The organism is Ruegeria sp. AG7 (genome assembly GCF_056541545.1).
Genome location: NZ_JBQFYP010000007.1, coordinates 168553 through 224297, shown reverse-complemented (window position 1 = coordinate 224297; position 55745 = coordinate 168553). Strand labels below are relative to the sequence as shown.

General features: G+C 56.1%; 57 protein-coding genes, 1 tRNA gene and 1 pseudogene (2 of these 59 only partly in view). 30 read left to right on the top strand and 29 right to left on the bottom strand.

Annotated elements, in window-relative coordinates:
- The 5 genes from ACR0BF_RS12030 to ACR0BF_RS12010 form a co-directional block, all read left to right on the top strand.
- Positions 1-319 carry the final stretch of a cysteine synthase A gene (locus ACR0BF_RS12030; RefSeq protein WP_480624983.1) on the top strand. Its footprint begins 716 nt before the window's first position, so 319 of the gene's 1035 nt are visible here — the last part of the coding sequence; its start codon lies beyond the left edge, outside the window; its stop codon occupies positions 317-319.
- Positions 319-2745 (top strand): DUF3772 domain-containing protein, encoded by a 2427-nt coding sequence (locus ACR0BF_RS12025; protein WP_480624982.1) that lies wholly within the window; start codon positions 319-321, stop codon positions 2743-2745. Before ACR0BF_RS12030 ends, ACR0BF_RS12025 begins: the two co-directional genes overlap by 1 nt.
- A gap of 142 nt (positions 2746-2887) precedes the next feature.
- A tRNA-Ser gene (locus tag ACR0BF_RS12020) sits at positions 2888-2977 on the top strand.
- Positions 2978-3209: 232 nt separating this feature from the next.
- Positions 3210-3578, top strand: coding sequence for a group I truncated hemoglobin (locus ACR0BF_RS12015; RefSeq protein ID WP_480493317.1), 369 nt, complete (start codon positions 3210-3212; stop codon positions 3576-3578).
- Entirely contained in the window at positions 3575-4633 is a 1059-nt protein-coding gene (locus tag ACR0BF_RS12010; protein ID WP_480472441.1) for an adenylate/guanylate cyclase domain-containing protein, read from the top strand. The genes ACR0BF_RS12015 and ACR0BF_RS12010 overlap by 4 nt, the downstream gene beginning before the upstream one ends.
- Positions 4634-4639: 6 nt before the next feature.
- Here the strand turns inward: ACR0BF_RS12010 and ACR0BF_RS12005 are convergent, their stop codons facing one another.
- From ACR0BF_RS12005 to guaA, 9 genes are all read right to left on the bottom strand, one after another.
- A complete protein-coding gene (locus ACR0BF_RS12005) occupies positions 4640-5254 on the bottom strand; it encodes a TetR/AcrR family transcriptional regulator (RefSeq protein ID WP_480476721.1) in 615 nt (204 codons plus the stop codon).
- Between the two features lie 113 nt (positions 5255-5367).
- Positions 5368-6237: a polyphosphate kinase 2 gene (ppk2, locus tag ACR0BF_RS12000; protein ID WP_480603839.1), complete on the bottom strand. Its 870-nt coding sequence runs from the start codon at positions 6235-6237 to the stop codon at positions 5368-5370.
- Positions 6238-6286: 49 nt separating this feature from the next.
- The gene (locus tag ACR0BF_RS11995; protein ID WP_480624981.1) at positions 6287-7240 is read right to left on the bottom strand and encodes an alpha/beta fold hydrolase; all 954 of its coding nucleotides are present in this window, start codon (positions 7238-7240) and stop codon (positions 6287-6289) included.
- Positions 7230-8147, bottom strand: coding sequence for a homoserine O-acetyltransferase MetA (metA, locus tag ACR0BF_RS11990; protein ID WP_480624980.1), 918 nt, complete (start codon positions 8145-8147; stop codon positions 7230-7232). Before metA ends, ACR0BF_RS11995 begins: the two co-directional genes overlap by 11 nt.
- A 36-nt stretch (positions 8148-8183) precedes the next feature.
- On the bottom strand, positions 8184-9056 hold the full coding sequence (locus ACR0BF_RS11985) for an ATPase (RefSeq protein ID WP_480624979.1): 873 nt from the start codon (positions 9054-9056) through the stop codon (positions 8184-8186).
- Between the two features lie 47 nt (positions 9057-9103).
- Positions 9104-10000, bottom strand: coding sequence for a DMT family transporter (locus ACR0BF_RS11980; RefSeq protein ID WP_480624978.1), 897 nt, complete (start codon positions 9998-10000; stop codon positions 9104-9106).
- 100 nt (positions 10001-10100) lie between these two features.
- Complete coding sequence (locus ACR0BF_RS11975; RefSeq protein WP_480516822.1) at positions 10101-11240, bottom strand: OmpP1/FadL family transporter; 1140 nt, start codon at positions 11238-11240, stop codon at positions 10101-10103.
- Positions 11241-11364: 124 nt separating this feature from the next.
- Positions 11365-12270, bottom strand: a complete 906-nt coding sequence (locus ACR0BF_RS11970) for a DMT family transporter (protein ID WP_480603826.1) — start codon at positions 12268-12270, stop codon at positions 11365-11367.
- Positions 12271-12481: 211 nt separating this feature from the next.
- Positions 12482-14041 carry a glutamine-hydrolyzing GMP synthase gene (guaA, locus tag ACR0BF_RS11965; RefSeq protein WP_480553353.1) on the bottom strand — a complete coding sequence of 520 codons (1560 nt, stop codon included), beginning with the start codon at positions 14039-14041 and terminating at the stop codon, positions 12482-12484.
- A 301-nt stretch (positions 14042-14342) separates the two neighbouring features.
- Between guaA and ACR0BF_RS11960 the strand changes: the two genes are divergently transcribed.
- Positions 14343-15887, top strand: a complete 1545-nt coding sequence (locus ACR0BF_RS11960) for a trimethylamine methyltransferase family protein (RefSeq protein ID WP_480472461.1) — start codon at positions 14343-14345, stop codon at positions 15885-15887.
- Here the strand turns inward: ACR0BF_RS11960 and ACR0BF_RS11955 are convergent, their stop codons facing one another.
- On the bottom strand, positions 15888-16187 hold the full coding sequence (locus tag ACR0BF_RS11955; protein WP_480472463.1) for a DUF6477 family protein: 300 nt from the start codon (positions 16185-16187) through the stop codon (positions 15888-15890).
- 241 nt (positions 16188-16428) lie between these two features.
- Between ACR0BF_RS11955 and ACR0BF_RS11950 the strand changes: the two genes are divergently transcribed.
- Positions 16429-17511, top strand: coding sequence for a DUF6456 domain-containing protein (locus ACR0BF_RS11950; RefSeq protein WP_480624977.1), 1083 nt, complete (start codon positions 16429-16431; stop codon positions 17509-17511).
- A gap of 51 nt (positions 17512-17562) precedes the next feature.
- On the opposite strand, the gene ACR0BF_RS11945 is transcribed toward ACR0BF_RS11950, so the two are convergent.
- Positions 17563-18111 carry a redoxin family protein gene (locus ACR0BF_RS11945; RefSeq protein ID WP_480516830.1) on the bottom strand — a complete coding sequence of 183 codons (549 nt, stop codon included), beginning with the start codon at positions 18109-18111 and terminating at the stop codon, positions 17563-17565.
- Between the two features lie 261 nt (positions 18112-18372).
- Here ACR0BF_RS11945 and lipA point away from each other — a divergent pair, with 261 nt between their 5' ends.
- Complete coding sequence (lipA, locus tag ACR0BF_RS11940) at positions 18373-19323, top strand: lipoyl synthase (RefSeq protein ID WP_480472469.1); 951 nt, start codon at positions 18373-18375, stop codon at positions 19321-19323.
- Complete coding sequence (locus tag ACR0BF_RS11935; RefSeq protein ID WP_480603816.1) at positions 19320-20471, top strand: amidohydrolase; 1152 nt, start codon at positions 19320-19322, stop codon at positions 20469-20471. The genes lipA and ACR0BF_RS11935 overlap by 4 nt, the downstream gene beginning before the upstream one ends.
- Before the next feature lie 11 nt (positions 20472-20482).
- Here ACR0BF_RS11935 and ACR0BF_RS11930 read toward each other — a convergent pair whose 3' ends face one another.
- The gene (locus ACR0BF_RS11930; RefSeq protein ID WP_480553359.1) at positions 20483-20839 is read right to left on the bottom strand and encodes a hypothetical protein; all 357 of its coding nucleotides are present in this window, start codon (positions 20837-20839) and stop codon (positions 20483-20485) included.
- Positions 20840-20959: 120 nt separating this feature from the next.
- A complete protein-coding gene (gene hpt / locus ACR0BF_RS11925; protein WP_480516838.1) occupies positions 20960-21502 on the bottom strand; it encodes a hypoxanthine phosphoribosyltransferase in 543 nt (180 codons plus the stop codon).
- Positions 21503-21574: 72 nt separating this feature from the next.
- Between hpt and ACR0BF_RS11920 the strand changes: the two genes are divergently transcribed.
- Together ACR0BF_RS11920 and ACR0BF_RS11915 are read left to right on the top strand one after the other, a co-directional pair.
- A complete protein-coding gene (locus ACR0BF_RS11920) occupies positions 21575-22021 on the top strand; it encodes a type II toxin-antitoxin system RatA family toxin (RefSeq protein WP_480553360.1) in 447 nt (148 codons plus the stop codon).
- Between the two features lie 37 nt (positions 22022-22058).
- The gene (locus ACR0BF_RS11915; protein WP_480624976.1) at positions 22059-23351 is read left to right on the top strand and encodes an MmgE/PrpD family protein; all 1293 of its coding nucleotides are present in this window, start codon (positions 22059-22061) and stop codon (positions 23349-23351) included.
- On the opposite strand, the gene pyrC is transcribed toward ACR0BF_RS11915, so the two are convergent.
- Positions 23348-24385 (bottom strand): dihydroorotase, encoded by a 1038-nt coding sequence (pyrC, locus tag ACR0BF_RS11910; protein ID WP_480472481.1) that lies wholly within the window; start codon positions 24383-24385, stop codon positions 23348-23350. The two genes, ACR0BF_RS11915 and pyrC, sit on opposite strands and share 4 nt — an antisense overlap.
- Before the next feature lie 163 nt (positions 24386-24548).
- Between pyrC and ACR0BF_RS11905 the strand changes: the two genes are divergently transcribed.
- Both ACR0BF_RS11905 and ACR0BF_RS11900 read left to right on the top strand, forming a co-directional pair.
- Positions 24549-25457, top strand: a complete 909-nt coding sequence (locus ACR0BF_RS11905) for an AAA family ATPase (RefSeq protein WP_480553362.1) — start codon at positions 24549-24551, stop codon at positions 25455-25457.
- Positions 25458-25515: 58 nt separating this feature from the next.
- Positions 25516-26775: a vWA domain-containing protein gene (locus ACR0BF_RS11900; RefSeq protein WP_480624975.1), complete on the top strand. Its 1260-nt coding sequence runs from the start codon at positions 25516-25518 to the stop codon at positions 26773-26775.
- 4 nt (positions 26776-26779) lie between these two features.
- On the opposite strand, the gene ACR0BF_RS11895 is transcribed toward ACR0BF_RS11900, so the two are convergent.
- Entirely contained in the window at positions 26780-27286 is a 507-nt protein-coding gene (locus ACR0BF_RS11895) for a hypothetical protein (RefSeq protein ID WP_480472487.1), read from the bottom strand.
- Between the two features lie 224 nt (positions 27287-27510).
- Here ACR0BF_RS11895 and ACR0BF_RS11890 point away from each other — a divergent pair, with 224 nt between their 5' ends.
- Positions 27511-28479 (top strand): XdhC family protein, encoded by a 969-nt coding sequence (locus ACR0BF_RS11890; RefSeq protein WP_480624974.1) that lies wholly within the window; start codon positions 27511-27513, stop codon positions 28477-28479.
- Positions 28476-29477, top strand: a complete 1002-nt coding sequence (locus ACR0BF_RS11885) for a molybdopterin-binding protein (RefSeq protein WP_480624973.1) — start codon at positions 28476-28478, stop codon at positions 29475-29477. Before ACR0BF_RS11890 ends, ACR0BF_RS11885 begins: the two co-directional genes overlap by 4 nt.
- 64 nt (positions 29478-29541) lie before the next feature.
- Here the strand turns inward: ACR0BF_RS11885 and ACR0BF_RS11880 are convergent, their stop codons facing one another.
- Positions 29542-30456, bottom strand: coding sequence for a MurR/RpiR family transcriptional regulator (locus ACR0BF_RS11880; protein ID WP_480624972.1), 915 nt, complete (start codon positions 30454-30456; stop codon positions 29542-29544).
- Positions 30457-30527: 71 nt separating this feature from the next.
- On the opposite strand from ACR0BF_RS11880, the gene ACR0BF_RS11875 reads away from it, so the two are divergent.
- The 3 genes from ACR0BF_RS11875 to ACR0BF_RS11865 are packed head-to-tail and all read left to right on the top strand — an operon-like array spanning position 30528 to position 33116.
- The gene (locus ACR0BF_RS11875) at positions 30528-31301 is read left to right on the top strand and encodes a beta-keto acid cleavage family enzyme (protein WP_480624971.1); all 774 of its coding nucleotides are present in this window, start codon (positions 30528-30530) and stop codon (positions 31299-31301) included.
- Positions 31298-32614: an aspartate aminotransferase family protein gene (locus tag ACR0BF_RS11870; RefSeq protein ID WP_480624970.1), complete on the top strand. Its 1317-nt coding sequence runs from the start codon at positions 31298-31300 to the stop codon at positions 32612-32614. Before ACR0BF_RS11875 ends, ACR0BF_RS11870 begins: the two co-directional genes overlap by 4 nt.
- A gap of 7 nt (positions 32615-32621) precedes the next feature.
- Positions 32622-33116, top strand: coding sequence for a hypothetical protein (locus ACR0BF_RS11865; RefSeq protein WP_480624969.1), 495 nt, complete (start codon positions 32622-32624; stop codon positions 33114-33116).
- A gap of 22 nt (positions 33117-33138) precedes the next feature.
- Here ACR0BF_RS11865 and infC read toward each other — a convergent pair whose 3' ends face one another.
- From infC to cobA, 7 genes and pseudogenes are all read right to left on the bottom strand, one after another.
- Positions 33139-33600 carry a translation initiation factor IF-3 gene (gene infC / locus ACR0BF_RS11860; protein ID WP_480481680.1) on the bottom strand — a complete coding sequence of 154 codons (462 nt, stop codon included), beginning with the start codon at positions 33598-33600 and terminating at the stop codon, positions 33139-33141.
- A 245-nt stretch (positions 33601-33845) separates the two neighbouring features.
- Positions 33846-34679 (bottom strand): ferredoxin--NADP reductase, encoded by an 834-nt coding sequence (locus ACR0BF_RS11855; protein WP_209504075.1) that lies wholly within the window; start codon positions 34677-34679, stop codon positions 33846-33848.
- Between the two features lie 107 nt (positions 34680-34786).
- Complete coding sequence (locus ACR0BF_RS11850) at positions 34787-35194, bottom strand: DUF934 domain-containing protein (protein ID WP_267365587.1); 408 nt, start codon at positions 35192-35194, stop codon at positions 34787-34789.
- Positions 35191-35952, bottom strand: a complete 762-nt coding sequence (locus ACR0BF_RS11845) for a phosphoadenylyl-sulfate reductase (protein ID WP_480553372.1) — start codon at positions 35950-35952, stop codon at positions 35191-35193. The genes ACR0BF_RS11850 and ACR0BF_RS11845 overlap by 4 nt, the downstream gene beginning before the upstream one ends.
- Positions 35942-37606, bottom strand: a complete 1665-nt coding sequence (locus ACR0BF_RS11840) for a nitrite/sulfite reductase (protein WP_480624968.1) — start codon at positions 37604-37606, stop codon at positions 35942-35944. Before ACR0BF_RS11840 ends, ACR0BF_RS11845 begins: the two co-directional genes overlap by 11 nt.
- A gap of 65 nt (positions 37607-37671) precedes the next feature.
- Positions 37672-37986 (bottom strand): DUF2849 domain-containing protein, encoded by a 315-nt coding sequence (locus ACR0BF_RS11835; RefSeq protein WP_480472509.1) that lies wholly within the window; start codon positions 37984-37986, stop codon positions 37672-37674.
- Positions 37986-38732, bottom strand: a pseudogene (gene cobA, locus ACR0BF_RS11830) (uroporphyrinogen-III C-methyltransferase); the annotation flags it as partial. The gene ACR0BF_RS11835 and the pseudogene cobA, both read right to left, overlap by 1 nt.
- Positions 38733-38906: 174 nt before the next feature.
- On the opposite strand from cobA, the gene ACR0BF_RS11825 reads away from it, so the two are divergent.
- Positions 38907-39389 (top strand): Lrp/AsnC family transcriptional regulator, encoded by a 483-nt coding sequence (locus ACR0BF_RS11825; RefSeq protein WP_480472511.1) that lies wholly within the window; start codon positions 38907-38909, stop codon positions 39387-39389.
- A gap of 45 nt (positions 39390-39434) precedes the next feature.
- Here ACR0BF_RS11825 and ACR0BF_RS11820 read toward each other — a convergent pair whose 3' ends face one another.
- A complete protein-coding gene (locus tag ACR0BF_RS11820) occupies positions 39435-40616 on the bottom strand; it encodes a cytochrome P450 (RefSeq protein ID WP_480472513.1) in 1182 nt (393 codons plus the stop codon).
- Between the two features lie 46 nt (positions 40617-40662).
- Between ACR0BF_RS11820 and ACR0BF_RS11815 the strand changes: the two genes are divergently transcribed.
- The 7 genes from ACR0BF_RS11815 (at position 40663) to ACR0BF_RS11785 (ending at position 48057) form a co-directional block, all read left to right on the top strand.
- On the top strand, positions 40663-42396 hold the full coding sequence (locus ACR0BF_RS11815) for a sensor histidine kinase (protein ID WP_480603787.1): 1734 nt from the start codon (positions 40663-40665) through the stop codon (positions 42394-42396).
- Positions 42393-43622, top strand: coding sequence for a sigma-54-dependent transcriptional regulator (locus ACR0BF_RS11810; RefSeq protein WP_480624967.1), 1230 nt, complete (start codon positions 42393-42395; stop codon positions 43620-43622). The genes ACR0BF_RS11815 and ACR0BF_RS11810 overlap by 4 nt, the downstream gene beginning before the upstream one ends.
- Before the next feature lie 287 nt (positions 43623-43909).
- Positions 43910-44911 (top strand): DctP family TRAP transporter solute-binding subunit, encoded by a 1002-nt coding sequence (locus ACR0BF_RS11805; protein ID WP_209504066.1) that lies wholly within the window; start codon positions 43910-43912, stop codon positions 44909-44911.
- A gap of 116 nt (positions 44912-45027) precedes the next feature.
- Positions 45028-45705 carry a TRAP transporter small permease gene (locus ACR0BF_RS11800; protein WP_209504065.1) on the top strand — a complete coding sequence of 226 codons (678 nt, stop codon included), beginning with the start codon at positions 45028-45030 and terminating at the stop codon, positions 45703-45705.
- Positions 45705-47081 (top strand): TRAP transporter large permease, encoded by a 1377-nt coding sequence (locus tag ACR0BF_RS11795; protein ID WP_480624966.1) that lies wholly within the window; start codon positions 45705-45707, stop codon positions 47079-47081. Before ACR0BF_RS11800 ends, ACR0BF_RS11795 begins: the two co-directional genes overlap by 1 nt.
- Before the next feature lie 152 nt (positions 47082-47233).
- On the top strand, positions 47234-47545 hold the full coding sequence (locus ACR0BF_RS11790; protein WP_480472525.1) for a DMT family transporter: 312 nt from the start codon (positions 47234-47236) through the stop codon (positions 47543-47545).
- A gap of 65 nt (positions 47546-47610) precedes the next feature.
- Positions 47611-48057, top strand: a complete 447-nt coding sequence (locus ACR0BF_RS11785) for a nucleoside deaminase (RefSeq protein WP_480624965.1) — start codon at positions 47611-47613, stop codon at positions 48055-48057.
- A 9-nt stretch (positions 48058-48066) separates the two neighbouring features.
- On the opposite strand, the gene tpiA is transcribed toward ACR0BF_RS11785, so the two are convergent.
- Together tpiA and ACR0BF_RS11775 are read right to left on the bottom strand one after the other, a co-directional pair.
- Complete coding sequence (gene tpiA, locus ACR0BF_RS11780; RefSeq protein WP_480624964.1) at positions 48067-48816, bottom strand: triose-phosphate isomerase; 750 nt, start codon at positions 48814-48816, stop codon at positions 48067-48069.
- A gap of 148 nt (positions 48817-48964) precedes the next feature.
- Positions 48965-49330 (bottom strand): HesB/IscA family protein, encoded by a 366-nt coding sequence (locus tag ACR0BF_RS11775; protein ID WP_480476725.1) that lies wholly within the window; start codon positions 49328-49330, stop codon positions 48965-48967.
- A gap of 142 nt (positions 49331-49472) precedes the next feature.
- On the opposite strand from ACR0BF_RS11775, the gene ACR0BF_RS11770 reads away from it, so the two are divergent.
- Complete coding sequence (locus tag ACR0BF_RS11770) at positions 49473-49889, top strand: hypothetical protein (protein WP_480624963.1); 417 nt, start codon at positions 49473-49475, stop codon at positions 49887-49889.
- 230 nt (positions 49890-50119) lie between these two features.
- On the opposite strand, the gene ACR0BF_RS11765 is transcribed toward ACR0BF_RS11770, so the two are convergent.
- From ACR0BF_RS11765 to ACR0BF_RS11755, 3 genes are all read right to left on the bottom strand, one after another.
- Positions 50120-50482 carry an SUF system Fe-S cluster assembly protein gene (locus ACR0BF_RS11765; protein ID WP_209504059.1) on the bottom strand — a complete coding sequence of 121 codons (363 nt, stop codon included), beginning with the start codon at positions 50480-50482 and terminating at the stop codon, positions 50120-50122.
- Positions 50483-50576: 94 nt separating this feature from the next.
- Positions 50577-50855, bottom strand: coding sequence for an NfeD family protein (locus ACR0BF_RS11760; protein WP_480516877.1), 279 nt, complete (start codon positions 50853-50855; stop codon positions 50577-50579).
- On the bottom strand, positions 50855-51745 hold the full coding sequence (locus ACR0BF_RS11755) for an SPFH domain-containing protein (protein ID WP_480472533.1): 891 nt from the start codon (positions 51743-51745) through the stop codon (positions 50855-50857). Before ACR0BF_RS11755 ends, ACR0BF_RS11760 begins: the two co-directional genes overlap by 1 nt.
- 175 nt (positions 51746-51920) lie before the next feature.
- On the opposite strand from ACR0BF_RS11755, the gene ACR0BF_RS11750 reads away from it, so the two are divergent.
- The 3 genes from ACR0BF_RS11750 to lon all read left to right on the top strand — a co-directional run.
- Positions 51921-52832 carry a nucleoside hydrolase gene (locus ACR0BF_RS11750; protein WP_480624962.1) on the top strand — a complete coding sequence of 304 codons (912 nt, stop codon included), beginning with the start codon at positions 51921-51923 and terminating at the stop codon, positions 52830-52832.
- A 62-nt stretch (positions 52833-52894) separates the two neighbouring features.
- Positions 52895-54025 (top strand): tRNA guanosine(34) transglycosylase Tgt, encoded by a 1131-nt coding sequence (gene tgt / locus ACR0BF_RS11745; protein ID WP_480516881.1) that lies wholly within the window; start codon positions 52895-52897, stop codon positions 54023-54025.
- Between the two features lie 279 nt (positions 54026-54304).
- Positions 54305-55745, top strand: partial view of an endopeptidase La gene (gene lon, locus ACR0BF_RS11740; RefSeq protein WP_480537778.1) — the 5' portion only. 968 nt of this gene lie beyond the right edge of the window; the window shows 1441 of its 2409 coding nt (coding positions 1-1441); its start codon is at positions 54305-54307; its stop codon lies off the right edge, out of view.

Sequence of the window (55745 nt, the reverse complement as noted above, 5' to 3'; positions counted from 1 at the left end):
AACAAAGAACCTGGAAGGGTTCACGCCGGATCATTCCTATCAGATCACTGACACCGAGGCGTTGCCCTATATCTTTGACCTGCTCCGTGAAGAGGGGCTGGTTATGGGCGGGTCAACCGCGATCAACATGGCGGGCGCCGTGCGTCTGGCCAAGGAAATGGGGCCGGGCCACACGATTGTGACTGTCCTTTGCGACTATGGCACGCGGTATCAGTCCAAGCTGTTCAACCCGGATTTCCTGCGCGAGAAAGAATTGCCGGTGCCGGATTGGATGACTGAAGCACCGCGCAGCATTCCCGGCGTTTTCGAGGACGTGTGATGCCTGGGCAGGTTCGCCTGTTTCTGACACTGGTATTCCTGTGTCTTGTCGGGCTCGCAGGCGGTGCTGTCGCGCAGCTGACCGACAGGCAAAGTGAGTATTACCGGGGCTGGATAAAAACGGCTGACCGTGCCGAGTCCGTGATTGAAGCGAACCGTGCGTCAAACGCTGCGTTTGAGAATTTACGTTCTGAAATAAACGGTTACCGAGAGGACTTTAACAAGGCACGCAGCGCCAACACAGACCGTATCGCAACGCTGGAAAGCCAGATCAAGGCGCTTGGTCCGAAACCTGAAGGGGACGCGACCGAACCTGAAGACATCGCTAAATTGCGAACTCATCTTAATGATCAGCTCAACAGTTTGCGCGTGCCGCGCATCATTTCCGAAGAAGCTTATACCCGCGCAAATGGATTGATCAGTGAAATCGATCGGATCATCCGGACGCGGCAGACAAAACAATTCTTTGAGCGCGGGCCGTCACCGATCAACCCCGTATATTGGGGACCTGCATGGCAAGACGTAAAAGAGGCGCTTCAGAGCCTGACAAATGAAACAATTACCAACCTGCGTTCGGACGTAGTGAAAGAACGTATCCGTGATCGTGGCTTGGGAATCCTGTTTCTGGTGATCCTGGCCGCGGTTTTACTGATCTTCGGCAAACGTTGGTCCGAACGGGGCGGCGACTATCTGAGGTTGCTGGGCGGAGCGGGCACTGGTGTTTGGTCCTTCATCATTTCTCTGTTGCGGATTCTGTTGCCATGGATCGGTGTCGTTGCCGCCATCGCCGCGATCAGTCTTTCGGGTATTCCGGGTCTGCGAGGCAGTTTGTTGCTGGAAAAAATCCCCTACTGGGCGGCAATTGCCTTCTTCTACGACTGGATTGGCCGACAGATTTACGTGATTGGCGCTTCACAAGGATTCAAGCGCCTGTCTGCTGCTCGGATTACCGAATTGCGGATATACATTGATCTGTTGGCTTTGATGTTGATCCTGCACGAACTGGCGCTTCTGTTTCAGCAGATCGAAAACGTCTCGGATGCGACCCGTGCGGTTATTAGCTTTCCCGTGATCGTCGGAACGGCATTGCTTTTGCTCCGCGTGCGGCAGACCCGAACGAACGACCGCCTGCTGGACCAGGCGGCGTCTACCCGGGCCGCCGGATTCAGCCAGTTGTTGGAATTCCTGCGCAAGGCCATGTTCCTGCTGGGGATTGCAACACCCGTTCTGGCAATCGCCGGGTATACCAATGCGGCCGAAGCGATCGTGTTTCCGGCGGTAAAAACGCTGGTTCTGATTGCCGCACTGGCGATTTTTCAACGGTTCGTCAGTCAGATATACGGATGGATCACAGGGCAGGGCGACGCTGCGCGCGACTCTCTTTTTTCAGTCTTGGTGGGCTTTGCACTGGCCATCGTCGCGCTGCCTGTTCTGGCGATATACTGGGGTGCGCGTGAAACGGACCTGCTTGAGGTGTGGTCACGTCTGCTGCTTGGCTTTGACATCGGCGGTGTCATGATCTCGCCCAGCAATTTCCTGACATTTATCGCTGTATTCGCAATCGGATATACGCTGACACGGTTGTTGCAAAGCGGGTTGCGCAACTCGCTGTTGCCCAAAACCAGCATCGATCCGGGCGGGCAGAATGCGATTGTCGCTGGCTCGGGGTATATCGGGATCTTTCTGGCTGCGTTGGCAGCGATCATGGTCGCGGGGTTCGACCTGTCATCGCTGGCAATTGTTGCTGGTGCACTGTCTGTCGGTATTGGCTTTGGCCTGCAAACGATTGTGTCCAACTTTGTGTCCGGCATCATCCTTCTGGTGGAACGGCCAATCTCCAAGGGTGACTGGATTGATGTGAACGGGATGATGGGCTACGTACGTGACATTTCCGTCCGCTCGACCCGTATCGAGACGTTCGACAGATCGGATGTGATCATTCCCAACTCGGACCTGATCAGCGGTGTTGTCACCAACTATACGCGTGGCAATACAATCGGCAGGGTGATTGTTCCGGTCGGCGTCGCATATGGCACTGATACGCGTCTGGTCGAGACCATCCTGAGTGAGGTTGCGAACAACCACCCGATGGTTTTGGCCAACCCGGCACCCAGTGTGGTGTTTCAGGGGTTTGGAGCGGATGCATTGGATTTTGAAATCAGGGCGATCCTGCGGGATGTGAACTGGGTTCTGTCCGTCAAATCCGACATGAACCACGAAATCAACCGACGCTTCCTTGAAGCAGGCATCGAGGTGCCGTTTGCACAGCGTGATATCTGGTTGCGTAATCCCGAAGCTTTGCAGACCTCAAACAAGGTGAAAGCGGCTGGTTCTGCGTCCAAACAGAAGGCAGATGAGTCGACGACAAGAGAGCCAGTTGAACTGACCGAATCTGATCTGGACCCCGACGCTGGCGATGAATTCTGACGACCTGTCCGAAAGCTGAAGGGTAGTCTTTCCGGTGGTTTGGCGCACCGGAAAGGCGACCGGATTTAATTGATCTTTCCCGTGATTTCACCGAATTGGGGCCTTGCAAATTCCATGACATTGGTCCAAACATCGCCGGCACGGAGAGGTGGCCGAGTGGTCGAAGGCGCACGCCTGGAAAGTGTGTAGGCGGGGAACCGTCTCCAGGGTTCGAATCCCTGTCTCTCCGCCATTACTCCTTCTAACAGAGAACTATGTCTGCCCCGGCGTCTTGGCTGTGCAACGCAGTTTCGTGAACCACGCCAGATTTCCGAAAGCCCAGGATCGTATACCCTGGTCGCTATTGCGTTCCCTTAAAAGAACACCCGTTAAGCCGGAAAATAAAAAACACTATAAACATTAACAAAAATATCAATTTGATATAGAGTTATAGTGTTTTTGTTCTGTATCGCTTGGGTTTTCGTGTGACACAAACGCTTTATGACAAATACGGTGGCTTCAAAACGATCAGCCGTGTCGTGATGACCTTCTATGAAATGGCGTTGGATTCGGATGATATCGGCCATTATTTTGAAGATATCGACATGCCTCGGCTGATTGATCATCAGACGAAATTCGTATCGTCCCTGATTGGCGGACCGGCGTCATTCAGTGATGACAGGATCGAAGCCGTTCACAGGCATCTGGGTATTTCACACGACGAATTTGATGTGATGGCTGAGCTGTTTGGCGAAGCGCTGAGCGTGCATGGTATGTCCGATCAGGATATCAAAACCGCGCTGGCTGCAATTGAAGGGAAGCGTTCAATTATCGTCGCCCGAAACGCGGCATGAGCATTCATGCGATAAACGAACAGCTGTTACGCGCCATCGGTGTCGGCATTGCCGTGGTGCGCGCCTCGGATCTTCAGTTCGTGTTTCATAACGGACCTTTCGCAGAGTGGTTTGGAACCCCCGAGAACGGCAGTACTCTTACGGACATTCTGCCTGCCCTTGATCCCAAAGAACTGGAAGACGTCAAGCAATCGGGCCTGAGATATTCGGTTGAGTTGCAGATCAAACCAAAGCGGCGGACCTTGATCTTTGCGGTCGCAGTTTCGTTGGCAAGCGGATTGTCAGAGCAGGTTCTGATTGTCGAATGCCAGAACATCACGCGCATTCGCGAGCTGGAAAGTATGATCGACAGCTATTCCACCATGGTCGAACGCAACACGCGAGAACTGGAACGCGAAAAAGAACGGGTTGAACGCCTGCTTTTGAACTTGATGCCACGGGCGGTTTATGAAGAATTCAAGACATTCGGTGTTGTCACTCCGCAGCTCTACAAGCAGGTGTCTGTGGTCATGCTGGACTTTGTGGGTTTCACCGATTTCGCGGCCAAGACCGACCCGACAGTGACCCTGAGTGAGTTGAACGACATTTTCACGGCGTTTGACAGGATCGTTGAACAATTCGGGTGTGAAAGGATCAAAACAATAGGTGACGCATATCTTGCGGTCTCAGGCATGCCTGACCCGACACCCGATCACGCGACTGCAGTGGCTCATTGCGCGGTACGTTTCCTGCGTTATCTCGAACGCCGTAACGAAAGCCATCCGCACAAATGGCAGGCCCGGATCGGTTTGGGCATGGGGGCCGCAGTCGGGTCTGTCGTGGGCATTCAGAAATACGTCTACGACGTTTTCGGTCCGGCGGTAAATATCGCGTCCCGACTGCAAATATTCGCCAATCCTATGAAAATCGTTGCGCCGGAAGAGATGAAATACGCCCTGATTGACGAGTTTCAGGTCTCGGACCTGGGACGTGTCGACATAAAGGGAATGGGCGAGATGAATCTTATCAACGTAACGTCCGGGCTGAGCTTACCGCAAAGCAGTCGAACTTTTTGAAAGGTGTCAGTCGTCCTGAGGGATCAGACCCAGCCCTCGCAGATAGATACCAATGCCGCTTTCCAGCAGGTCTTCCGGGGGGAAGGGAGACGTCGCCCCGGTATTGCGCGCGTATAATTCGACCACGCCATGGCTCATTGCCCAGATGTGTGCGCTGAACATCGACGCGGGCGGGCGCTTTTCTGGTGGAATATGTTGCGACAAGTCAGCGGCTGCTTTCTCCAGAACCGATTTGGCCCGATTGGCGGCCATGGATAATTCTGGGGTGCGATTCAACGAAATTCCGCTTTCAAACATGGCGATGTAGTGGCCGGGGTTTTTCCGGGCAAAAGCCAGATAGGCCCGCCCGGTTGCTTCGAAGGCGGATAGGGCAGAGGGTTGGCCTGTGTCATAAGCGTATTGCATCAGGTCCGCGAACATCTCGAATCCCTGCCGTGCGGCTTCGGCGATAAGGTCTTCGCGCCCTTCAAAATGGCGATAGACTGCGGCTGGTGTTACGCCAGCGGTTTTGGCGGCTTCAGATAACGTAAAACCTGTCGGCCCCTTTTCTTCGATCAGGGACAAGGCTGCCTCGATCAGAGCTTGCTTTAGGTTTCCGTGATGATAACCGCGTTTCGACATCCCGGCCTCAGGTTCTTCGATTAGGTATTGGAAGACAAGGGGATAGATCAAATACACCCGGTCGTCCAACACTTGCCCTTGAAAGCCTTGGCCGGGCAGGGCGAAAACGCAACCTACGCTTCCCAGACATCCGGACCACCGCAGATCAGGGGATCAATGTTACCAATGCTTTTTGCGTCCTTCTCATCATAGTCCAGCGTGTGCAGGACCGATTGAATTGCTGCAAGACGGGCGCGTTTCTTGTCGTCGGACCGGACTATTGTCCAAGGAGATATGTCTGAGTGTGACCGGGTAAGAGTTTCCGAAATCGACTGTGTGTATTCGTCCCACTTGTCCAACCCTGCCACGTCAATCGGGCTGAGTTTCCATTGCTTTAACGGGTCGGTTTCACGGGCCAGAAAACGGTTTAGTTGCTCAGCGCGCCCGACATTGAGCCAGAACTTGAAGAGTTTGATGCCATCATTGACCAGACCCGTTTCAAGCGGCAGAACCTGACGAAAGAACCGCTCGCGCTCTTCCCGGGTGCAGAAACCAAAGACGTTTTCGACCACGCCGCGATTGTACCAGCTGCGGTCAAAGAACACGATCTCGCCGGCTGCAGGCAGGTGCGGGATGTAGCGCTGAAAGTACCATTGACTGCGTTCAGTTTCCGAGGGTTTGCTGAGCGCCACATTGCGCGCGCCGCGCGGGTTCAGGTTTTCGCGAAACCGTTTGATCGTTCCGCCCTTACCGGCAGCATCGCGGCCTTCGAAGATGATGGCGATCCGTTGCGCCGTGTCCTTGACCCAAGACTGCATTTTGACCAGCTCGATCTGGAGCAGTTCCATCTGCTCTTCATAGTCCTTGGGTTTCATCTTCTCGCTATATGGGTAGGTCGGGTTCAGGATATCGCCTTTCTTCGAATTCTCGATCTCATCCCGCATAGCTTTGGGCGCGCTATCCTGAAAATACTTCTCGATAGAACCTTTTTCGGTCCGAGCCATATGTCACCTCGCGATAAAACCCATATCCGACTATGGATTAGAGCTTGGATTAACGCAAACCTGCACGCTGCGCTGCACGATCAATTGCGGCAGCAACTTCGGGCGCTGCGACAACCTGCGGCATGTGACCGATCCCCGGTAACGCGACCAGTTCGGCCTGCGGGATTTGCTGGATCAGACGTTGCGAATGCCATTCAAGGCCGACAGTGTCATCGGCGGTGCCGTGAACGATTTCGGTTGGCACTGAAATCTCACCGTATCGCGGCTGCAATTGGGTTATCTCATCCAATAGGTTGGCCCGTTGCTTGGCATTTGCATGCATGGAACTGCGCCGAATGGTCAGGCCGGGCCCAAAGTGTTCAGCATATCCAGCGGGGGCCGATTGGGGCGCAAATACACTGTCCAATGCCCGCGTTACGTACCAATCGGGCACAAAGGAAGAAATCAGAGGCAGGGCGAGCGTATTGCCGAGCGTGGTAGACGCTAGTTGGTTAAACCCATCCAGCGGCGTTTCCCACGGAATGGCGGCGGGTGCGATCAGAACGAGTGCTGAGAGGTCGTCGGGCCTGGTGACTGCCCATGCTAGTGCCACTGAACCACCATAGCTTTGGCCCGCCACGACAGGCTTGTCCGCCCCAAGCTGGGCAGCAGCTTTTTGCAGGATATCCGCTTGCTCCGTGATCATTTCACCGTCTGGGTTGAAACTTTCTGAAAACCCCAGGCCAGGCCGGTCAAAAACGATGACGCGGTAGTTTTCCGCCAGAATAGGTGCCAGCGCAAAGGTCATGTCGCGGGTGTTGCCGCTTGAGCCGTGAAGAAGGACAACATCCGGCCCATTCCCTATGACAACCGCATGAACCGCGATTCCGTCGACATCAAGAATCTGGCCTTCGGGTGGGAAAGCCGCTTCTGCATGTGCTTCATTCCGGGCGCTGCGCCACGCAGTCACAGCGACAAGGCCCAGAATGATGAGGCTAAAGGATATCAAGGTTTTAGTGGCCAATTTTGCTCATATCAAAAGGCGTCGTCTGATAGATTTCGTTTATCCAGTTTCCGTAAAGAAGATGCGCGTGACTGCGCCAACGGTTTTGAGGTGTCTTGGATGGGTCATCATACGGATAATAGTTGATCGGCACGTTGATGGGCGTGTCATTGGCGACGTCGCGGTCATACTCCTGTTTCAGCGTGTCGCTGTCATACTCAAAATGATTGAAGATATACAGTGCGCGGTGGCTGGGATCTTCGACCAGACAGGGACCCACATCATCGCTGCCCAGAAGGGTCGTCAAACCCTGCGCGGCGTCGATCTCATCTTGTTTCATTTCCGTCCAGCGGCTGACCGGTATAACGCAATCGTCAGAGAACCCACGCAAAAAAGGTGATGCAGGGTTCAGGTTGCGGTGGCGGAAACAGCCAAAGGCCTTGGCATCCAGCATGTGCTTTCGAACACCGTGAAAATGGTTGATCATCGCCATCCCGCCCCAGCAAACACCAAAGGTTGAATGAACGTTGGTTTGGGTCCAGTCGAAGATCTCGCTGATTTCATCCCAATAGGTGACATCACCAAATTCCAGATGCTCGATCGGCGCGCCAGTAATGATCAGGCCGTCAAATTTCTGGTCCTTGACCTCCTGAAAAGGCTGATAGAACTCGGACATATGCTCGGCGGCAGTGGTTTTTGTCTGATGTTCCGTCATACGGATCAATGACAGTTCGATCTGCAACGGGGTTGCACCGATCAGGCGCGCAAACTGGTTTTCCGTCTGGATCTTCTTCGGCATCAGATTTAGCAGCCCGATGCGCAGGGGGCGAATATCCTGACGCATTGCCTGATCCTCGGACATGACCATAACGCCCTCTTTGTTCAGGACGTCAAAGGCGGGCAGATCAGAGGGAATTTTGATGGGCATGTGTCTGACTTCGAAGAGATTAGGGAAAACTGGTAGTTAGGCGTTATTGCGTCTGGCCTCAAGGGTGCGTTCGATCAACTCATCGAAATCGGTCGCATCGCGGATCTTGCCGATGTCGTTGGCATCAATCGTCACGCCCCAGTTCTTTGCCATCGCCTCGTACCGGGGCTGACGATGGGCCAGGGCTTGCGCATAGGTCCAGCGGACAAAATCATCGGGGTTGACCTCGGCCTCTGCACAGCCGTGTTGATCCAGATACTCGGTCCAGGAACGTGTCAGGAAATCAGCCTGATAGGACATTGGTTTTGGGGCCTTGTCGAAACGGCGCACAAGGTCGGCCGTGTGACCCTCGTCACCCTTCAGCCAGATCATGAGGGTGTGCCGCGCGAGTTCGGACAAAACCTGATCCCTTGGGTCTTCGGGATCCACCCACTCGCAGATGGATCCGCCCGTATCGCAGATAAAGTGAGGATATTTGTACAGACGCTCGGCGCGGTCGATGAAGTATTCGGTGTCCAGCAGCGCATGAATTTCGGCCAAGCGAAACTGTTCCTGCCTGCGGCGGTACTCCGGCATGTCCAAGCCGCCCAGATCGGGGTTTCCCGGCTTGCCCAGATAAGCGGCAACAGGTGTCAGGTTGGCGAATGAAATATTCGAACCGATATAGATCGAATCCGACAACAGCAGTTCACGCAAGAACGGAACTTTCATGGCCTCGGCCTTGGCATTGTCGGTGATGTACTCGCCCATATAGCGCGTGCCGATCCGGTAATCGATCGAGTAGTGGAACCAGTTCCCGGAATCTCTGAGGATGTTGGATACGTAGGTCTTGCCCAACCCCGACATGCCAAAGAACAGCACTTTCTTTCGGCTTGCCGTGCGCCAGTCATTGGCTGAGGTGTAGATCATTTTGCGCTGTCCTTTTTTGCCCTAGCTAAATCGGGCAGCGCACGGCGTCAATTGGGCCGGGGCGAACGATTCAGAACCAAAAGGCCAATCGCCAGAACGGCAAAGCCCAGAAAGGCATTTGGGGGCAGGGACTCTTCGCGCAGTAATGCACCCAGAACAATAGCGACCGGAGGTATGACAAGTGTGACCAGCATCAGATTGCCACTGCCGGCCATTGCCAAAACCCGATAGTAAAGCAGATATGCGCCGGCCGTTGCGACAATCGCATAGTACCCGATGGCCACCCAGGTTATTGCGGGTAGCGCCAAGCTGGGTACTCCATCAACTGCTAATGTTATTGGCAATACCAGCACTGTCGAAGCAGTCAGCATACCGGCGGCGGCAATCACCGGGGGAAGGTGCGATAATGTCTGCCTCGCCCAAGCCGCGGCACATGCGTAGGAAACTGTTCCGGCCAACACTGCAATCTGAGCGGTGCTTTGCAGGCTGAAACTCAAGAAGTTCAGCACTCCAATCGCGATTGAGACACCAAGAAAGCCCAGGCAGACACCCAGTAGCCGGGTTTTTGTCAATCGCTCGTCGCGAAAAAACAGTGCTGCTATCAAAACGCCGAAGATCGCAGTCGCCGCGTTCAGGATCGCCGTCAGACCCGTGTCAATGTAAAGCTGCCCCCAAGCCATCAGGCTGAAGGGGATGACGTTGTTCAACAGCCCCATGACCAGAAAAGTGCCCCAGATACGGGGCGCGCGCGGCACTTTGATCCCCCTGATCCAAGTTACCAGCCACAAAACCAGCATGGCCCAGAATGTGCGATGCAAAACCGAGGTCATCACGGGAAGCGTGTCCAGAGCGACCCGGATGGAAACAAAGGAGGCGCCCCAGATCAGTCCAAGGAGCAAAAGCTCGGCCCAGGCGCGGAGAGAGAGGTGTTTTTGTTCGTTCATGCGGGCACTGTTTCATTGATGTTAACCAACGGCGACCCGGTTCATGCGAAAAAGCCCCGCAGAAACTGCGGGGCTTTACAGTTACATAAGATTACTCAGATCAGTTCAGAGCGTATGTGATCTGGAAACCAACGCTCCAGGCGCTGTTGCCTGTGAACGTACCACGTGCCGCGGGACCAGCACCATTCGCGGTGGCATCCCCGATGTCGGTATAACGAACACCGCCCGAGATTTTTGCCTTCTCAAGCGAATACGTGCCACCCAGACCGATGCTCCAGAACCCATCTGTCGGACCGAGGTTCGAAACCGGCGTACCTTGGGAAGTTTCGTAGCCCAGTGTCACAGCACCAGAAAACTCTTCCGAGAACTGATAACCCAAACCCAGCGAGTAGGTGAACGTGGCGTCGTCATAGTCAACCAGGTTGCTGGTCGGCGGATAGTTTGGCGGATTATACACAAGTTGTGGCCAGTCGACCCAACGGATCGAGCCAAACAACAATGTCTTGGGCGCCACGCCCGTTTGAAAATCCAGATTCACAGACTGCGGTGTTTCAATCTCACTCGAAGTGTTTACAGGCAACCCTCCGGTCAAAGCACTGGATTCTGTCTGTGAAAGATCGTGGCTGATCTTGGAGTTATAGGTCAGAGATACGCGCGCGGCGATCTCAGGTTTTTCCCAGGCGACGCCCACGACATACCCGAATGCGGTATCTGCGTCAGTATTCACCTGATAGCCTGCGGTAATGGGAACAGTAATCGAAGCCTCGACGCGCTGCGCGCGAATACCGCCGATCGCACTGAATCCACCGTCGAATTTGTACCGTAGCAAAGCGGTAATCGCATCAGTGTCAGCAGTTGCCTGCAACACGCGGGGGTCTGTGGGATTAACCGGGTTGATCGAAAGCGGGTAGGCGGCCGCATATTGAATATCGGCACCGTAGGGTTGATCATAGATCAGTGCGAAATCAAGCTTTTCGGTAAGCGCCGTTTTGAACCCAAGGTGCGGTGTAAAAAAGTCGTTCGCAACTTCACCTGAACTAATGGGTTGGCCGCCGTTTGTACCAAAAATGTCTGGCATCGTGCCGGTCACGCTTGGGTCGGTATACCCCAACCGAAACTGAACTGCAGAGCCTTCTTCAAAGATCAGGTTGATACCCTGACCGCTGCGGTCCAGACCGCCTGCAAAACCAGCCGTTGCTCCAACGCACAATGCGCACGTTGCGAGTAGTGTTGTTTTCATTCTGTCCTCCCGAACTTTTTTCGAGTATTTGCCTGGCGAAGAATTGAGTGAGTCCAGCGCTTACCCGTGTGTAATGCGCGATACTTTCTTTTCAGTTAGTTTAAGGTCAACTGGTGACGGTGCGTTACTTGTTGCCACTACAGTTCTGAACTGTTGCCAAACTGTTACGATTTTCGGACCAGATGTTCAGGAAAATGCCAGTAAAGATGACGGCAGCGCCGATCAGTACCCAATGGTCGATGGGTTCATGATAGAGGAGCATCCCGATTACTGCGATTGTCGGAAGACGTGCAAAATCAAAGGGAATGACCACGGTTGCCGGGGCTATGGATAGGGCATTGGTAATACAGAAATGCGCCAGCAAACCCGCCAGCCCAACCAAAATCAGATAGGGAGCGGTCTGCATTGTCGGAAGCGCAATCTGACCATCGATGCCAGCGGCTGTGGCCCCAAGGACTGCTTGCATTGTAGTCAGCCAGAAAACAATACACCCAATGCTGGAAAATCGCGTGAGCTTCTTGGTGGTAATCGTTGTAAACGCAAAGAATACTGCGGATGCGGCGGCTGTCATAAGGCCGGGGCTCAAAGGGGCAGCGCCGGGGCGCGTGACGATCAGAACGCCCGAAAACCCGATAAGCGCCGCTATCAACCTGAGCGGCGTCAACCGTTCGTTCAGAAACAGCGGCGAGAGCAGGATTACCCAAAGCGGCTGTGTGAACTCCAGCGCGAATACCTGCGCCAAGGGAGCCACTGCCACGGCGTAGAACCAGAGATTTTGCCCCGTGAAATGTAAGGTGTTTCGTAAGGCGTGCAATCCCAGCCGTTCCGTCGAAACTTGCTGCCAGTTGCGAGTCACAGTCAGGACAGTTGCAACAACAACGAACCCAACGATGCTGCGATACATCATGATTTCAAAGGTATCATGCGCAGAACTCAGTTCACGCCCTGCAACCGCCATGGAAGAGAATGAGGCGATCGCGCCGGTCATCCATAGACCGGCCTTGATTACGTCTTTCTGCGCATGGCTCATTTCGAGCGTCCCTCAGGTTCGTCGCGGGGCCGCGCTGCCAAAGGACCGCAAAGCCAAGCGCTTATGATAAGCAGACTAGGTTCGTCCGGCTAATCAAACGCCGAAGGTGCGCCAGATTCAAGGTCGCATAGGTGACTGCCCGGTACAAAGGCTTGAATGAGTAGGGCGTTTTGCCGCTCAATCAGTTAAGTTTTACGCAGACACCCGCCGGTCATTCCCACTCGATGGTGCCGGGGGGTTTCGATGTGATGTCATAGGTACACCGGTTGATGCCTTTGACTTCGTTGATGATCCGCGTTGCCGTTTCGCCCAGGAATTCATGGCTGAACGGGTAGTAGTCCGCGGTCATGCCATCGACAGATGTTACGGCCCGCAGCGCGCAGGCGTAGTCATAGGTGCGCCCGTCGCCCATGACACCTACGGTCCGCACTGGCAAGATGGCAACAAAAGCCTGCCAGATGTCGTCATAGAGGCCGTGTTTACGGATCTGGTCGATAAAGATCGCATCAGCTTCACGCAAGATGCCCAGTTTTTCGCGGGTGATTTCACCGGGGCAGCGGATTGCCAGACCAGGGCCGGGGAAAGGGTGACGTCCGATGAAGCTCTGTGGAAGGCCAAGTTCGCGGCCAAGCGCGCGAACCTCATCCTTGAAAAGCTCTCGCAGGGGCTCGACCAGCTTCAGGCCCATCTTTTCCGGCAAGCCACCGACATTGTGGTGCGATTTGATGGTTACAGAAGGCCCGCCCGAAAATGACACCGATTCGATTACATCCGGATAAAGCGTCCCTTGCGCCAGGAACTCGGCCCCCTCAATGGTGTCAGCGTGTTTTTGGAAGACGTCGATGAACAGCTTACCGATGATCTTGCGCTTGGTTTCCGGGTCGCTTTGCCCTTCAAGCTCGCCAAGGAACAGTTCGGATTCGTCCGCGTGGATCAACTGGATGTTGTAGTTGTCGCGGAACATGCCGACGACTTCTGTCGCCTCGTTCTTGCGCAACAGCCCGTGGTCGACGAAGACGCAGGTCAACTGGTTCCCAATCGCCTCGTGGATCAGGATCGCCGCGACCGAGCTGTCAACACCGCCCGACAAACCGCAGATGACCTTCTTGTCGCCAACCTGCTCGCGGATCTTGCGGATCATTTCTTCGCGATAGGCCCCCATGGTCCAGTCGCCCTTGAAACCGGCCAGCTTGACGAAGTTCGCGTACAGCTTCGCGCCCTTCGGCGTGTGGTGCACCTCGGGGTGGAATTGCACGGCATAGAAGTGACGCGACGGATCGGCTGTGATCGCAAAGGGCGCGTTAGGCGATGTGCCGAAGACCTGAAACCCCGGTGCGATTTCACTGACGTGGTCGCCGTGGCTCATCCAGACCTGTTCATCCCCGTCGTCAAACCAGCCGTTCAGAATTGCCAGTTTGTCTTTTGGCGTGACAAAAGCCCGACCAAACTCGGCCGTGCCATGGCCGCTTTCGACCTTGCCGCCAAGCTGGTGCATCATCACTTGCTGGCCATAACAGATGCCCAGAATCGGCACGCCATAGTCAAAAATCTCTTGCGGAGCACGGGGCGAGCCCTCGCGCGTCACACTGTCCGGCCCGCCCGAGAAAATCACCGCGCGCGGGGCCATTTCCCGCACGAAATCCATCGTGACATTCTGGTAAGGGTGAATTTCGCAATAGACATTCAGCTCACGCAGGCGGCGGGCAATAAGCTGCGTAACCTGGCTGCCGAAGTCGATGATCAGAAGGCGGTCGTGGGATGTCTGGGTCATGTCAGCGCCTTAGGGCAAGCCCGCACATTTCGCAAGAGCGAGGTCCGATTCCAGCGCGGGAATCAAAAAAGATCACTGCAAAAATTTTTGACTCGAGGGTTTACACCGGTGGCTCCGTCGGCGCACTTGGACAGGGCAGAAGGGTACGCTTTCCAATTCTAGATTTCACCCTTGGCGGCCGGTTCGCCGGATTGCCGCGCGGCAATGTCGCTTTTCCCCCCAACTTGCCGCAATCCCTATGCTTGCGTCCGGGCAAACCTGTATCAAACGCTCAATCTAACCAACAACACGGGATCTTCTCATGACTGAGGCAAACACCCGGCGCAGGGCGAGAGGTGGCGGTGGCGCTGCCCGCCGTGCCGAGCGGACTGCAGTTCGTATCGAGACCGCGAAATACATCGAACGCAACATTCCGAACTTCGAAATCCTCAACGAAGAGGCACTGGAGATCATTGAAAACAACGCGGAAACCGTGTTGGAAGAGATCGGTGTTAACTTTGTTGATAACCCTGCCGCTCTGGAACGCTGGCGCGACGCGGGTGCGGATATCGACGGTGAACGCGTGCGCATTCCGCGCGGCCTTGCTCGTGAGCTGATTAAAACAGCGCCCAGCGAGTTCACCCAACATGCCCGCAACCCCGAGAAGTCGGTCGTGATTGGTGGCCGGAACATGGTTCTGGCCCCGGTTTACGGCCCTCCTTTCGTGCGCGATGCACAAGGCGGCCGTCGTTACGCGACGATGGACGACTTCAACAAGTTCGTGAAACTTGCCTATATGTCCAAGTGGCTGCACCATTCGGGCGGTACGGTGTGTGAACCGACCGACATTCCGGTGAACAAGCGCCATCTGGATATGCTGAAGGCGCACATGACCCTGTCGGACAAGCCTTTCATGGGCTCGGTGACCGATCCCAGCCGGGCGCAGGATTCGGTTGAAATGTGCGAAATCCTGTTCGGTAAGGAATTCGTCCAGCAAAACACGGTGATGACGTCGCTGACCAACATCAACTCGCCGATGACATTCGACGATGTGATGATGGGCTCGCTGGAAGTCTATGCCCGCAACAATCAGGCCTGCATCATCTCGCCCTTTATTGTGGGCGGTGCGATGGCGCCGGTCTCGGTGGCCGGTACTTTGACCCAGGTTCTGGCCGAGGTTCTTGCCGGTGTGGCGTACAGCCAGATCGTCCGTCCTGGTGCTCCCGCGATCTTTGGGGCATTCGTGACCTCGATCGACATGAATTCTGGCGCGCCGACCTTCGGTACGCCGGAAGCTTCGCATATCACCTATGGCGCGGGTCAGCTGGCGCGGCGTCTGAACTTGCCGTATCGGTCCGCAGGGTCGTTCTGCGGCTCGAAACTTCCGGATGCGCAGGCGGCTTATGAGACAGCGAACTCGCTGAACATGGGTCTGTTGGCTGGCGTGAACTTCATGCTGCATGCCTGCGGCTGGCTGGAAGGTGGCCTGGTGGCCGACTTCGAGAAATTTGTTATGGATGCCGACCAGTTGGGCGTTTTGCATTCGCTGGCCAAGGGCGTGGCCTATGATGACAACGCGCAGGCCATGGATGCGATCCGGGAAGTTGGCCCCGGCGGGCACTATCTAGGATGCGCCCACACGCAGGCGAACTTCAAGGAATCGTTCTGGAAGTCCGATCTGCTGGACTACAAGCCATATGAAACCTGGCAGGAAGAAGGTGCGCGTGATACGCGGGCTCTAGCCTCTGTGCGGGTTGAACACCTGCTGGCGAATTATCAGCAACCGCATATGGAGCCGGATACAGCCGCAGCGCTGGAAGCCTATATCGCCGAGAAAAAGGCCTCCATGCCGGATGCGTTTTCCTAATTATTGAAGGACCGGGGCGCGGTTGGCCTGATACAGCCGCGCCTCACCCAACAGCGCGATAAGAATGTCGAGATGCCGGACCAGAGAGTATGCGGCATCATCTTCTTTGCGCAGTTCATTCACCTCTTTTTCCATCTCCATCAGTCGCAGTAGGGCCTGACCTGAACCCGGCAATGACCCGTATCCCAGAATACGTTGCAAATGCCTGTCCCGGTTGTACTCTCTCGCTCCGAAATTGGCGGCTCTTGCCAACATGCGTGGGCGGTGAAGCGTTGAGATCATTGTCATCAGGTCCTGCATCTTACGTGTCCTGTGTCTGAAGGTTTACCGGACTATTTAATGCACAACCTAAGCGGGTGTTGCCTGCGTAACAGCCTCTCCGAACGATGGTTTCACGACTGTTTATCTTTTTGAATCAAATCTGGTTCGTGCCTTGTGCGGTTAACGAACGAGTAACGAATGGACCTCTAGTTAGATTTGGTTAACCCGCTATCCGAGGGCGAAAAGTGACATTTTGTTTTGTCGACGAGGGCAAATAATCATGGAAAACAACATGGCTTTCACCATTCCGGCATGGGTTCCAGAGGGGGCGCAAAGATACCTTGCTCATACCGAAACCGGACGCTCGATCCGCGATATCGCGAGATCGGCAGGTTGCCATGCGTCAACCATCCTCCGGCAAATCCGGCGTATCGAGATGCGCCGTGACGATCCTTTGGTGGATGCGGCGTTGCAGTCGCTGGCAGAAACACATTTTTCCATGCCCGACGACGCAGGCGACTCGGTCGTGATCGCGGATGAAGCTGCCCAGGAAGAGGCGTTCGAAAGAGAGGCATTGCGCGTTCTGCGCCGCCTGAGCGAGACAGGTTCGGTTCTTGCCGTGGCTGAAGAAATGGACAAAGCGGTAGTCGTTCGTGACACCGGCAACGCCGGAGCGACCAGAACCGCGGTCGTCGATTGCGAGATCGCTCAGGCTCTGGCCTTAAAGGACTGGATTTCCTGCGATAACCCCGGTCGCATTTCACGGTACAGAATTTCTGCGGCTGGCCGAACGGCACTGAGCCACCTGATCGCAAAAGCGGAAAACAAGGCGCGGGTGGGGACCGAAGTCGGATTTGCCGAAGCTCAGTCGTTGTTTCAGGCAAAAACATCGGGTGGGGCGACTGACCGGATCAGGCGCATTCGCTATAGCGCCACGGAAAGCCCGTTGGTTGCCCTTGCACGCAGACGCGACCGCGATGGCAAGCCTTTTCTGGATGAATCGCTTGTCAGCGCAGGAGAGCGGTTGCGCGAAGATTTCGAGTTGGCGCAGATTGGTCCTCAGGTTTCACAGAACTGGGAGCGGTTTCTAACGGCTGGTGGCCGCAGCAGTTATGACAGTGAAAGCCACGGAGGAAAGGGATCATCGGATGCGCGGGACCGCGTGGCGCGGGCCCTGTCTGACCTTGGCCCCGGACTAAGTGATGTTGCCCTGCGGTGTTGTTGCTATCTCGAAGGGTTGGAACTGGCGGAAAAACGCATGGGTTGGTCGGCACGATCCGGAAAGATTGTTCTGCGGATCGCGTTACAACGGCTGAAACGTCACTATCGGGATCAGGCTGAACGCGACCGCATGATTGGCTGAAGGTACAAAAAAAGGCCCGTTAAAACGGGCCTTTTTTCGTCTTGTTATTACTCAAGCCAGTTCGGGTTCTGCCATCGCCTGAAGATGTTTCATCAGGTTTTCGGGCGAAGACACGCCATAGGGATCTTCGGGGCAGTTATCCATCAGGCCAGGTTCTTCGAACCAGGCTTCGACAACACCGTCGTTTACGATGGCAGCATAGCGCCATGACCGCATGCCAAAGCCCAGATTGTCCTTGTCAACCAACATACCCATTTTACGGGTGAACTCGCCCGATCCATCCGGAATGACCTTGACGTTGGTCAGGCCCTGATCTTGCGCCCATTTGTTCATCACAAAGCTGTCGTTGACAGACATGCAGTAGATTTCATCGACACCCTGGGCAATGAAATCGCCATATCCGTTTTCAAAGCCGGGCAGTTGATATGTCGAACAGGTGGGCGTGAACGCGCCGGGCAATGAGAACAGGATCACGCGTTTTCCGGCAAAATAGTCAGCGGTGGTCTTGTCTTCCCAACGGAATGGGTTTGGTCCTTCGATTGAGTCATCGCGGACACGGGTGTGAAAGGTCACGTTGGGCAGTATTGCGCCGGATTTCATGTTCAAGCTCCTGTGATTCACCTGTGATTTTGCCGTGACTTAAAACAGTTCTAAACTGCCTTCAATCGACGATATGCCGCATTTTGAATTAATAACCTCTTCTCATTACTCATTGAAAACATGCGGTGAAACGGATTTTTACAATCTCGTTTTCGCTCATGCGCGGCGGCGTTGCATAGCGGCTATGCGCCGCTGGTGTAACACTGCACATCTGTTTATGTTATGAGCGACAAGATTGACCTAAAGTCAGGAATATTGCCCGTGCGAGATCTGAAGATCCCCGAACAGCGCCATCCGGAAAAAGCGCACCGCCCGGATAATGCGCAGCCCAAGAAACCGAACTGGATCAGGGTCAAGGCACCCGGCGGCAAAGGTTATGCAGATACGCGCCGGATCATGCGCGACAATAATCTGGTCACAGTCTGCGAAGAGGCGGGATGCCCCAATGTCGGCGAATGCTGGAGCCAGGGCCACGCCACCATGATGATCATGGGCGAGATCTGTACCCGTGGCTGCACATTCTGCAATATCGCTACTGGCCGCCCAGACGACCTTGACGCCTTTGAACCCGGCCGGGTGGCACATGCGGTCGAAAAACTTGGCCTGAACCATGTGGTTATCACCTCCGTTGATCGGGATGATCTGAGTGATGGCGGTGCCGAGCATTTTGCTCAGACCATCCGCGCGGTGCGGCACCGCTCTCCCAAAACCACGATCGAGATTCTGACGCCCGATTTTCTGAAATGCGATGCTGACGTTCTGGAAATTGTGGTTCAGGCAAAGCCGGACGTTTTCAATCATAATCTGGAAACCGTACCGGGTTTGTACCCCGAGGTTCGCCCCGGCGCGCGGTACTTCCATTCACTGCGTCTTTTGCAGCGGGTGAAAGAACTTGATCCGTCGATCTTTACCAAGTCTGGCATCATGGTTGGGCTTGGCGAAAACGAACAGCAGGTGCGTCAGGTCATGGATGACATGCGCGCGGCGGATATCGATTTTCTGACGATTGGCCAGTATCTGCAACCAACACCGAAACACCACGGTGTTGATCGTTTCGTGACACCCGACGAGTTCGCGTCATACGAAAAGGCAGCTTACGGCAAAGGCTTTCTGATGGTATCTGCGTCGCCGTTGACCCGGTCTTCCTATCACGCTGGTGATGATTTTGCCCGGCTGCGCGCGGCGCGTCTAGAAAAGCTGCAACACGCGTGACACCTGATCAGATCGCGCGACTGACCTATCTGCGCCACGAGCTGCATCAACAACCTGAACTTTCGGGACAGGAAGAGAGTACCGCAGCACGGTTGGCTGAACTTCTGCGCGACGCAGGCGCTGACCATGTCCTGACCGGAATAGGTGGGCACGGGATTGCCGCCGTTTTCGAAAGTGGCCAACCTGGTCCCACCCTGGGCATTCGCTGCGAACTGGATGGGTTGCCGATCCAGGAGTTGGCGGACCATTCCTATGTATCACAGGTCGCGGGCAAAGGTCATTTATGCGGCCACGACGGGCATATGACTATGGTTCTGGGCGTAGCAGACGGGTTGAAACATCACCGCCCCAAGAAGGGCCGCGTCGTATTGATCTTCCAGCCAGCAGAAGAGACCGGCCATGGTGCAATCGCTTTCCGGGCTGATCCCCAGTTCGCCGGGGTTGCGCCCGACCTCGTACTGTCTTTGCACAACTTACCAGGACTGGAGTTGGGCGCGGTCGAAATTTGTGACGGTCCTTCTAACTGTGCCTCACGCGGGATGCAGATTGTTTTGACTGGAAAGACGTCGCATGCCGCTGCTCCGCAAGATGGGGTGTCACCTGCCAGTGCGCTGGCAAGTCTGATGCCGGCTTTGACCGCGTTAGGTGGCGGAGGGGATCTGAATGACGACTACGCATTGACCACCGTCACACATGCCACGTTGGGTGAGCGCGCGGTCGGAGTAGCACCGGGGCAGGCCGAGCTGTGGGTGACGCTTCGCACAGTCACGGACGCGCGAATGGCGCAGCTGATCAGCGACGCTGAATCGTTGGTCCACGAAACGGCCAAAGCCGAAGGGCTGGCGGTCGAAATCAGTTATGACGAAGTGTTTGAGGCTTGTGCCAATCACCCGGAAGCAGTTTCGATCCTGTCCAAGGCCTGCACGGAGCAGGGCGTTTTTTGCAGATTGGTCGATCAGCCACAGCGGTTTTCAGAAGATTTCGGCCAGTTTGGAAAAAGCGCGAAAACCGCCATGTTCTGGTTGGGGTCGGGAAGTGACCAACCCCAGTTGCACAACCCGGACTATGATTTCCCGGATGCGCTTATTCCGATTGGGACCGGGATATTTCTGAGGGCCATCGAAGCTGTGTTAGGCCGCGACTGCTAGGACCGAGGCTTTCAATTCATCAGATCGCCAACGATTCCAACAGCTTCTATTACAGTCTTCGTATCATCTGATATCGAGATTATTTCGTCGTCGACCCGAATATACCGTTGCCCCGGCTTCAGCGGTTTGAGCTTCCAGTTGTCGAGGTCGTCAACATAGTCAAAACGCAGGTCGTCCGGTAATTTCTGACCTCGGGTGTATCGTTTGATTTGACCGGGCGGAACAGCCTTGCCGTTTGACTTAATGGATTTCTCTACTTTGGTTTTGTTGGCACCTTGTCCTTTGCCCTTGTTGTCTTTTGCATATGACGCGCTTGCAAGGGAGACGATCACCAAAAAGACGCCCGCTATCGAGATAAGACGCTTCATCAAAAATCCTCCTGTGACTACCTGAAAGGTAAAGCGACGAGGCGATGGTTGTCCATTGATATTCTAAATAATGAATTTTTAATCGGGTCTGAGTACGAGGCCGGAAAAGGCCCGCTCGGGCTATTCGTCCGTAAAGCGGACTTTGCCAATATAGGGCAGGTTGCGATTGCGTTGAGCATAGTCAATTCCATAACCCACGACAAATTCGTCGGGTATCTCAAAACCGATCCAGTCTGATCGAAAATCCACTTCGCGGCGGCTCGGCTTGTCCAGCAAGGCAATGGATTTCAGGCGCGCGGGGTTACGGCTTTGCAGCAACTTGGTGACATGGTTCAACGTATGGCCTGTGTCAACGATATCCTCGACAACCAGCACGTCGCGCCCTTCAATTGCGCCGCGTAAGTCTTTGAGAATGCGAACTTCCCTGCTGCTTTCCATCGCGTCTCCGTAAGATGATGCTTCAAGGAAATCCACCTCGATCGGAAGGTCAAGTTCGCGCACAAGGTCGGCGATGAAAACAAAGCTGCCGCGCAGCAGACCCACGACCACCAGCTTGTCTGTTTCTTTGAACTCTGCCGAAATGTCGCGACACAGCTCCTCGATTCGAGCGGCGATGGCCTTTGCCGAGATCATCTCATCTATCACATATGCGCGGTCAGTCATCGCAGCCCCCTTGATCTTTGGCGCGCAACATACGACATGACGCGCCATTGTCACCTGCAAATACCGGACCTCATGCCTATCCATTCGGAAACCCGCCACCTGCCGTATACAGCCCAGCAGATGTACGACCTGGTTGCCGATGTGGCCAAGTACCCCCAATTTCTGCCGTGGTGCGCTGCTGCCCGCATTCGCAAGACCTATGCGATGGAAGAGGCTGAGGTGATGGAGGCCGATCTGATCATCTCGTTCAAGGTTTTCCGGGAACGATTTGGCAGCAAGGTAACCCTGTTTGCGGATCAAAAGAAAATCGACACCGAATACCTGGACGGCCCCTTCAAATACATGAAATCCGACTGGCAGTTCGAGGACGCGCCTGATGGGGGCTGCAACGTCTCGTTCCATGTGGATTTCGAATTCAAGAACGCCATCCTGCAAGGGATTATCGGTGTGGTTTTCAACGAAGCCATGCATCGGATCGTGCGCGCGTTCGAGGCGCGCGCGCAAGAACTCTACAGCTAGGTCTTTACCCTTGTCAGGCGCACGCTAGACTACGCGCATGACGGAATTTACAGTATCATTGGCCGCTTTTGCGGCAGGGCCGATTTCTACGTCGTCTCAGGCGCGAATCGTCACATCGCTATCTGTTCTTGACTGGGTCGCTGTGGGCCGGGCAGGCGCGCGCGAACCCGTCTCAACCACGGTTCGCGACATGATACTTTCCGAGGGCGGGAACCCTCAGTCGCATCTCTTTGGCGGCGGCCCGGCGCCGCTACGTGGTGCGGCGTTGGTGAATGGCACGGTGTCTCACGCGCTGGATTACGATGACACGCATTTCGCCCATATCGGGCATCCTTCCGTCGCCATTTTGCCTGCAGCCCTTGCGGTGGCCGAATGGGATGACCGTATTCTTGTCGACTTTCTCGAAGCCGCTTTGGTGGGTATGGAAACCTCAATCCGAATTGGCTTGTGGCTGGGGCGCGGTCACTATCAGGCAGGGTTTCACCAGACGGCGACATCCGGTGCCTTTGGGGCGGCAGTCGCTGTTGGCCGTTTGCTGGGTTTTGACGCAAACCAGATGCGAATGGTTCTGGGTCTGACGGCGACGCGTGCGGCGGGGCTGAAGGCGCAGTTCGGAACCATGGGCAAGCCGTATAACGCCGGACTTGCCGCTTCAGCAGGGGTCGAGACGGCCTTGCTGGTACAGCGCGGTTTTCAGGCCAACGCCGACGCGCTGGAGGGTCCTTATGGATTTGGGGCAACGCATCAAGGTGCAGCGGATCAAACTGCTCTGGATGGGTTGGGCGATGAATGGCTGTTTGAAACGGTCAGCCACAAGTTTCACGCCTGTTGCCACGGTCTTCACGCCGCGCTGGAAGCCGCGCGGGAGTTGGACATAGCGGAGCCAGAGGTCGCCGAGATCCGGATTAAGACTCATCCGCGCTGGATGAGTGTGTGCAATCAACTGTCACCGACAACCGGACTGGGGGCCAAGTTTTCCTATCGGACAGTGATCGCGATGCAGGCGCTGGGATATGATACGGCTTTGCCAGGTAGTTTCACCGACAAGGTCTGCGTCGACCCGCGTATAACGTCTTTGCGCGACCGCATCACGGTCGAGGCAGATGACAGCCTGTCAGAAACGCAGGCGCATCTGTCCCTGCTGCGTCGCGATGGCATTCGCCGCGAAGCGACGCATGATCTGCTGAACACAGTGTCGTTGTCGGACCGTGAGGATCGCGTGCGCGACAAAGCGACCAAGCTGATCGGTGCGGATGAGGCGGACACGATCTGGTCGATGCTGCGCACTGGGGGACGTGCCCGCGATCTGGCCGAACGTATGGCGGGTTAAGCCACGCACCAGTGCAACGGAAAGCCCGGGTCAAATACAGTCACTGGTCCATCGCCTGTTTCAATCTTTGAGGGATACGAAACGGGCTCACCCTTGGTCAGGGTAATCATATCCTGGTTCACCGGTAAGCGATAGAAACCCGGCCCGTTGAGCGACACGAAGCCTTCCAGCTTTTCCAATGCACCTTCCCGGTCAAACATTTCAGCCACCAGAGACATGGTGTTGGTCGCCGTAAAACAGCCCGCACAGCCACAAGCCATTTCCTTGTTTGCATCCGTGTGCGGGGCACTGTCCGTGCCCAGAAAAAACCGCGCATCGCCCGATGTTGCGGCGGATAGCAGGGCCAGACGGTGTTCCTCGCGCTTGGCAACAGGAAGGCAATAGTAATGCGGTTTGATGCCACCAACTAGGATATGGTTGCGGTTGATAATCAAGTGATGCGCCGTGATCGTTGCACCCAGATCAACCGCGTTGGCTTTGACATAATCCACACCATTGGACGTGGTGATATGTTCCATCACAACACGCAGGCCCGGAGTCGATCTGCGGATCGGATCCAGAACACGGTCGATGAATACGGCTTCGCGGTCAAATATGTCGATCTCCGGATCCGTCACCTCGCCATGCACACACATGGGCAGGCCGATTTCGGCCATCTTCTCAAGCACCGGGCGCACTTTGTCGAAGTCGCGCACACCCGAGGCGGAGTTGGTGGTAGCCCCGGCAGGATACAGCTTGACGGCTTTGATCAGACCGTTGGCATGGGCCGCTGCGACATCTGCGGCATCTGTATCTTCGGTCAGATACAGGGTCATCAACGGCTCGAACGTCATACCATCGGGCAGAGCCGCCATAATGCGGTCTCGATAGGCGGCGGCCTGATCGCCGCGCACAACCGGCGGTACAAGGTTCGGCATAATGATCGCACGGGCGAAATGGCGCGCGGTTTCGGGCAGGACGGCCTGTAGCATCGCGCCATCGCGCAGATGCAGATGCCAGTCGTCGGGGCGGCGGAGCGTAAGGGTGTCGGTCATGGCCTTCCGCTAGCATAGCTGTTGCGAAAGACCAACTGCGTCCGCGCAAGGCACAAAAAAAATCTTGTCAACCGACCTGAACGTAGTAGCTCTGTCCAAGGTTGAGGCCTTGACGCCCAGACACTTGCATGACCTGTTTATCCCTAAAGCAGAGAGGGGTTCCATGACACAGCCAGATTCCATCGATGCCGTGCAGCAGATGCTGGGTCGTCAGGGCTATGTCTGCGGTCGTGCCCTTGCGACGGTTGTGTTCCTGTCGCTGAAGCTTGGACGCCCGTTGTTCCTGGAAGGCGAAGCAGGGGTTGGAAAGACCGAGATCGCCAAGGCTCTGGCATCCGGGTTGAACCGGCGCCTGATCCGGTTGCAGTGCTACGAAGGGCTGGATGCGTCGTCAGCTGTTTACGAATGGAATTTTCCGGCGCAGATGGTCGCGATCCGAACGGCTGAGGCCGCGGGTGGGGCCGACCGGGGCGCGTTGCAGACTGAACTGTTCTCGGACGAATACCTGATCGAACGCCCCTTGTTGCAGGCGATGCGCCCGGACGAAAACGGAGCGCCAGTTCTGCTGATCGACGAATTGGACCGGACCGACGAACCGTTTGAAGCGTTTCTGCTCGAAGCGCTCAGTGACTTTCAGGTCACCATCCCCGAACTTGGCACTATAAAAGCACCTGAACCGCCCATCGTGATCGTCACCTCGAACCGGACGCGGGAAGTGCACGATGCTCTCAAGCGCCGTTGCCTCTATCATTGGGTCGATTACCCCAACTTCGAGCGTGAGCTCGAAATCCTGCACGCCCGTGCGCCTGAAGCTGCGGAAGCACTCAGTCGCGAGGTTGTAGCCTTTGTTCAGCGTTTGCGCACCGAGGATTTGTTCAAGAAACCCGGTGTGGCCGAGACCATCGACTGGGCGAAATGCCTGTTGGCGCTGGATGTGATGAACCTCAGCCCCGAGGTGATCGGGGATACGCTGGGTGCGATCCTCAAATATCAGGACGACATTCAAAAACTTCAGGGGTCCGAGGCAAAACGCATCCTCGACGAGGCCAAGGCCACGCTCGAACCGGTCTGATGTTTCATCTTTTTCCAAATACTCCGGGGGTATGGGGGCAGAGCCCCCGTAACGTCTGATGGCCGAACAACTTCCGCTGGATATACCCGACAACCCAAAGCTGGCGCACAACATCACCCATTTTGCCCGCGCGCTCAGAAAGGCTGGGCTGCCAATCGGACCCGGTCGTGTGATCGACGCTATTCGTGCCGTGCAGGCGGCAGGTTTTTCCGAGAAACAGGATTTCTACTGGACCTTACACGCCTGTTTCGTGAACCGCCCGGAACACCGCGTGATTTTTGCGCAAGTCTTCCGAATGTACTGGCGAGACCCGCGTTACATGGAACACATGATGGCGATGATGCTTCCTGCAATTCGGGGCGTTCAGGAAGAACGCAAGGCCAATGCCGGTGAAAAGCGCGCGGCTGAGGCGCTGCTGGACGGGGTTGAGCGTGATTTGTCAGACGCTACCGGGCAAGAGGAAGGCGAAACCGAGATCGAAATCGACGCAACCCAGACCGCCTCATCCGAGGAACGGCTGCGCAATCTGGACTTCGAGCAGATGAGCACGGCCGAAATCGCGCAGGCCAAGCGCGTATTGGCGCGGATGACACTGCCAGTAAAGCCAATTGAATCACGCCGCGGGCAGACCAGCCATCTGGGGCACCGCATCGACCGTGCCCGCACATTGCGCGCGGCCATGCGGCAAGGGGGTGAGTTGCGCGAAATTGCCAGGCTACAGCCCAAACTACGCTGGCCAAATCTTGTCGCACTTTGCGATATTTCCGGCTCGATGAGCCAGTACAGTCGGATCATCCTGCATTTCCTGCATTCAGTGTCCAACGCCAAGGGAGCGGGTTGGGCCAAGGTCCATGCCTTCACATTCGGCACACGCCTCACCAACATAACGCGCCACCTGCACCAACGGGATGTAGACGCGGCACTTGCCGCAGCAGGGGCCGAGGCGCAGGATTGGGAGGGCGGCACGCGTATCGGAGAGTGCCTGCATCAATTCAATAGGGACTGGTCACGCCGGGTGATGGGGCAGGGGGCGGTTGTTCTGTTGATCACAGACGGGCTCGAGCGGGGTGATCCCGAGCTCCTCAGGAAAGAGATCGAGCGTCTGCACCTGTCCTCAAAACGCCTGATCTGGTTGAATCCCTTGTTGCGTTGGGACGGGTTCGCGCCCAGGGCGCAAGGGGTTGCCGCGATGCTACCGCATGTTGACAGTTTTCGCGCAGGGCATTCGATTGCCTCACTCGAAGACTTGGCCGCAGCGATTTCACAACCCGACGATGAGGGGCAGAAAGCACGGCTGATGGCCGCGCTTTCCGACTAGCAGCTTACGACAGCTGTTCTTCATTGCACTTGCGGGCCATCTCCATGGCTTTGTAAGTGCCTGTCAGATCGACGGTGAAGGCGTAGGATGTCTCGGGAAACACGATCATGACCTTCTTCTTGGCCAGATCATCCGCGAACTGTGGGCTGTCCGACAGAACATAACCACCGGAATAGCCTTTGGTGATGTTACCTTTCATGCCGGTCGCTTCACCCAGATATATGTTGTCGCCCAGCAGGATGGCGACTTCTTGCGTCTCGCCACGTTTGATATCGGTTTCAGCCTTGGTGAAGATGCCGACATATCCCACGCCACGATCTTCGGTCAGGCCCATCTGAACGACGTTTTCCGCATCATCCACCGCCTCGATCAGGCAGGATTTCTTTTCAGTGTCGATGAAGACTTTCCAGCCTTCAACCTCTCCATAGCGTTGGAATGTGTCAGCCCACGCTGCGGTTGAAGTCAAAAGACCAACTGCCGCGCCCAATGCAAGAATACGTTTCAACTGCATGTCTCCGATCTATGATTTGTATGGTATGCAAGCCAGACCTGAAGTCGGTTGCCTGCACAGGCTAGAACTCGGGTCACAAACAATCAATGCTATGATTTGTTGAATATGGCTCGGGCAATGGCGTTGCCTTATGGGGTTCAATATAGACCTTTTGGTAAGCCTGATGCGCTTTTCATCACGCAATTCCCGCTTATGTTGGTGTCATAGGTCATCCGGAGGTTCCGATGGAACGATTCGACAACAGTCCTGAAACGGCGCTTGACTGGCACCGCAGCGGGCGCGGCGCGGCGCTCGCTACAGTTGTCGAAACCTGGGGCAGTGCACCGCGGCGGGTGGGATCCCAATTGGTGATTGGTGGCGATGGTCGGATAGAAGGTTCCGTTTCTGGTGGATGTGTCGAAGGTGCTGTTATCGTCGAGGCGCTTGAAGCCATTGATGAAGGCGAAGCGCGTTTGCTTGAATTCGGGATCAGTGACGACGATGCTTTCGCGGTTGGTTTGGCCTGTGGGGGGACTATACGCATTCTTGTCGAACCCATAGGAGAAGTCCTGCCCGAATCTATGTTGGCGGAACTGGTTGCCGCTCGGGCCGCTCGTGAGCCCGTTGCCTACGAAGTCAATGTCGAGACCGGGCGCAGGGCGTTGCGCCGCAATGCTTATGCCGACAGGCTGCGTATGGATCGGTCAGGGTTCGAAGAGGATGGCCAGACCTTTGTCGCAGTGCACAACCCGCCGCTGAGGTTGCTGGTTGTTGGGGCGGTTCACATCGCGCAGGCTTTGGTGCCGATGGCGCGGATTGCGGGCTATGATCCAACCATTATCGACCCGCGTGACGCCTTCGCGTCCAGTGCACGTTTTCCCGGTGAAACGATCCTGACGGATTGGCCGGATGAAGCCGTTGCGAAGCTGGGACTGGACGCGCGGACCGCTATTGTCCTGCTGACACATGACCCAAAACTTGACGATCCGGCGCTACAAGCCGCATTGGACGCCGATGTGTTCTATATTGGTGCATTAGGGTCAACACGCACCCATGCCAAGCGCATTGAGCGTATGAAAGCGGCCGGTTTCACCGATGCGCAAATCTCTGGCATTCATGGGCCCATTGGCTTGGATATCGGGGCCGCCGGTCCCTCGGAAATCGCGGTTGCGATACTGGCGCAAATCACTGCAGTTCTTCGAGGGAAAGTATGAAATTTGGGCCTGTGCCGTTGTCCCGGGCAGAGGGGGCCATTCTGGCGCATTCGGTTACAGCGGATGGGCGAAAGCTTCGCAAGGGGCTTGAATTGCGCTCGGAACATGTGGCGCAACTGATAAAGGCCGGTCTAAGCGAGGTCATTGTTGCCCGACTGGATTCCGGTGATTGCCATGAAGATCAGGCGGCACGTAAGCTGGCGTCTGCGCTGGCACCTGATCCAGCATCAGCCAACTTGCGGGTTACCGAGGCATTTACCGGGCGGGTAAACCTTTTGGCCGATGGGCCCGGGGTTGCCGTGCTTGATGTTCACGCACTTGAAATGTTCAATCTGGTCAATCCGATGATTACCGTTGCGACCGTTCCACAGTACCAGCAAATGGGGGCGAACGGCATGATGGCGACCATTAAGGTCATCTCATATGCCGTGCCAGAGGCTGATGTTCAGCGTGCCGCCGGTCTGGCACAAGGAGCTGTGCGTCTGGCGCGGCCTGTTCATCGGACAGCCGGTCTTGTTGTAACGGAAATTCCCGGTGGTCCACCGAACGAAAAGGGGATTGCGGCCATTCGGGGACGGGTCGAGGCATTGGGAATGGAGCTTGCGGAGGTGCAGATTGTTCCGCATCGAACGGATTCCTTGACCAGCGCGATTTCTAAGGGGAAGGGCGATCTTCTGATGATATTGACGGGTTCGGCCACCTCGGATCCCAACGATGTCGCACCGTCGGCCGTTCGGCTGGCTGGCGGGACGATTGATCGCTTTGGTATGCCGGTTGATCCGGGAAACCTGCTGTTTCTTGGGGACTTGCAGGGCCGACCTGTGATCGGCTTGCCGGGATGCGCGCGCTCTCCGGCGTTGAACGGGGCCGATTGGGTGCTGTCGCGTGTCGCATGCGGGATTGAAACAACAGGTGCAGATATTGCCGGAATGGGGGTTGGCGGATTGTTGAAGGAAATCCCGACCAGACCTCAGCCGCGGGCGAAAAGAAACGACTGACCGCCGCCAAGGTCCGCGATACGGCGTATCACACCGTACTTGCGGCCAATGTACTATTGATATTCTAGGGTTTTCTCATCCTTGGCAATACGCCGGGTCGCCAATACGCGCCGGTGTCCTCCCGGGCTTTTTGAAACTGTTCGACCCTATCCCGTGCGGCGTCTCCTCCTGCATCAAAGAGATGTCCGAGCAGGCATTCCAGAACCGCCATCGCGCCAGAAAAGCTAGAAAACGGATGTAAAGTGCGGGTGCTGACGGGCAGAACGACATCCGGGTTGACGCCGGGTGCAATCACCTCGCTATCCGACAGCAACACAATCTTCATGGCCCGGTCGCGGGCAAAACGCATCGAATGGATCGTATCTGCGGAATAGGGATGGACGGTGATGGCAAACAAACAATCCTCGGACGTGGCCTCGACCAGGTCATCGACAGCCGAGCCCATGTGTCTTGGTATCAGCTGTAATCCGGGATGGGCCATGCGGCCGGCGTAGTGAAAATAATAGGCCAGCGCATGACTGGACCTTGTGGCGGTCACATAACAACGACGTGCAGACACCATGTATTCAACGGCACGCTTGGCCAATTGCGGCTCCATCAGGCGCAGGGATCGGGACACAACATTCATCTCATTGCGCGCAAATCTGGCCTGTGCGTCATTGAAAGGGTCTTGTCTGGGTGACGTGGTTAACCATTCCTGACCAATCCTGTCTTCACTGTCGGTTGTGAGAGCAAGGCGAAATGGGTGGCGAAAGGCGTCAAAACTGTCGAAACCCATACGCTGCGCCAGTCGAACAAGAACACTGGTGCTGATGCCGATCCGGTCGGCTGTCGCTCGGACCGGGTTCAGGCCGAAATCACCTGGATGGTCGATGATATATTTCGCTGCGACTTGCATCTGCGCAGGCATTCCGTCGATCTCGCGTCGGATTTGGCTGGTCAAGGCTGTAAGGGTGGGTGTCATGTCGAAAAGAAACATATGTTTTCTTTTGTGTAAATTGAAAACATCATCCAGCGAATCTAACTGAGGGCAAAGACTTGGGTGGTGCTATGACATCAATAACAACTGACAGCTCGGACAGGCCCTACATTCTAGTTGCGCCAAACGGTGCCCGGCGGAACGCGTTGGATCATCCCGCCTTGCCACTCAGGATTGATCAGATCGTCATATCTGCGCGGGATTGCCATGCCGCAGGTGCGGATGGGTTGCATCTGCATATTAGGGATGCAGACGGACGGCATTCACTGGACGCCGGATTGTACCGGGAAACGCTTGCGGAATTGCAGCGCGAGGTTCCAAAAATGGAGCTACAGATCACGACCGAAGCTGCCGGGCAGTTCGACGTGGCATCGCAACTGGACTGTTTGCAAAAGGTGCGACCTGAATGGGCATCAATCTCGGTGCGTGAAATCGCCCGCGATCTGAACCTTGCGCCCAGGGTCTATGCACTATGTGCGGATCAGGGCACACGGGTTCAGCATATCTTGTATGATACTGAGGACGCACGTTTACTGGAACAGTGGCTCGCTTTGGGCATCGTACAGGCGGATCAGACAGATCGTTTGCTTGTTCTGGGGCGATACAGCGATGGCCAGCAATCTGTGCCTGCCGATCTCGACGCCTTTCCAGAATGCCCGGCCCGTTGGATGGTGTGCGCCTTTGGAACGCAAGAACATGCCTGTCTGGCTGAGGCTGCGCGACGCGGTGGTGACGTGCGGGTTGGGTTTGAAAACAGTCTGACGGGGCCGGATGGCAGGCCGTGGGCAGATAGCGCGGCTTCGGTCGCTGCATTAGTCGAATTGCTTGGAAGGGCACAGAAATGAGTCATGTTTTCCCACGTCACACGAAATCGGACCTTCCTGTCGCGGTTGGCGGCGATGGCTGTTATCTGATCGATGCAAAGGGCAAGCGTTACCTGGATTGCGGTGATGCGGCGGTATCTTGTCTGGGCCATTCGAATCAGGCCGTGATCCAAGCGGTACAGCAGCAGGTGGAACAGATTGCCTTTGCACATACAGGGTTCATGACATCAAAACCGGCTGAGGCTTTGGCCGAATTGTTGATCCGGCACGCGCCGGGGGATCTGGACCGGGTGTATTTTGTTTCGGGCGGGTCCGAGGCGACCGAGGCGGCAATCAAACTGGCGCGCCAGTATTTCCTTGAAATTGGTCAGCCTGAACGGCGTCACGTTATCGCGCGAAAGCAAAGCTATCACGGCAACACTTTGGGGGCTTTGTCCGCAGGGGGTAACGCATGGAGACGGGCACAATTCGCCCCGATGCTGATCGAGATGACGCATATCTCTGCCTGCTACGAATATGCTGAAAAACCGGAAGACGAGAGCAGCTTTGACTATGGTCAGCGTGTGGCCAATGAACTGGAATCCGAAATCCTGCGGCTGGGCCCTGATACTGTCATGGCATTTATGGCCGAACCAGTGGTTGGAGCTACCCTTGGCGCAGTCCCTGCGGTTGAAGGGTACTTCAAGCGTATTCGCGAGATCTGCGACCACTATGGTGTGTTGCTGATTTTGGATGAGGTGATGTGCGGTATGGGCCGAACCGGTCACCTGTTTGCCTGCGATCATGACGACATCGCCCCGGATATTTTGTGTATCGCCAAGGGGTTGGGGGCCGGATATCAACCGATTGGAGCCATGCTGTGTACCGGCAAAATCTATAACGCGATCCGCGACGGATCAGGGTTTTTCCAACATGGACACACCTATGTCGGTCATCCGGTCGCCACAGCCGCCGCATTGGCGGTAGTCCGTGAGTTGACCGAACGGGATTTACCTGCGCGTGCCGGGGTCATGGGCAACAAGCTGCTATCCGCCCTCGAGGCTGCATTCGGACAGCACCCGAACGTGGGAGATATCCGTGGGCGCGGGTTGTTCCGTGGTGTTGAACTGGTCGCTGACCGCGACAGCAAGGCCCCTTTTGATCCATCACGTGGCATCGCAGGTAAGGTGAAAAAGGCAGCACTGGCCGAAGGGTTGATTTGCTATCCCATGGCTGGCACGCGGGATGGCCGGAACGGCGATCATGTCCTGCTGGCGCCGCCCTTTATTATTGAAGAGGAACAGATAGGCGAACTCGTCAGCAAACTGGAACGCGCCCTTTCTGCTGTGCTTTGACATTACCGTGAGCGCACTGTTCGCCCGCAGCTTATTTGTTAATGTCGCGGGAGAAGTATCTGAAAAGGCGAAATCAATAGTGCTGGATATTTGGCGCAGTTTCCGTGCGCTTCCCCTTTGGGTGCAGATCTGGGTGGCCGTAATATTGGTGCCGGTTAATCTGGTTCCGCTTGCTTTCCTGGATCAGCCACAAGGGATGCTCATCGCTGTTCTGGCGATTACCGGTATGGCGCTGAACATACACATCATGGCGGTTGCGCGCGGGATGAGTGGCGCGATGGCCTTGCCGCACATTCTGTGCTGGATTCCACTAGTTGTCATTGTCGCGCTATTATTGTTCTCCGATGCGACCCTGAGCACTGCTTTTGTCAAGTTTCTTTGGGTGCTTCTGATCGTTGACGTAATTTCCCTGCTTTTCGATTTCAGGGATGCGGTCAACTGGTTACGAAGCAGACGCGCGACCTGTACAGAAAAAGCCCCTTCGGCAGCGAAGGGGCTTTGATCGTTTTGGTCTTTAAAGCATATTACTTATGCGGAAGCGGACCGATCATCATGACCATCTGACGGCCTTCCATCTTCGGCATGTTCTCGATCTTGCCGACCTCTTTGATGTCTTCGGCCACACGCTCCAGCAATTCGCGACCCAGGTTCTGGTGTGCCATTTCACGGCCACGAAAGCGCAGGGTGACTTTGACTTTGTCGCCCTTTTCCAGAAACTTAAAGACGTTCTTCATTTTGACGTCATAGTCATGCGTATCGGTGTTCGGTCGGAATTTGACCTCTTTCACTTCGATGACTTTTTGTTTTTTGCGCGCTTCGTTTTCGCGTTTTTGCGTTTCGTACTTGTACTTGCCGAAATCCATGATCTTGCAGACCGGTGGGTTCGCATTAGGCGAGATTTCGACTAGATCAAGACCTGCATCTGCGGCCATCTGCATGGCTTTGGCGGGATGAACCACCCCGACGTTTTCACCTTCGGCACCAATCAGCCGAATTTCGGGGGCACGGATTCTTTCATTTACGCGCGGGCCGGTTTCACGTTGAGGCGGCGCGTTGTGAGGTCTGCGAGCTATGGGTTCATTCCTTTGATGATTGCAGAATTTCGAGCCCGGAATTTAAACCGGGCGAGACCGCACTTCAAGCGGCATAAATACAGGGTAATGCGAAAAAACTTGTTTTCTGCCGGTGTTTTTCGCGTTCAGGGCGGCAAAGCCCTGAACGCAGGGTTGCTTTAGCCGACAAAGGCTTTTTCGATCACGAACTCCTTGGGTTCCGAGTTGGCGCCTTCACGCAAACCAAACCCCTCGAGAATTTCCTTAATATCCAGGTTGAAAGCCAGCGAACCGCAGACCATTGCACGGTCGGTTTCAGGCTTGATGCCGCCATCAATACCCAGATCGGAAAATACGGTGCCATCCTGAAGAAGGGTGGTGATGCGGCCCATCTTGGGGCTCTCCTCCCGTGTGGTGGTCGGGTAATAGCGGATCTTGTCGGCAAATCCTTCACCGATCAGTTCGGCCAACAGTTCGTCCTGACGGATGCTGTCGATCAGCTGACGGCCATATTCCAGCTCTGCCACTTCGCGGCAGGTGTGGGTGATGATGACCTCGTCATAATCCTCATAGGTCTGTGGTTCACGCAGCAGCGAGGCAAAAGGTGCAAAGCCGGTGCCGGTTGCAAAAAACCACAGGCGTTTGCCGGGCAGCAGGGCGTCATGCACCAATGTGCCAACCGGTTTGGGACGCAAGATGATCTGATCACCCGGTTTGATATGTTGCAATTTCGACGTCAGCGGGCCGTTCTGAACTTTGATCGAATAAAACTCCAGCTCTTCATCCCACGAGGGCGAGGCGATGGAATAGGCGCGCAGCAACGGCTTGCCGTTGTCACCCAGCAGACCAATCATCACAAATTCGCCCGAGCGGAACCGCAACGAGGCCGGGCGCGACACCTTGAAAGAAAACAGGCTGTCGGTCCAGTGTTTGACGTCGGTTACGGTTTGCGCGTCCGGAAGGACGGGGACTTTTACTGCGGTTGCTTCGCTCACGGGCTTCATCTCTGTCATCGTTTACCTGCCGGTCTGCTAAACCGACATCTCCGTTTAATCTTTGATCCAAGTCAGGAAAAGGGGACAGATTGCCCCCTTTGCGTCACAGGCTGGCAATCGCGGGATCAGCCGCGCAGGCGGGCCTGATAGTTATTCTCTTTCCAGTTCGCGCGGGCCAGCCACTGATCTTCGGGTTGGCGGTCTGCCAGTTCTCCGTCGATCTCGACCTCGTCAAAGCCGCTGCGGCGCGCCATGGCGTATTGATCGGCAAGCACATGCCCTTTGGCGCGCAGCCGGCCTTTGTAGCCCTTCAGGCGCAATGTGCGGGCGATGGTAAATCCGCGACCATCTGCGAAAGACGGGAAGTCTACCCGAACCAGCCTGGTGCCGCCCAGCCGGTCAAACAGTTCGTCCGGGTCTGTCTCGGAACTGACGTCCAGCGCGACCACGTCATTGGCGGCGTCATCCAGAGTGACAAAGCCGTCGGTCCAATCATCAGGCGAAAAGCCTTCATCCGTTACGATTACGTTCATGTTTTCTCTCCGACGCGCATCATCTTGCCATCGACAAAATGGATGCCGCATTCTTCCTTGTTTTGGTCGCGCCAGCGTCCGGCGCGGGGGTCTTCGCCCTCTTTGACCGGCGAGGTGCAGGGCGCACAGCCGATCGAAGGGTATCCTTTGGCCACCAGCGGGTGCCGGGGCAGGTTGTTTTCTTCCATATAGGCCCGCACATCCTCGGGCGCCCAATGGGCGAGCGGGTTGACCTTGATCCGGCCTGTACCATCCTCGACCTCGAAGAATTCCAGCGCGGCGCGCGTGCCGGCCTGAAATCGCTTGCGTCCGGTTATCCAGCCATCGAACCCCACCAGTGCTTTTTGCAGCGGGAACGTCTTGCGCAGGTTGCAGCACGCGTCCGTGTCGCGCAGGCGCAACGCACCGTATGGGTCTTCGCGCTCAACTTCTGCATCCTCGGCCCGGATGATGCGAATGTTGGTAAGCCCTAGACGCTCGCTCACCTCCTGCTGGTACTCCAGCGTTTCGGTGAACAGCATTTGCGTGTCCACGAAAAGAACGGGCGTTGCCTTGTTCACCACCGCCGCCATGTGCAAAAGAACGACAGATTCCGCACCAAAGCTCGAGACCAGAGCAAGCTCATCGATCTCTTCAATTGCACCATGCATGACATCATGAGCGCTGTGGTGCCGGAACCGGGCATTCAGGTCTTCGACACGTTCAGTCAGTTCGCGTCTGTCCCGGCCCAGTTCCGTCTGGATCAGGTCAAGCGGCATTTGCTCGGGCCTCGGGGTAGAGGGCGTCTTTGAACGGCGCCATGCCCACCCGGCGATATGTTTCCAGGAATGTCTCCTCTGCGCTTGCACGCTGGTTCAGATAGGTGTCGACAATGCGCTCAACGGCAGGAACGATTTCGTCATAGGCAAAGCCCGGACCGGTGCGATCACCAATCGCCGCAGTCTCGGTCGCATCGCCACCCAAAGTGATCTGGTAGTTTTCCACGCCTGCGCGGTCCAGACCCAGAATGCCGATATGGCCGACATGGTGGTGACCGCAGGCGTTGATGCAGCCTGAGATCTTGATCTTCAGGTGGCCGATGTCATGCTCGAGCTTCAGGTCCTCGAACCGCGTCGCAATTTCCTGAGCAACCGGGATCGAACGCGCCGTCGCCAGCGCGCAATAATCCATGCCGGGGCAGGCGATGATATCGCTGATCAGACCGATATTGGCGGTTGCCAGTTCGTATTCCTTCAGCTTGGCGTGGATCGCGGGCAGGTCCGATTTGTGGACATGCGGCAGGATCACGTTCTGCTCGTGGCTGATGCGCAGCTCGTCATAGGCGAACCCTTCGGCCAGATCGGCCATCACGCGCATTTGCTCGGCAGTTGCATCGCCCGGCGTTGCCCCATGCTTTTTGATCGAGATCGTGACAATCGCATGGTCCGCGTCCTTGTGCGGCGCGATGTTGGTATCGACCCACGAGCGGAAAACCGGATCGTTGGTATAGGAGCTTTCAAACGATGCGACCGAAGCTTGGCGGAATGCAGGCGGTGCAAAGTGGTCCTTGATCTCTTCCAGCAGGTTCATGTCCGCGCCTTTGAACTGCGGGCGGACCTTCAGGAAACGTTCGTTGACCTTGGCGCGGATAGAGTCGATGCCATGTTCGTGCACGGTGATCTTAATACGTGCTTTGTACTTGTTGTCGCGGCGACCAATCTGGTTCCATACGGAAACGGTGGCTTCCAGATAGGCCAGCAGGTCGTCAAAGGCGACGAACTCGGACAGTTCCTTGCCGATCATGGGCGTACGGCCAAGGCCACCACCAACAATGACGCGCGCGCCAAGAACGCCGTCACGCTCAACCAGTTGCAGGCCGATGTCATGCGCCTTGATCACGGCGCGGTCGTTTTCACTACCAGTGATGGCGATCTTGAATTTGCGCGGCATAAACTGGAATTCCGGGTGGTCGGTCGACCACTGGCGCAGCAATTCGGCGTAAGGGCGGGGATCAGCGACCTCATCCGCGGCGGCACCAGCAAAGTGGTCGGCGGTCACGTTGCGAATGGTGTTGCCCGAGGTCTGTATGGCGTGCATGCCAACCTCGGCCAGCGCGTCCAGCATATCCGGCACGTCGCTCAGCTTTGGCCAGTTGTACTGGATGTTCTGACGCGTGGTGAAATGGCCATAGCCTTTGTCCCACTTCTCGGCCAGCAGCGCCAGTTGACGCATCTGCGCACTGTTCAGCGTGCCATAGGGAATGGCGACACGCAGCATGTAGGCGTGCAGTTGCAGGTACAGCCCATTCATCAGGCGCAGCGGCTTGAATTCGTCTTCGGTCAACGAGCCGTCAATGCGACGCTCGACCTGGGCGCGGAACTGCGCGTTACGTTCTGCCAAAAATGCTGTGTCGAACTCGGAGTAGCGATACATGTCTAGCTGTCCTTGTTTGCAGCCCCGAACCTAGGGGCCTTGAAGGGGAGAGATATGGCCAGAGGTCAGGCCCGGGGCTGCGGGGAAGTTTCCTGTTTGCCGTGGGCATAGTTGGACGGACCAGTCCGGCGGAAATCTTCCCGAAAATGGGTGGGCTCGGGGCCGTTCTTGCCAGCAACGGCATCGGCCAGATAGGCGCCAACGACTTTATTTGCCTGACGCGCCGCATCCAGCAGACGCACCTGTGCATGTGCTTCGTCAGTGATCAGTTCCGCTTGGGACAGATCACGTGTCCAACTGTCATCTTCGGTCTGGTAAATGACGTCACCTACCAGCAAATCATTTGCGGTGACGACTTTGGGGGTAAAAGCGCGGGCCATCAGGCAAGCTCCTTATTGAATTCGGTTACGGCCTGCGCCGCTTCGCGCGGGGCAAGGCCATAGAATGTCAGGGCCGGTCCGTCCAATTCGGCGGCGGCCAGGTCGGCGGGCAGTTGATCCAGTGTGGTGGACAGTATCCGTTGGTTCGGGCGCGAGGCGTTTTCGACCAGCGTGACAGGGGTGGCGCGATCGGCGCCATGCATGATCAGGCGACCCTGGATAAAGCGGGCAGATTTCTTGCCCATATAGATCGCAGCAACCGAACCAGCCCGTGCCAGGGCATTCCAGTCATGATCGGCAAAACCTTTCATGTCGTGCCCGGTCAGGAACCGCACCGAGGAATTTCGACCGCGTTGAGTCAGGCTTTGGCCGATGACAGCCACTGCGGCAGAGGCCGCTGTGATACCAGGAACGATCTGCCACGAAATGCCAGCCGCCTCGACGGCCTCGATCTCTTCATCCAGACGGCCAAAGACAGTGGGATCACCGGACTTCAGGCGGACCACGCGGTTACCATTCAGGGCATATTCGACCAAAAGCGCGTCAATATCACTTTGCTTCCAGGATGGGCCGAACCCGGCTTTGCCGACATCAACCAAGGCGGCGCTTTGACCGGCTATGTCCAGAACGGGTTCACTGATAAGGCGGTCATGCAGCACAACATCAGCCCGCTCAAACGCGGTCAGCGCCTTGAGCGTCAGCAACTCGGGGTCGCCCGGACCTGCGCCGACAAAGTCGACATGTCCTTTGGGGCCTGTTGTGCGAACGTCCTGCATTGGATCATCTCGGGTGTGGTTTGACTTGACCCTCAATATAGGAAATATTCCCACCAAAGCGCCATATGGACGCTCAAATAAGGACAAATGTTCCATCAATGATAAATTTTGGAACGAAAACTTCGATGTGGAAGGAAAATTGGAATGTCGGTGCGGATAGATGATACGGATCGGAAAATTCTGGCCGAGCTGCAACGCGATGCAGGGCAGTCACTGGACGAAATAGCGGCTCGGGTCGGCAGTTCAAAGACGCCTGTCTGGAATCGTATACGCAAGCTCAAGAGTGCAGGAATAATAGGTCAGCAAACGGTTTTGCTGGATGCCGAAGCGCTCGGGTTTGAAGCGACTTTCTTTGTTTTGATCCGCACATCGGAACACGAGGCTGAGTGGCAGCGCAAGTTCCTTAAGGCGTTGCGTGATCACCCCGAGGTGCAAGAGGCGCATCGGCTGGCAGGTGACATTGATTATATACTCAAGGTTCGGGTCAAGAACGCGCGCGCCTATGATCAATTCTACCAGTCGCTGATATCGGAGGTGCGAGTGCACAACGTGACCGCGCTTTTGTCGATGGAAGAAATCAAGTCCACAACGATGCTTCCCCTCAACGCATTGGTTGAAGGGGCGTAAAAGGCAGGTGCTTCCAACGCCGGATCGAGCCGCGCCTTATACAGGTCAGACCTGAACCATTAACCGTTCCAAACCATGGAAGTGATAGCTGTCTGAATAGGTTGGCTCTGTAGCGAGCCGCAGGTTCGGGCAGCTATTGAACAGAATGGGCAGGGCTATGCGCATTTCCAACCTTGCCAAAGGGGCGCCGACGCAGAAGTGGATGCCTCCGCCAAAACTTGTGTTGACCTCAATCGAGCGCGTCGGAACAAACCTTTCGGGTTCATCCCAGACAGCAGGGTCGCGGTTTGCAGCGCCAAGCAATAGTGCGACCTGATCACCGCGCCTGAACGAATGCCCAAATATGTCAACGTCTTCATACGCATAACGTGTGAACATGTGCAAAGGCGGGTCATAGCGCAGAATTTCTTCAATCGTTGCGTCGATCTGGTCCGGTGCCAGAACGCCGGGGCTGGTATAAGTTTGCAACAGAGTTTTCACACCGTTCGCCAGCGAATGCACAGTTGCTTCGTGACCTGCATTCAGCAGCAAGATGCATGTTGCGACCAACTCGTCGATGGTCAGCTTTTCACCTTCTTCCTCGGCGCTGATAAGCCGGGTGATCAAATCGTCACGGGGATCATTGCGTCGCTGGTTAATGTATCCCAACAGGAAATCCGTGAACTCCTGAGACGACTTGGCCGCCTTATCCTCGGTCGCCTGCGTCCGGTTGGCCTGATACATGGCGACCATGTCATGCGACCACTGCAACAGGTTGGGTGCCATGTCTTCGGGAACGCCCAGCAGTCGGCAGATGGTTCTCACCGGGACCTGCGTGCAATAGGCACTCAACAGGTCGAAAGGTGTATTCGGAAACGTCTCGATAAGACTGTGGCATAGCGATTCAATGGAAGGCTGCAATGCAGAAATTTCCCGCGACGTGAAAGCGCGCATGACAAGCGCTCTCAGGCGGGTATGTCGCGGGGGTTCAGCTTCAAGCAGCGAGTGGGCTTCGATAGCCAGCCAGGGGGCCAGATGGGCAGGGCCCTGTGTCGCGCATTCAGGCGGAACTTCCCGCCCAAACCGGCGGTCGCGAAGAAGTGTCCGCACCGCCTGACAGGACGTTGCAGCAACCATATTGTAGTCGCGCCAATAGAACAGATCACCAGCAGTGCGGGCATGATCATAGAAAGGGTAGGGGTTCTGAACGAAACCCGGATCTGTCGGGGATTGCGAGAATGACTTCATGCGACGCACACTTGCCACGAGCCGCGTTGAATGCAAGACCCTGTCTATGCAGAGAGTTTGGATCATTGTCGGTTTTTTGTCCGCTGTCGGGCTGTTATCGAGTTTTGTTTGGTCTTATGGTTATCGTCAGGCGCTGTCTCAGCTAAGTGACAAGGCCGAAGCTGACCTTGAACTGGCGGCGGATCGGCTCAGTACCCAGATGCAGGTCTATCAGGAACTGGCGGTTCTGATGGCGACACATCCCGCCTTGCACGCGTTGGATACACCGACACAAATACATGACGCGCAAGCGATGTTGCTGGACGTCGCCGACAAGACAGCGGCCGTCAACATGATGTATCTGGATCGCAGCGGTCGGGTTCTGGTCACCGCACAGCCAGTGGCACAGCGAGATATGTCCGCACATCCAGCGTTCAGGCGCGCCATGCAGGGTGCGGTGGGTACCGCGCATGAGGTGGTTCCAGAGAGTGGCGACCGGATATACTCCTATGCCGCTCCGGCCTTTGCCCCGTCCGGGCAAGTCGAAGGTGCGGTGATGGTGGTTGCCGACGTCCAGGACATTGAACAAACCTGGCGGGGCAGTACCGAAGCCGTGTTCTTTGTTGATTCTGACGGTGTCGTCTTCATCTCGAACCGATCAGACTTGCTGTTCTGGAGCCGCGAGGCTGGCCAGTCCGGGCTGACACCGCCAGAAGGTGCGTCGGTGGATTTTGCAGCGACGCGGGTCGGCCAGCATGAATTGTGGCGGCTGAACTGGGGGCGGTATTTGCCACGCGATGCGTTGCACCTAACGCTTGAACTGCCTGTGATCGATATGACCGCCGAGGTTTTGGTGGACGTGGCTCCGGCCCGGCGACTTGCGGGGTTGCAGGCGGCGGCGGTCGCAGCGATCTGTTTGGCGTTTGGTGCCATGCTGTATCTTGCCATGGAGCGGCGACGGACGCTGGCTAATGCCAACATGGTTCTGGAAAGCCGGGTGGCGCAGCGTACCCGTGCATTGACCCAAGCGAACACTGCGTTACGCCGCGAAGTTGCAGAACGTCAGGAGGCCGAAGCAGCCCTGAAAAAAGCGCAGGCCGAACTGGTGCAGGCAGGTAAACTCAGCGCATTGGGGCAAATGTCGGCGGGGATCAGCCACGAACTCAACCAACCCTTGATGGCAATCCAGCAATTCGCGGACAATGGCACGGCCTTTCTTGAACGCGGCAAAGGCGACAGGGCCAGCGAAAACCTTGGGCGTATTTCGGAAATGGCCGCCCGCATGGCCCGGATCATCAAGAATCTGCGCGCGTTTGCCCGCAACGAAAGCGAACCAATGGGCCGGGTCGATCTGGTGCAGGTTCTGAAAACCGCCGTCGAGTTGACCGAAACCCGTTTGCGTGACGATGATGTGACGCTGGAATGGGAACCGGGACAGTCTGCGGTTTATGTTTGGGGGGGTGAAGTCCGCTTGGTGCAGGTCTTTGTTAATCTGATCAATAACGCGGCGGATGCGATGCTGGGGCGACCCAAACGGCACATTTCGATTGTGATGCACGAAGAAGACCGGTTGCGCGTTTCTGTGCGGGATACCGGCCCGGGGATTGAAGACCCCGACCGTGTGTTCGAGCCGTTTTATTCGACAAAAAGCGTAGGATCCTCTGAAGGTCTGGGGCTCGGCCTTTCAATATCATATGGTCTGGTTCAAAGCTTTGGGGGTGAAATTCGCGGGGCAAACACAGCTGATGGCGCAGTGTTTACCGTCGAACTGGAACCCTATGGAAAAGAAGAGGCTGCATGATGCGCAGGGTTCTGTTAGTCGATGATGACGCAGCTGTTCGCGAGGCACTGGCGCAAACCATTGAACTGGCGGACTATGCACCGACAACAGCCGGATCTTTTGTGGCGGCCAAGGATCATATTCGGCGGGATTTCCCCGGTGTGATTATTTCGGACATCCGAATGCCCGGGCGGGATGGTTTCCATCTGCTGACCTATGCTCGGGATATCGACCCCGAGCTTCCGGTGATCCTTTTGACCGGAGAAGGCGATATCCCAATGGCCGTGGAAGCCATGGGAAAAGGCGCGTTCGATTTTCTGGAGAAACCATGCGCTGCGTCTGACCTGATGGACGTTCTTGAACGCGCATTCGCGGCCCGCACTCAGGTTTTGGAACAGCGCGCCCTGAAATCTGAACTTGAAAGGGGGGATCCGGCCGCACGTTTGCTGTTTGGTCTGTCTCCGCAAGCCGAGGCACTGCGGGATCGTGTGCGAACTGTTGCACCGACTGGGGCCGAAGTTCTTGTTACCGGCCCGCCGGGCAGCGGCATATCCAAAGTTGCCGAAGTGGTTCACCTGATGTCGCCCGCTGGTCAGGGGCCTTTTGTCAAACGTCCGGCTTCAAGCCTAAGCCCCGATGATCTTGCCCAAAGCTGCGGCGATGCCGTGGGTGGTTCCCTGTTTCTGGACGAAGTGTCCGCCATGCCCCAAGCCACGCAGTTTGCGGCGTTGGAGATCATCGAGCGCGGTCCGGGGGGGCGTATTATTGGAGGAACAACCGCCGACCTATCCGCGTTAAGTTCGGAAGGGCGGTTTAACGCAGATCTGTTCTATCGTTTGGATGTGATGCGGGTGCGTGTTCCATCATTGGCGGAACGCCCCGACGACATTCCGGTGATTTTTCGCCACTATGTGGCGCAAGCGGCCGAACAGGCTGGCATCGCAATTCCCGAGATTTCGTCCGAACATCTCGCGGCCTTGATGGCCAGCGACTGGCCGGGCAACGCCCGTTCGCTGATGTCAGCAGCGATGCGGTTTGTTCTTGGAATGCCCGAGGAGGTTACACAAGCAACGGATCTGGGGTTGAGCGAACAGATGGCGCGGGTCGAGCGGTCACTATTGATTGCAGCTTTGGGCCGCCACAATGGAAAAGCGTCAGATGCGGCCAAGGCGCTGAAGCTGCCGCGCAAGACCTTTTACGACAAGCTGGCGCGCTATCAGATTCGTCCCGAGGATTACCGCAGATGAGCGGGAACTGGATTGGCACTTCTGATTCGAATGAAGTGATTCGGAATATGTGCGGAATTCCGCACAAGCCGCACTGAGGATGTGCGAGTTTTCGCACGGCTCGGGACTGTGAAGCGCAGAACCCGAACCAACAAAGCTGTAAAACTTTGGTATTAAACATGTAATCAGACACTTTCCGCAATCGCAGTCAAAAGTTGTGTGCTTTACCCTGAGTCGCTTCACTGCACGCCATACGGCGCTTACCCGGCGTCGACTGCAAGTTTCAAGGAACTCTGGGAGGATATCAGATGAAGCTTCTGACAACGGCAGCAACTGCGCTTGCTCTGACTGTAACCGCAACGGCTGGTATGGCTGCATGCGACGAAGGTGAAATCGTCGTTAAGTTCGCGCATGTGACGAACACCGACAAACACCCCAAGGGCATCGCGGCATCGCTGCTGGAGCAGCGGGTCAACGACGAAATGAACGGCACGATGTGTGTCGAGGTCTACCCGAACTCGACGCTCTACAACGACGACAAAGTTCTCGAAGCGATGTTGCAGGGCGACGTGCAACTGGCAGCGCCCTCGCTGTCGAAGTTCGAGAAGTTCACCAAACAGTTCCGCCTGTTTGACCTGCCGTTCATGTTCAAGAACGTCGACGCTGTAGACGCGTTCCAGGCCTCGGCCGAGGGGCAGGCGATGAAAGACAGCATGCAGCGCCGCGGCTTGCAAGGGCTGGCGTTCTGGCACAACGGCATGAAGCAGATGTCGGCCAACAAGGCTTTGGTTGATCCGTCGGATGCAAACGGTTTGAAATTCCGCGTGCAGTCGTCAGATGTGCTGGTGGCTCAGATGGAGGCCATTGGTGGCAGCCCGCAAAAAATGGCGTTCTCGGAAGTGTATGGCGCGCTGCAACAGGGCGTGGTGGACGGGCAGGAGAACACCTGGTCGAACATCTACGGCAAGAAGTTCTTTGAGGTGCAGGACGGTATCACCGAAACCAACCACGGCATCATCGACTATCTGGTCGTGACATCGGTGGATTGGCTGGACAGTCTTGATCCGGCGGTGCGGGATCAGTTCCTGACCATTCTGGCCGAAGTTACCGAGACCCGGAACAAAGAAGCCTTTGCTGTGAACGAAGCGGCCAAAGCGTCGATCATCGATGCGGGCGGCGTCATCCGTGAACTGACCCCTGAACAGCGTCAGGCCTGGGTCGACGCGATGAAACCGGTTTGGGACAAATTCGCCGGTGACGTGGGTCAGGACAAGATCGACGCGGCACAGGCCATCAACGCCGGCTTCTGATCCGGTCAAAGACCGCGCGTCCGGGGACTGGGGAGTATTCGACGCGCAGGCCGGGCGGGCTGAAATGGCCCGCCCCATTCTCAACTCTCTCTTCAATAAAATGCGGGGACTGAAAGATGTCTGGTGCGAACTCCGGCCAGGGCGGGCTGATCGACCATATCGAAGAAACTCTGATCGCGTTGCTTTTGGGCCTTATGACGGTCGTTACATTTGCCAACGTGATCGCGCGGTTTGTCTTTAATTCCAATATCCTATGGGCGCTTGAGTTGACAGTGTTCACGTTTGGCTGGCTGGTGCTGCTGGGCGCGTCTTACGCGGTCAAGAAACATGCTCATCTGGGCGTGGATGCAATCCTAAACATGCTAGCGCCAGCACCGAGGCGTCTAATGGCGTTAGTCTCGGTCGGATGCTGTCTGGTGTTTTCGCTGCTGATGCTCAAGGGGGCATATGATTATTGGGCCGTCTTTGCAGATCTGCCGCCAACATCGGGCCGCTGGTTCCCGACCGGGTTTGATTTCGGCGCACGCAGCCAGAGTTTCTACGAGGTGGACGACATCCCCATGGTTGCGCCGCTGCGCTTTCTGGAAGACCTGATCAACTATGGCGAGGGGTATGAAAAACTGCCCAAGGTCGTACCTTACCTGGTTCTGCCTGTATCCATGCTGCTGCTGGTGATCCGGTTTACGCAGGTCGCCGTTCAAATCTGGCGTGGTGAGACCGATCGCCTTGTCGCCAGCCACGAAGTCGAGGACGAGATTGAGGAAGTCCGCGCACAACAAGGGGTGCATGACTGATGGACGTTATCCTTCTTTTCTCGATGGTCATCGGCCTGCTGCTGATCGGGGTTCCGATTGCGGTTGCACTTGGCCTCAGCTCGACCCTGTTCCTGCTGATCTATTCCGACAGTTCGCTGGCTTCTGTCGCAGGCACGCTGTTCGAGGCGTTCGAGGGGCATTTCACCCTTTTGGCGATCCCGTTCTTTATTCTCGCCTCGTCCTTCATGACGACAGGCGGCGTAGCGCGTCGGATCATCCGATTCTCGATTGCTTGCGTGGGGCATCTGCCCGGCGGTCTGGCGATTGCGGGTGTGTTTGCTTGTATGCTGTTTGCCGCGCTTTCAGGATCGTCCCCGGCCACGGTTGTAGCTATCGGTTCGATCGTCATCGCAGGTATGCGCCAGGTTGGGTATTCCAAAGAGTTCGCTGCCGGTGTGATCTGTAACGCGGGTACGCTGGGCATCCTGATCCCTCCGTCCATCGTGATGGTTGTGTATGCCGCCGCCGTCGAAGTTTCGGTTGGGCGCATGTTCCTGGCTGGCGTTATTCCCGGTCTGATGGCTGGCTTCATGCTGATGATCACCATCTATGTCATGGCAAAGGTCAAGAACCTGCCCAAGGGTGAATGGAAGGGGTGGGGTGAGGTCTTTACCTCGGCTCGCGAGGCCGGTTGGGGCCTGTTCCTGATCGTTATCATTCTGGGTGGCATTTATGGGGGTATCTTTACCCCGACTGAGGCTGCCGCTGTTGCTGCCGTCTATGCCTTCTTCATCGCCAGTTTCGTTTACAAGGACATGGGGCCGCTGAGTACGGAAGGGGACGCACCGAACCTGCCGCTTCTGAAAAAACCTTACGCATTGGTCACGGCGTTCTTTCACCCGGATACCAAGCATACTCTGTTCGAGGCGGGCAAGCTGACGGTGACACTGTTGTTCGTGATCGCCAACGCGCTGATCCTTAAGCATGTTCTGACAGACGAACAGGTTCCGCAGCACATCGCCGAGGCGATGCTGAGCGCAGGGCTAGGGCCGGTGGCGTTCCTGATCGTTGTGAACGTGATCCTGCTGATCGGTGGTCAGTTTATGGAGCCGTCGGGCCTGCTGGTGATCGTTGCACCGCTGGTGTTCCCGATTGCCATCGAGTTGGGCATTGATCCGATCCATCTGGGCATCATCATGGTGGTGAACATGGAGATCGGGATGATCACGCCTCCGGTCGGTCTGAACCTGTTCGTAACTTCGGGCGTTGCGGGAATGCCGATGATGAGCGTTGTGAGGGCAGCGCTGCCGTTCCTTGCCGTTCTCTTCGTCTTCCTGATTATGGTGACGTATATTCCGTGGATATCGACCTTCCTGCCCAACACCTTCATGGGGCCGGAAATCATAACCAATTAGGTGGTTTGACAATGTACGCAGCCGGGCGGTTTCGACCGCCCGGCTTTTCGTATCTTGAACCCCGGCATCAAGTGCTTAACTAGGGTTCAGAGGACGACCTCCCCACAATGGGACATCTTTCGGGACGACCCGAACGAATACGAGGTCGTAATATGCCCTGGATCTTTCTTCTTTTTGCTGGCTTGTTGGAAATCGTCTGGGCTGTAGCCATGAAGCAATCGGCTGGTTTCACCCGATTGTGGCCTACTGCCTTGATGGGTCTTTCGATGATCGGCTCTTTCGGCCTGTTGGCGCTGGCGATGCGCGACCTGCCGTTGGGCACGGCTTATACCATCTGGACCGGTATCGGGGCTGTGGGGGCGTTCTGTGTAGGTATCCTGTTTCTGGGCGAAGCCCTTAGCCCTGCGCGGATTCTGGCGGCTCTTCTGATCGTGTCAGGTCTTATCCTGATGAAGCTAGCGTGAGCGTTTTATTGACCAAGCCATTTTGCTTGGGCAGGGTTCGGAAAACACGGGAAATGGAGACCGGAATGCTGACCGAGACCGACAAGCGCCTGCTGCGCGTGGCTTATGACGAGGCAAAAGCCGGGTTTGATGAAGGTGGATGCCCAATCGGGTCAGTTCTGGCGCGGGGTGGCGATATTGTTTCACAAGGGCGCAATCAACGTGTGCAGGGCGGCGATCCGATCGCACATGGGGAAATGGATGCTTTGCGCAAAGCCGGACGTCAGAAAACCTATCGGGATACGGTTCTTTACACGTCTTTGTCACCTTGCATGATGTGTTCCGGCACTATCGTTCAGTTTGGTATCCCGCGAGTGGTGATCGGCGATACCCAGAATTTTGGTGGCAACGAAGACTTCCTGCGCGACCGCGGCGTCGAGGTGGTGATAGCCAACGATCCCGACTGCATCGCACTGATGCAGCGGTTCATCGAAGAAAAGCCAGAGCTTTGGGCGGAAGATATTGCCGAGTAAAGGCGAAACCTAGACGCTCTCCAGCGCCTGAATAATGCCCGTGAAATCCCCGGCCTTCAGGCTGGCGCCGCCCACAAGCGCACCATCGACATTTGAAACCGCAAAGATTTCCGCCGCGTTGGAGGGTTTGACCGACCCGCCATAAAGCAAACGGACAGAGCGACCCACTCCTTCGCCAAAGCGACGCTCTAGCCGGGCGCGGATGAAGTCGTGAACCTCTCCGATCTCATCAAGTGTTGGAACCTTGCCAGTGCCTATGGCCCAGATCGGTTCATAGGCAATAATCAGGTTCTCGCCGGTTGCCTGATCCGGGATCGACCCCGACATCTGACCGCCGATTATGTCGAGCGTATTGGCCGCCTCGCGCTGTTCCAGGCTTTCGCCAACGCAAATGATCGCTTTTAACCCCGCATCCATCGCAGCACGGGCCTTGGCGCGTATATCCTCGTCATGTTCTTCATGGTCCACGCGCCGTTCGGAATGACCCAGGATGACTGTTGTCGCGCCCGCGTCCAGCAGCATCTCAGCGCTGATGTCGCCTGTATACGCGCCTGCGGTTGCCGCGTGGCAATCCTGCCCGCCAACTGTGACTGCTGACCCGCGTACGGTGGCTGCCGCGCGGCTGAGCAATGTTGCCGGAGGGCAGATCAGGATATCGACAGAAGCATCTGGGTGGGACTTGCACAGTGCTTCAAGCTCGCTCAGCGCAGCACCAGTTCCGTTCATTTTCCAGTTTCCTGCCGCAAGCTTGCGCCGCATACCCGTATCTCCCAGATTATTCGATGATTTAGGATGCGGATAGCATTGTCGGCACGATCTTACAATTCCACGGATTGGGTGGGTTCGTGCGCTTTGATCGACACACGGCGTTCGGTCGGGACCGTGTCACAGGATTACCCGGCGCAAACTAGGATTTCTGCACGATGCTCTCATCGAATTTGATGGATTCACCGCAACCGCAAGCGTCGACGACATTCGGGTTCCTGAACTTGAAACCTGATTCCAGCAACGACACCTCGTAATCGATTTCAGTCCCGAACAGAAACATCTGCGCCATTGGTGCGATCATGACGCGTGCACCATCCTGTTCAACGACTTCGTCGTGTGGATCGGCCTGATCGACATATTCCATGGTATATTCCATGCCCGCACAGCCGCCTTTCTTTACGCCAATGCGCAAGCCGACGTGGCCACCCGAGTTCATCAGGCGGGTAATTTGCTCTGCGGCTTTGGGCGTCATGGTCACAGCCTGTTTGCCGGGAATGCCGAACATGTAAGTCTCCGTTGTCGCGCGTTGCATTTAATCTAGGGCTCAGGGGGCCAAGGCTCAAGACGGTGTGTTATAAAGAGTTTTATCAGGATGAAACAACCCGGCATACAGTAAGGGTTCGCTGAAAACACCCGACCGTTAAACCGTGGAGCTGAATAGGTTTAAGCTGGTCAATCTCCAAAACGGTTCGCATTATGGAAACATCGGAAAGGATAATATTGTGAAGAGATTAAAGGCAATTTTTAATCCAGTCTTGTTGGGAGCGATACTTACCATTGCAGTTCTTTTGTTTGTTCCGGATGATGCGGTGGCCGCCAATGATGGAGAGAGGCATCCGGTAAACTGCGCGACCGCCGAGGGCGATCTGCGCGCCATCGCGACTGAGAAAAAGCACGCGCAGGACCAACAGTTGGAAAGTGTTGCCGCCATTACTCCTGCCGGGGCACTTTTGGGGCTGGTCACAGGAACGGAACACAAAAGGCTGCAAATGCTATCGGGGGACTACATCATTCAACTGGATGCCAGATCTGCGGAAATCAAAAAGACCTGCAATTTGAACTGATCACCCGTCGTTAGGTGATCTGGATATGAAAAGGACCGTTCTCGGGCAAGAACGGTCCGTGTTTCTGGGCCGGAACTCGGGGGGCGGTCAAATCATGTCTGGCCCGAGGTACGATACCGATTGGTGCCGTCCGCAGGTCTTTTCCCGTATCATTGTGACAGGGACAGCACGAACAGGTAACAAAAACACCAATGTTTTGTGACAAATAGCTGGGAAACTGTGGCCGGTGCCTACATAAATCCCAGTTCCAGACGTGCTTCGTCTGACATCATCTCCATACCCCAGGGTGGCTCCCAGGTCAGTTCCACGTCGACCTCTTTGACGCCTGCAACAGGCTCGATCGCTTCCATGATCCATCCGGGCATGTCGCCGGCAACCGGGCATCCGGGGGCTGTCAGCGTCATGATCACCTTCACCGCGTTGTCCGTGGAAATGTCGATCGTGTAGATCAGGCCGAGGTCATAGATATTCACGGGGATTTCCGGGTCATAGACCGTGCGGCACGCCTCGACCACGGGCTCGTACAGGGGGTGCTCAATGGTTGACGGCGCAATCAGCGGTGTGCCTTCAAACTGTTCGCTCGGGTGGGTCATCTTTGCCTCGGGTCAGTTGCCTGAGTGATTATATAGGGAATAGCCGCAACAGCGTCCAGTAGGGCGGCGGCGCCGATTGGGGCGCCGCGGCAATTTAGTCGTTGATGTCGTGGTTGAAGGTTTTGACCTGACCTTGCGGCAATGCAAACAGTTTCCGCAAAACAAGCCACGCAATCAGTGACATCACTGCGAAGATCAACGCCAACACATTCAAAGACAGAGCCATACCGGATACGGCAAGGATAAGGCCCGTGACTGCGGCCCCGATTGCAAAGCCCAGAAAAATGAACCCTGGCAGGACAATCTCAAGGATACCCAGCGCCAATGCGGCGGCGAGCCAGATCCACCAGGTCAACCAGAAGGGGTCTGCCATCATTTTCCTCCTTTTAACATCTTGAATGCGTCACCAAAGGCTTCCAGTGCGTTGGCAGGCACAACAATAGTTTGCTTGCCAGTACCGTTTCCAAGCGCATTCAGAGCTTCAACCTGCTTCAAGGCAACCTGATACTGGGCCGCTTCAATGCCGTTATCCTGAATGGCCTTGGCGACCACACCTGTGGCATAAGCTTCGGCTTCGGCCTGAATGCGCCGCGCCTTGGCGGTTTGTTCCGCCGCATAAAGCTCGGCGTCGGCATGCAGCTCGACTGCGCGCTTTTTGCCCTCGGCTTCTGTCACCTGCGCACGACGGGCGCGTTCGGCGTTCAGCTGTTGCAGCATGGCGTCACGGGTGGCCTGATCCAGATTTACGTCCAGAATCTCGGCGCGGGTGACTTCGATGCCCCAGTCATCGACAGCGGTTTCAACGCTTTCCTGAATACGCGTGATCAGTTGGGACCGGTTCGACTGGACCTCATCCAAATCCATTTTACCGATCTCGGCGCGAACGATCCCGGCGACAGTGGTAGCAATCGCGCCATCAACGTCGCGGATTCGGTAGACCGTCTTTTCAGGTTCGAGAATACGGTAGAAGACCGATGTATCGATCTGCACCAAAACGTTGTCCTTGGTGATTGCGTCCTGCGTCGCGTTTGGCAGTTGGCGTTCCAGGATCGAGATCTTGTGGCGCGCAATGTCCAGCAGCGGAACGATAAAGTTGATGCCGGGGCCAAGCACGGAATGCAGGCGCCCAAACCGTTCTACCACGTATTTTTCGGACTGAGGTACAATCTTGATGCCCTTGAAAATGATAACAATTACCAGCACCGCGGCCAGCAGGTAAATGATGTTTGACGAAAGCAATCCGATGATTTGGTCTTCGGTCATACTGTCCTCTTGTTTTTGTGTACTATAGTATACATGTGGCGATTGAGTCGCTCGATTTCAACTCTGGTATGAGGGGAAAGCAGTCCCATGCAAATGCCTCGATAATGAAACGCTGTATCGAAAAATCGTGCTGTGACCGCTTTGCATCCCTAATTGTTTGCGGTATCGGGCGGGGATGAAACTGATAATCGATACAGATCCTGGCATCGATGATGCCATGGCAATCGCCTATGCCGCTGCAGCACCCGAGATCGAGCTGATCGGCCTGACCACGGTGTTTGGAAACACGCGTGTACATCAATCCAGCCGCAATGCCCGGTTCCTGCTTGATAAACTGGGTCTGGATCTGCCTGTCGCGGAAGGGGCTGCCGTTGCATTGGGTGCCGATACACATTCGCCATCCGAACATGTGCATGGTCCCGAAGGATTCGGTGACCTGACTGACATTCCCGAGATTGGAAGTAACCACGCCCTGTCAGCTGCTGAATTTCTGGTCGACATGGCACGAACCCACAAGAAAGAGCTGGTGGTTTGCGCCGTGGGCCCTCTAACCAACATCGCCAACGCCATTCGTCTGGATCCGGAATTCGCCGACAATCTGGGGCGTTTGGTTATAATGGGCGGGGCGGTGTACTGCCCGGGTAATATTACAGTACATGCTGAGGCCAACATCTATCATGATGCGATTGCCGCTGAAGAGGTCTTTGCCACGCCGCCGGAAACCGTTCTTGTCGGTTTGGATGTCACGCTGAAAACGCTCTACGAGACTGCGGATTTCGAAAGCCTGGCAATGCGATCACCTGATATGGGGTCCTTTCTGCGCGATATCTCTCGCTTTTACCTGAAGTTCTACAAGGACGTCGGTGGTCTGGAAGGCTGCGGCCTGCACGATTCGACGGCTGTGATCGCTTGTTCTCATGGTGCCATGTTTGACATGGTCGAAACGGGTCTGCGGGTTGTCACCGAAGGCGACCAGAAGGGGGCAACGCGACCTGATCCGGAACGTCCCGTAGTTCGGGTCTGCCGCGACGTGGACGGGGCAGGGGTTGTTCAACTGTTTACAGACCGTGTTGCCTCGCTACCCTGACGGGTTGCAAAGACCAAACGGATCGGGCAAAGCCTGCCCGGTTCGGCGACCCGAGGGATGACATGACCCAACAGTTTTCTTTTGATCTGAAGGCAACAGACGGCAAAGCCAGGACCGGAGTGATCAGCACACCGCGCGGCGACGTGCGAACGCCTGCCTTTATGCCGGTTGGCACTGCGGCAACGGTCAAGGCGATGATGCCGGAAAGCGTTCGCGCGACGGGGGCAGACATCCTGCTGGGGAACACTTATCACCTGATGCTGCGCCCGACCGCTGAGCGTATTGATCGACTGGGTGGACTCCACAAGTTCATGAACTGGGATCGGCCCATTCTGACAGATTCCGGCGGATTTCAGGTCATGTCGCTGGCCGGTTTGCGCAAGCTGACTGAAAAGGGCGTGACCTTCAAATCCCACATCGACGGGTCAAAGCACGAATTGACGCCGGAACGATCCATGGAGATCCAGCGCCTGTTGGGCTCGGACATTGTCATGTGTTTCGATGAATGCCCTGCGCTGCCAGCGGATCGTGACCGCATTGCCGAGTCGATGCGCCTGTCGATGCGTTGGGCGGAACGGTCGCGCGATGCGTTTGGCGATCGTCCGGGGCATGCGCTTTTTGGCATTATGCAAGGTGGGTTGGAAAAAGACCTGCGCGAAGAAAGCGCCGAGGCGTTGAAATCTATCGGTTTCGAAGGCTACGCAGTTGGTGGCCTGGCGGTCGGCGAAGGGCAAGAGGCCATGTTCTCTTGCCTCGATTATGCCCCCGATTTCCTGCCATCGGACAAGCCGCGCTATCTGATGGGCGTCGGCAAGCCCGACGATATCGTCGGTGCTGTTGCCCGCGGGATCGACATGATGGACTGCGTGTTGCCCTCGCGGTCTGGGCGTACAGGGCAGGTTTTCACCCGCTACGGCGTGGTGAACATCAAGAATGCCCGTCACGCAGACGATCCGCGGCCGCTGGACGAACACTGCACTTGCCCGGCTTGTTCGAATTATTCCCGCGCCTACCTGCACCACGTGTTCCGCGCGAATGAGATGATCTCTGGCATGTTGCTGACATGGCATAACCTGCATTATTTTCAGGAGATCATGGCCGGCATGCGCGACGCGATTGCGGATGGTGCGTTCGAAGCCTGGCAGGCCGATTTCCACGCGCAACGCGCGCAGGGGGATATCGAACCGCTGTGATATTTTGCCCTCTCCAGGAAGAAATCTGCCAGTTCTGCGCAGCCGGGCTGTTTTCTGGCGACTGATCGCGCAAGACCGGGGCGTATCCTACTATTTTGGTGGATATGTTCCCGGCACGCCTTGCAGTCCGCCAAACCTCGGTTCATTCTGATTGGTGATACATGGCGGTAAGGTTGAAAATGGGCGATGAGGCCCCACCTTTATCGTCCAAGACAGGAGACGGACAAATGTTGCCTCGATGAGGGACAAGTTCCGTCTTGCCAACGATAAGGATAGAGCATGCAAGAGCCTCTGAATTCCTCCTACCCCGTCCTGCCGCTGCGCGATATTGTGGTGTTCCCACATATGATCGTGCCGCTTTTCGTAGGCCGTGACAAATCGGTCCGCGCGCTGGAAGAGGTGATGCAGGATGACAAGCAAATTCTGTTGTCCAGCCAGATCGATCCCGGCGTTGACGATCCGGATGAAGAAGGCATCTACCGCACCGGCGTTTTGGCCAATGTGCTGCAACTTCTGAAGCTGCCCGATGGCACGGTGAAAGTGCTGGTCGAGGGGCAGGCGCGCGTTCAGATCACCGAGTTTCTGGAAAACGAAGAGTTTTTCGAAGCCCGCGCGGAATACCTGACCGAAATTCCCGGCGACGTCACCACGACCGAAGCGCTGTTGCGCACTGTCGCGGATGAGTTCGAGCGTTACGCCAAAGTGCGCAAGAACATCCCCGAAGAGGCACTGACCGCAGTAGGCGATACCACCGAGCCTGCGAAGCTGGCCGACCTTGTGTCCGGGCATCTGGGCATAGAAGTCGAACAAAAGCAGGAGCTTCTGGAAACCCTCAGCGTCAGCGAGCGGCTTGAGAAGGTCTATGGCCTGATGCAGGGCGAGATGTCTGTTCTGCAGGTCGAGAAGAAGATCAAGACCCGCGTCAAATCCCAGATGGAGAAGACGCAGCGTGAATATTATCTGAATGAGCAGATGAAGGCCATTCAGAAGGAACTTGGCGATGGTGAGGACGGCAGCAACGAAGTTGCTGAACTGGAAGCCAAAATCGCCGAGACCAAGCTGTCGAAAGAAGCGCGGGAAAAGGCCGAGGGTGAGCTTAAGAAGCTCAAGAACATGTCGCCCATGTCGGCCGAAGCCACAGTTGTGCGCAACTATCTGGATTGGATTCTTGCTCTGCCTTGGGGCACCAAGTCCCGTGTCAAAAAGGATCTGGGCCGCGCGCAGGAGATTCTGGACGCCGACCATTATGGGCTTGAGAAGGTCAAGGAACGGATCGTTGAATACCTTGCGGTTCAACAGCGCTCGAAAAAGCTGAAAGGGCCGATTCTGTGCCTTGTCGGTCCTCCGGGCGTGGGTAAGACTTCGCTGGGTAAGTCGGTTGCGAAGGCAACCGGGCGCGAGTTCATTCGCATCTCATTGGGTGGTGTTCGCGACGAATCCGAGATCCGGGGCCATCGTCGGACTTATATTGGCTCGATGCCCGGCAAGATCATTCAGGCGTTGAAGAAAGCGAAGACCACGAACCCGCTGATTTTGTTGGATGAAATCGACAAGATGGGACAGGATTTTCGGGGTGACCCTGCATCAGCGATGCTTGAGGTGCTGGACCCCGAACAGAACAACACGTTCATGGACCATTATCTTGAGGTTGAATATGACCTGTCCAACGTGATGTTTCTGACCACGTCGAACAGCTACAACATGCCCGGGCCCCTGCTTG

Excerpts from the sequence above, each read along its gene's own strand:
- guaA (WP_480553353.1), bottom strand. The coding sequence starts at position 14,041 with ATGACCCAGACATCCCACGACCGCCTTCTGATCATCGACTTCGGCAGC.
- ACR0BF_RS11970 (WP_480603826.1), bottom strand. The coding sequence starts at position 12,270 with ATGAGCCATGCGCAGAAAGACGTAATCAAGGCCGGTCTATGGATGACC.
- ACR0BF_RS11825 (WP_480472511.1), top strand. The coding sequence starts at position 38,907 with ATGTCGGTGCGGATAGATGATACGGATCGGAAAATTCTGGCCGAGCTG.
- hpt (WP_480516838.1), bottom strand. The coding sequence starts at position 21,502 with ATGACTGACCGCGCATATGTGATAGATGAGATGATCTCGGCAAAGGCC.
- ACR0BF_RS11795 (WP_480624966.1), top strand. The coding sequence starts at position 45,705 with ATGGACGTTATCCTTCTTTTCTCGATGGTCATCGGCCTGCTGCTGATC.
- ACR0BF_RS11845 (WP_480553372.1), bottom strand. The coding sequence starts at position 35,952 with ATGCCGCTTGACCTGATCCAGACGGAACTGGGCCGGGACAGACGCGAA.
- ppk2 (WP_480603839.1), bottom strand. The coding sequence starts at position 6,237 with ATGGCTCGGACCGAAAAAGGTTCTATCGAGAAGTATTTTCAGGATAGC.
- ACR0BF_RS11885 (WP_480624973.1), top strand. The coding sequence starts at position 28,476 with ATGAAATTTGGGCCTGTGCCGTTGTCCCGGGCAGAGGGGGCCATTCTG.
- ACR0BF_RS11890 (WP_480624974.1), top strand. The coding sequence starts at position 27,511 with ATGGAACGATTCGACAACAGTCCTGAAACGGCGCTTGACTGGCACCGC.
- ACR0BF_RS11750 (WP_480624962.1), top strand. The coding sequence starts at position 51,921 with ATGAAACTGATAATCGATACAGATCCTGGCATCGATGATGCCATGGCA.
- ACR0BF_RS11840 (WP_480624968.1), bottom strand. The coding sequence starts at position 37,606 with ATGTATCGCTACTCCGAGTTCGACACAGCATTTTTGGCAGAACGTAAC.
- ACR0BF_RS11895 (WP_480472487.1), bottom strand. The coding sequence starts at position 27,286 with ATGCAGTTGAAACGTATTCTTGCATTGGGCGCGGCAGTTGGTCTTTTG.
- ACR0BF_RS11785 (WP_480624965.1), top strand. The coding sequence starts at position 47,611 with ATGCTGACCGAGACCGACAAGCGCCTGCTGCGCGTGGCTTATGACGAG.
- ACR0BF_RS11775 (WP_480476725.1), bottom strand. The coding sequence starts at position 49,330 with ATGTTCGGCATTCCCGGCAAACAGGCTGTGACCATGACGCCCAAAGCC.
- ACR0BF_RS11790 (WP_480472525.1), top strand. The coding sequence starts at position 47,234 with ATGCCCTGGATCTTTCTTCTTTTTGCTGGCTTGTTGGAAATCGTCTGG.
- ACR0BF_RS11945 (WP_480516830.1), bottom strand. The coding sequence starts at position 18,111 with ATGAAATCCGGCGCAATACTGCCCAACGTGACCTTTCACACCCGTGTC.
- ACR0BF_RS11850 (WP_267365587.1), bottom strand. The coding sequence starts at position 35,194 with ATGAACGTAATCGTAACGGATGAAGGCTTTTCGCCTGATGATTGGACC.
- ACR0BF_RS11955 (WP_480472463.1), bottom strand. The coding sequence starts at position 16,187 with ATGCAGGACCTGATGACAATGATCTCAACGCTTCACCGCCCACGCATG.
- ACR0BF_RS11760 (WP_480516877.1), bottom strand. The coding sequence starts at position 50,855 with ATGGCAGACCCCTTCTGGTTGACCTGGTGGATCTGGCTCGCCGCCGCA.
- ACR0BF_RS11765 (WP_209504059.1), bottom strand. The coding sequence starts at position 50,482 with ATGACCCACCCGAGCGAACAGTTTGAAGGCACACCGCTGATTGCGCCG.
- ACR0BF_RS11810 (WP_480624967.1), top strand. The coding sequence starts at position 42,393 with ATGATGCGCAGGGTTCTGTTAGTCGATGATGACGCAGCTGTTCGCGAG.
- ACR0BF_RS11800 (WP_209504065.1), top strand. The coding sequence starts at position 45,028 with ATGTCTGGTGCGAACTCCGGCCAGGGCGGGCTGATCGACCATATCGAA.
- ACR0BF_RS11920 (WP_480553360.1), top strand. The coding sequence starts at position 21,575 with ATGCCTATCCATTCGGAAACCCGCCACCTGCCGTATACAGCCCAGCAG.
- ACR0BF_RS12005 (WP_480476721.1), bottom strand. The coding sequence starts at position 5,254 with ATGTCGAAACGCGGTTATCATCACGGAAACCTAAAGCAAGCTCTGATC.
- pyrC (WP_480472481.1), bottom strand. The coding sequence starts at position 24,385 with ATGACCGACACCCTTACGCTCCGCCGCCCCGACGACTGGCATCTGCAT.
- ACR0BF_RS12025 (WP_480624982.1), top strand. The coding sequence starts at position 319 with ATGCCTGGGCAGGTTCGCCTGTTTCTGACACTGGTATTCCTGTGTCTT.
- ACR0BF_RS12010 (WP_480472441.1), top strand. The coding sequence starts at position 3,575 with ATGAGCATTCATGCGATAAACGAACAGCTGTTACGCGCCATCGGTGTC.
- ACR0BF_RS11975 (WP_480516822.1), bottom strand. The coding sequence starts at position 11,240 with ATGAAAACAACACTACTCGCAACGTGCGCATTGTGCGTTGGAGCAACG.
- ACR0BF_RS11815 (WP_480603787.1), top strand. The coding sequence starts at position 40,663 with ATGCAGAGAGTTTGGATCATTGTCGGTTTTTTGTCCGCTGTCGGGCTG.
- ACR0BF_RS11930 (WP_480553359.1), bottom strand. The coding sequence starts at position 20,839 with ATGAAGCGTCTTATCTCGATAGCGGGCGTCTTTTTGGTGATCGTCTCC.
- ACR0BF_RS11905 (WP_480553362.1), top strand. The coding sequence starts at position 24,549 with ATGACACAGCCAGATTCCATCGATGCCGTGCAGCAGATGCTGGGTCGT.
- tgt (WP_480516881.1), top strand. The coding sequence starts at position 52,895 with ATGACCCAACAGTTTTCTTTTGATCTGAAGGCAACAGACGGCAAAGCC.
- ACR0BF_RS11900 (WP_480624975.1), top strand. The coding sequence starts at position 25,516 with ATGGCCGAACAACTTCCGCTGGATATACCCGACAACCCAAAGCTGGCG.
- ACR0BF_RS11755 (WP_480472533.1), bottom strand. The coding sequence starts at position 51,745 with ATGACCGAAGACCAAATCATCGGATTGCTTTCGTCAAACATCATTTAC.
- ACR0BF_RS11960 (WP_480472461.1), top strand. The coding sequence starts at position 14,343 with ATGACTGAGGCAAACACCCGGCGCAGGGCGAGAGGTGGCGGTGGCGCT.
- tpiA (WP_480624964.1), bottom strand. The coding sequence starts at position 48,816 with ATGCGGCGCAAGCTTGCGGCAGGAAACTGGAAAATGAACGGAACTGGT.
- ACR0BF_RS11880 (WP_480624972.1), bottom strand. The coding sequence starts at position 30,456 with ATGTTTCTTTTCGACATGACACCCACCCTTACAGCCTTGACCAGCCAA.
- ACR0BF_RS11950 (WP_480624977.1), top strand. The coding sequence starts at position 16,429 with ATGGAAAACAACATGGCTTTCACCATTCCGGCATGGGTTCCAGAGGGG.
- ACR0BF_RS11980 (WP_480624978.1), bottom strand. The coding sequence starts at position 10,000 with ATGAACGAACAAAAACACCTCTCTCTCCGCGCCTGGGCCGAGCTTTTG.
- ACR0BF_RS11915 (WP_480624976.1), top strand. The coding sequence starts at position 22,059 with ATGACGGAATTTACAGTATCATTGGCCGCTTTTGCGGCAGGGCCGATT.
- metA (WP_480624980.1), bottom strand. The coding sequence starts at position 8,147 with ATGCCCATCAAAATTCCCTCTGATCTGCCCGCCTTTGACGTCCTGAAC.
- ACR0BF_RS11855 (WP_209504075.1), bottom strand. The coding sequence starts at position 34,679 with ATGACAGAGATGAAGCCCGTGAGCGAAGCAACCGCAGTAAAAGTCCCC.
- ACR0BF_RS11870 (WP_480624970.1), top strand. The coding sequence starts at position 31,298 with ATGAGTCATGTTTTCCCACGTCACACGAAATCGGACCTTCCTGTCGCG.
- ACR0BF_RS11805 (WP_209504066.1), top strand. The coding sequence starts at position 43,910 with ATGAAGCTTCTGACAACGGCAGCAACTGCGCTTGCTCTGACTGTAACC.
- ACR0BF_RS11985 (WP_480624979.1), bottom strand. The coding sequence starts at position 9,056 with ATGATCTACACCTCAGCCAATGACTGGCGCACGGCAAGCCGAAAGAAA.
- ACR0BF_RS11820 (WP_480472513.1), bottom strand. The coding sequence starts at position 40,616 with ATGAAGTCATTCTCGCAATCCCCGACAGATCCGGGTTTCGTTCAGAAC.
- ACR0BF_RS11875 (WP_480624971.1), top strand. The coding sequence starts at position 30,528 with ATGACATCAATAACAACTGACAGCTCGGACAGGCCCTACATTCTAGTT.
- ACR0BF_RS11835 (WP_480472509.1), bottom strand. The coding sequence starts at position 37,986 with ATGGCCCGCGCTTTTACCCCCAAAGTCGTCACCGCAAATGATTTGCTG.